The following is a 57,199-nucleotide window of genomic DNA, read 5'->3' as shown; positions in this document are numbered from 1 at the left end:
GCTGAGCGCGTGTTTTCGCGCCGAAGTTAGACCAACCGCTCACGCCCCCGGCGCCGACCATGGAATACAGTCCGCCGCCTCTGTTCAAGCAAGGCCCCTCCGCACTCGCACGGCTGATTTTCTTCGTGCTGCTGGCGCTCGCCCTGCTGATCTCGGATGCGCGCTTCAGGACGCTGGAGATCGTTCGCGGCGTGCTGGGAGCCGGCATTTATCCGTTGCAGCGCGCGGCGCTCGTGCCGCGCGACATCTTCATGGGCGCCGCCGATCTGGCAGTGACAAGCGCCACGCTGCGCGGCCAGAACGAGACCCTGCGCAAGAAGAACCTGCAGCTCTCGCTGCAAGCCAACACGGCAGCCGAACTGGGCGCCGAGAACGAGCATCTGCGCTCGTTGCTGCAACTCTCGCAGCGCATGACCACCCAGTCGATCCCCGCGGAAATCCAGTACGACACGCGCGATCCCTTCACGCAAAAAGTCATCATTGGCCGTGGCGCGCAGCAGGGCATTCAGGACGGCTCACCGGTCGTCAATGAAGACGGCGTGGTTGGCCAGGTGACCCGCGTGTTCCCGCTGCAGGCCGAAGTGACGCTCCTCACCGACAAGGATCAGGCCGTGCCGGTGCAGGTGGTGCGTACCGGTCTGCGCAGCGTGATCTACGGCACGCCGAAGGGCGATTCGCTCGACCTGCGCTTCGTGCCGATCAGCGCGGACGTGCAAGCCGGCGACGAACTCGTGACGAGCGGCCTCGACGGCACCTATCCGCCGGGCCTGCCGGTCGCGAAGGTGGTGCGGGTCGACAAGCAGGCCGATACCGCGTTCGCACGCGTGATCTGCCTGCCGGTTGCGCCGGTGCGCGGCGCGCGTCAGTTGCTGGTGCTGCATTATCAGAACACCGTGCCGCCTCGTCCCGCAGACGAACCCGATGCGGCCAGCTCGGCGAAAGAAGCGAAGGCGAAGAAGGGTGCCAAGCCTGCGGAAAAGACTGCGGACAAGAACGCCAAGGCAGCCGTGCCGGCATCGGCCACAACTGCGGCCCCGGCAGCATCCAAGCCGGCTTCGGGCCCGGCAGCAACAGCGACAGCGACGGAAAAGAAGGCCGCGGGGGAGAAAAAGCCCGCCGCCGAGAAAAAGTCCGCTAGCGAGAAGAAGGCCGCCGAAGCACGGCCGCCCGTAGAAAAGACCCCGAAACCCGCCACGGGGGGGATCGACGAGTGAACCGTCCTCAATACATCCTGCAGCCGGTCAATCCGTACTTCATCTCGTTCAGCCTGGCCGCCGCCTTCCTGCTGAACCTGATGCCGTGGGGACGCCTGATCGGCATTCCTGATTTCGTGGCGCTCGTGCTGCTGTTCTGGAACGTGCACCAGCCGCGCAAGGTGGGCATGGGCATCGCCTTCCTGCTCGGCATCCTGATGGACGTGCACAACGCCAGCCTGCTCGGCGAGCATGCACTCGCGTATACGCTGCTGTCGTACGGCGCCATCACCATCCACCGACGTGTATTGTGGATGCCTATGGGCGTGCAGACTTTCGCGGTAATGCCGTTGTTCGTCATCGCGCAACTTGTGCCGTTCGTGATCCGTCTACTGATGGGCGCCGCATTTCCGGGCTGGGGCTACCTGATCGACGGATTCGTCGAGGCCGCCCTGTGGCCCATTGCAAGCGTGCTGCTGCTGATGCCGCAGCGCCGTCCGGCCGATCCGGACGACACCCGCCCCATTTAGCGCCGTGCGCGTCGAGCCTTTCGTTGTTTTGATCTAAAGCATGGCCGCCGAATTCAAGGACACTCAGCAACAGCTCTCAAAGTTCCGCCTGCGGGTCGCGGCGGCGGGCCTGTTCGTGTTCGTGTGTTTCGGGCTGATCGTTTTCCGCTTCCTGTTCCTGCAGGTCTGGCACTACAGCAAATACTCGCTGCAAGCCGACGAGAACCGCATTTCGGTGGCGCCGATCGTCCCCAACCGCGGCATCATCACGGACCGTAACGGCGTCGTGCTGGCAAAAAACTACTCCGCCTACACGCTGGAAATTACGCCCTCGAAGCTCAATGACACGCTCGACAACGTGATCAACAACCTGTCGACCGTCATTTCCATCGACGCCCGCGACCGGCGCCGCTTCAAGAAGCTGCAGGAAGATTCGAAGAACTTCGAAAGCCTGCCGATCCGCACGCGCCTCACCGACGACGAAGTCGCGCGCTTCACGGCGCAGCGCTTCCGCTTCCCGGGCGTCGAAGTGCGTGCCCGCCTGTTCCGCCAGTACCCGCTTGGACCGACGGCGGCGCACGTGATCGGCTATATCGGGCGGATCTCGCAGCGCGATCAGGACAAGATCGACGACGCCAGCGACCAGAACGACAAGGACCCGGATCACTACGATCCGCGCCTCGACGCCAACAACTACAAGGGCACGGACTACATCGGCAAGATCGGCGTCGAACAGAGCTACGAAACCGAACTGCACGGCCAGACCGGCTTCGAAGAAGTCGAGGTCACAGCAGGCGGGCGGCCGGTACGCACCTTGTCGCGCACCCAGGCGACGCCGGGCAACAACCTCGTGCTGTCGCTCGATATCGGTCTTCAGCAGGTTGCCGAACAGGCGTTCTCGGGCAAGCGCGGCGCGCTGGTGGCGATCGAACCGTCAACCGGCGACGTGCTCGCGTTCGTCTCGGCGCCAAGCTTCGACCCGAATTCGTTCGTGGACGGTATCGACCAGCAGACCTGGGACGACCTGAACAACTCGCCGGACCATCCGCTGCTGAACCGCCCGCTGCACGGCACCTACCCGCCAGGCTCGACCTACAAGCCGTTCATGGCGCTCGCCGCACTGACGCTGCACAAGCGCACGCCGAGCTGGGGCTTCCAGGACCCGGGCTTCTACACGTTCGGCGGCCACACGTTCCGCAACGACGTGCGTTCGGGCCAGGGCTGGATCGACCTGAACCGCGCCATCGTGGTGTCGAACGACACGTATTTCTACATGCTGGCGCACGATCTCGGCGTCAACGCGATCGCCAACTTCATGAAGCCGTGGGGCTTCGGCCAGATCACCGGCATCGACATTGCCGGTGAAGCCAAGGGCATTCTTCCTTCCACCGAATGGAAGCGCAAAGCCTACCGCAAGCCCGAGCAGCAGCGCTGGTATGAAGGCGAGACGATCAGTCTGGGCATCGGCCAGGGCTACAACTCGTTCACGATCCTGCAGCTCGCCCACGCGGTCGCCACGCTCGCCAATAACGGCGTGGTGATGAAGCCTCACCTGGTCAAGGAAATCGAAAATCCGATCACCAAGGACACGCGTCTGACCGTGCCGAAGGACGATGGCCGCATCAACGTGTCGCAGTCGGATATCGATATCGTCAAGCGGGCGATGGTCGGTGTGGTCACCAACGGTACGGCGTCCAAGCTGTTCATCGGCGCGCCCTATCAGGCCGCCGGCAAAACGGGGACGGCCCAGGTGTATTCGCTGCAGGGCGCCAACTACAAGGGCCACGCGGTCGCAGAAAACCTGCGCGACCACGCGCTCTTTATCGCCTTCGCGCCCGCCGACAATCCCAAGATCGCGCTTGCACTGATCGTGGAAAACGGCGGCTGGGGTGCGGAATCGGCAGGTCCGATTGCGCGCCGCGTGCTCGACTACTACCTTGTCGACCGGCAGAAGCCCGGTGCAGAAGCGGCGGCGGTCGCCGCTGCGGCTTCGGCAACGGCAGATGCGTCGGCGCCGGTGATTGGCGCGGCGCCTACCGCCGTCGAGATTACGCAGCCAGCGTCCGTCGCCGCGGGCTTCACCGCCCTGCCGATGCCAGGCGCAGCGTCGAATGCGGCCGGCGCTTCGGCGCCGTCCGCGGCGTCCGCTGCGTCGGAGGTTGCACCGGCCGTGCCAGCGGGCCCTGTGGTCGCTGTGCCCGGCGTCAGGAACGCAACCAGCGTGGCTGCCAGGTCGGCGGATAAGGTGGCCGATAACGCGGCCGACGCGGCCACAGCGGGCGCCTCCGCGCCGTTCGTCGCCACCACCGTCATGACCGACCCGGCCTCGGCGCCCACCCGGACGCTCGTGCCGCGCAAATCCGGCCCGCATCACCCGCGCCCCGGCAGCGAGCCGGCACCCAGCGCCGCTGCCCCGTCACGCGAAGACAGCATTCAGCCCACGTCACCCAGCCAGCCGGTTTCCGGCGGCATCGACGAGTAAGGAGAAAGGCATGCAATTCGACAAGCGCGCCTGGCTCGACCGCATCAAGAAGATGTTCATCGGCTTCGACCGACCGCTCGCACTCGCGGTGTTTCTGCTGATGTGCGTCGGCATCGTCACGCTGTACAGCGCCACGCTCGACATGCCGGGCAAGGTGGAAGACCAGTTGCGCAACATCATGCTCACCTTTGTGCTGATGTGGGCGCTGGCCAATGTGCCGCCCACCACGCTGATGCGCTTCGCGGTGCCGCTCTATACCTTCGGCATCGCGTTGCTGGTGGCGGTGGCGCTATTCGGCCTCACGCGCAAGGGGGCCAAGCGCTGGATCAACGTCGGCGTGGTGATCCAGCCGTCCGAGATCATGAAGATCGCCACCCCGTTGATGCTGGCGTGGTACTACCAGCGCCGCGAGGGCGTGATGCGCTGGTACGACTATCTGGTGGGCCTGCTGATCCTCGCCGTGCCGGTCGGCCTGATCGCCAAGCAGCCCGACCTCGGCACCGCTGTGCTGGTGTTCGCGGCGGGCCTGTTTGTCATCTATTTCGCGGGACTGAGCTTCAAGCTGATCGTGCCGGTGCTGATTGCAGCGGCAATCGCGGTCACCTCAATCGCGGTGTTCCAGGACAAGATCTGTCAGCCTGAGGTGCAGTGGCCGCTGATGCACGACTATCAGAAGCACCGCATCTGCACGCTGCTCGATCCCACCTCCGATCCGCTTGGCAAGGGCTTCCACACCATCCAGGCGGTGATTGCGATCGGCTCGGGCGGCCCACTCGGCAAGGGCTGGCTGAAAGGCACGCAGGCGCACCTGGAATTCATTCCTGAAAAACATACCGACTTTATTTTTGCGGTGTTCTCCGAAGAGTTCGGGCTGGCAGGCGGGGTTGTGCTGCTGGTGCTGTATATGGCGCTGATCGCGCGAGGGCTTTATATAGCGGCCAATGGGGCCACGCTATTCGGCCGATTATTGGCGGGGTCGCTGACGATGGCCTTTTTCACCTATGCGTTCGTCAATATCGGCATGGTGAGCGGGATCCTGCCGGTGGTGGGCGTGCCGCTGCCGTTCATGAGCTATGGGGGCACGGCGCTGATTACGCTCGGGGTCGCGACTGGCCTCATCATGAGCGTCGGGCGACAGAAGCGCTTGATGCAGAGCTAGAAGAAAAGAGGGGCGCGGATGCGCCCCTTGTTCATTGGCAAGCCGCGCTACTGCGGCTTCGCTTCGTGCTCGTCGCGCAATTGCGCGCTCAATTGCTGAAACTTGAGCTTGGCCGCCGGATCGCCCTGCGCCGCGGCCGCCGCATAGTAAGCGCGCGCCACGTTCAGATTCTTGTCCACGCCATCGCCACCGCGCTCGTAGAACGAGCCTGCCACGTACTGCGCCGTCATATCGCCGCCTTCCGCGGCCTTCTTGTACCAGAAGAACGCCTGACGATTGTCACGCGCCGTGCCGCGGCCATCGAGGAACTGGTTGGCGAGCGCAAGCTCGGCCTGCACGTGGCCTTGCTGCGCGGCCTTCAGGAACCAGCGATGCGCTTCGACCGGATCGCGGCCCACGAACTCGCCATCGTCGTACATCTTGCCGTACACATACTGGGCGTGCGACATGTTCGCGTCGGCGGCCTTGCGCAGCCACTTCTTGCCTTCCTCGACGTTGGCAGCCGCGCCTTCGCCATTGAGCAGCATCATCGCGTAGTTGAATTCAGCAAGCCGGCTGCCGTGCTCGGCCGCCTTACGGAATTCGCTGAGCGCCGAGCTCAGGTTGCCCGCGTTGTAGTCGGCGACCGCCGTCTGTGTCTCGGGGTCCGCCTGGGACGGCTTGTCCTGTGCGTACACCGTGGCAGATGCCGCCAACGCTGCACAAGTGGCGAGACCTACCGCAACGCGCACGGCGCACTGCGAAATACCCTTCATGACCGCACCTCCTGCAGCGCTTGACGCGTCGCGCGCAACAGCCACATGACATCGGCTGCGAGCGCGATAAAACGAAAACCGGCGTCGCGATACTGACGCGCACCGGCCGAATCCATGGCAAAAATGCCGGTCGCAATACCGGCCTTGTCGGCTGCCGCCACCACGTGGGCCATTGCGGCCTGCACGTCCGGGTGCTTCGAGTCGCCAAGATGACCCAGGCTCGCCGCGAGATCGGCGGGCCCGATGAACAGGCAGTCCACGCCCGGCACCGCCGCGATCTTCTCGACTTCCTGCACGGCCTGCGCGGATTCGATCTGCACGATAGTGGCGATCTGCGCATTGGCGCCCTGCACATAGTCACGCCGCATGCCATACGAAGCGGCACGAACCGCCCCTGCCACGCCACGCCGGCCGTCGAGCGCCTCGGCGGTCGGATACTGGGTCAGGCGCACGGCCTCAAGCGCTTCCGCGGCGGACTCGATATTCGGAAACATCAGCGTGCGAGCACCCGCGTCGAGTACGCGCTTGACGAGCCAGCCTTCGCTCGCCGGCACACGCACCACCGGTTCACTCGGCAGGTGCGCCGCAGCAATCGCGCGCAACTGGCCGGTGACGTCGCCGCTGTCGTTCGGCGCGTGCTCCATGTCGATCAGCAACCAGTCGAAACCGGCGTGCGCCAGCGCCTCGGCGGCGCTTTCGCTGCCGAGCGACAGCCACAACCCGAAGAGCGGCTCAGCTTCAGCAAGACGTTGTTTGAGAGGATTCGTAAAGGTGCTCATCGCCATGCTCCGCGGCGGCGCACAAGGCCGCCTGAAACACGGGAGAGAAGGCTCGCGCGGCGCACCTCGCGCCCGCTTCGCTGTGTGATGACCGGCATGTCTCGCTCCGAGTGGTTATCGAAACGATCATACCGTGACAATAACGGCGACGCTTAGTCCCGAACCACGTCAGCCCAGCAGTTAGGCGTCTCGTAGAGACGCACCTTGTGCAGACGCAGATTCACACCGTAGTGAGCGTCGTAGACGTTCGCCAGCAGGTCGAACGCGACAGCCGCGAGATTTTCCACGGTAGGAATGCGATCGAGCACCACCGTCTTGTGACCGGGCATCGAGTCCAGAAAGCCGCGCACCTGCGTGTCGCCTTCATAGACGAGAAACGCGTGATCCCATTTGTCGATGAGGTGTTCGACGGCGAGTGACTTCACGTCCGCAAAGTCCATCACCATGCCGCGATCCGGCGCGCCTTCCGTTTCGACCAGATCGCCTTGCAGCGTGATTTCGAGCACATAGCGATGCCCGTGCAGATTCCTGCACTGGCTACGGTGATCGGGAATGCGGTGGCCCGCGTCGAATTCGAGTTTTCGGGTAATCGTCAGCACGGCAAATCAGGGAATGTTCAGATACTTGTGGGTCTGCATCGACAGGCGCCATTGCGGGTGGCGTTTGCACCAGTCGATCGCGAGTTTCGTATTGATGTCGCGCGACGGGCCGTCCATTGGCTGGACAAGAAAATACTGAAAGTCGAGCGCTGCGTATTCGGCGAGCCGCTGGTTGTCCTGCGGAATCACGACTTTCAGTTCGTTGCCCTTGGTGACGACCAAGGGCGCGTCGGCCTTCGGGCTCACGCAGATCCAGTCGATCGTCTCGAGCACCGGCAGCGAGCCGTTGGTCTCGATGGCGATCTCAAAGCCGGCCGCATGCAGCGCATCGACGAACGGCTGATCCATCTGCAGCATCGGCTCGCCGCCGGTACAGACGACAAAGCGCTCGCCCTCACCTTCGGGCCACTGCGAAGCGATCATCGCGACCAGCTCTTCGGCCGTGCGGTACTTGCCGCCGTTCTCGCCGTCCGTGCCGACAAAGTCCGTATCGCAGAAGCGGCACACGGCCTCCGCGCGGTCTTCCTCGCGGCCCGACCACAGATTGCAGCCGGCGAACCGGCAAAACACCGCCGGGCGTCCGGCATTCGCGCCCTCGCCCTGCAATGTGTAGAAGATTTCCTTGACCGCGTACGTCATGCTGCTTTCTGCCTGGCGCCAGAGGGCGCCTGATTAAGGTTGCCGCCGCCCCTTGCTCCGCGATCGGCCACAACGGGCCGCAGCGGGATAAAAGGGCGCACGGATCAAACGGGTGCTTCTGTTACTTTCTCGCCGGCCAGATAGGCTTCATAGCCGCGCTTGCGCAGACGGCACGCCGGGCATTCGCCGCAGCCGAAGCCCCACGCATGCAGCTCGGCGCGCTCGCCGACGTAGCACGTATGCGTTTCGACGCGAACCAGCTCGACCAGTTCGTCGCCGCCCAACTCGTGCGCCAGGCGCCACGTATCCGCCTTGTCGAGCCACATCAGCGGCGTTTCCAGCAGGAAGCGCTGATCCATGCCGAGATTGAGCGCCACCTGCAACGCCTTCATCGTGTCGTCGCGGCAATCGGGGTAGCCCGAAAAGTCCGTCTCGCACATGCCGCCCACCAGCACCTGCAAGCCCCGCCGGTAAGCAATCGCCGCAGCGATCGTCATGAACATCAGGTTGCGGCCCGGCACAAACGTATTCGGCAGACCGTTGGCCGCAGCCTCGATCTGGATTTCGCGCGTCATCGCGGTATCGCTGATCGAACCGAGCACCGACAGGTCGATCATATGGTCGTCGCCGAGGCGTCCGGCCCATGCCGGAAAGGCCCGGGCAATCGCATCGCGGAAGCCTTCGCGGCACTCCAGCTCGACCCGGTGCCGCTGACCATAGTCGAAACCGAGTGTCTCGACCGTTTCATATCGTTCGAGCGCCCAGGCGAGGCACGTAGCCGAGTCCTGACCGCCGGAAAACAGCACCAGAGCGCTACTTTTAGCGTCTTTGCGGATCACCGTGAAACTCCGTGAATGATGAGTGCCACGTCGCGCTGCGCGGTGTGCGCCATGCAGCAACGCGGCGCGACGCGTGCCGGCGTGTTACCGGCTCATGCAGTATAGGCCGCGCCATCCTTCTCCAGAGTCGCTGGCGCTTATACCGCTGATCGTCGGGCGCAGGGGTCCGTGCGCGGTGCAGCGTGGCTGAAAAGCCGGGCCGCAAGCCCCCCCTGAAAAACAAAAAGGACTTGTCAGGCGAACGCAGCAAGTCCTTGAACTGGCGCGATTTTATCACGCGCCGCACGAGGCCGCCGAGCACACGCCATGACCGGAGCACCGCACAATGAGGCGCGCTGGGTGCCAGTCAGATACCAATCAGAAAAGGAAAAGCCCTAGGAATCTTGCGATTTCCTAGGGCTAAATTCTGGTGGCCTGGGACGGAATCGAACCATCGACACGCGGATTTTCAATCCGCTGCTCTACCAACTGAGCTACCGGGCCAACGAAGAAGCGAGAGTATAACAAAGGGTTTCCGACTGCTCAAGTCCCTTCTTGAAAATTTTGCCAGGCGGCTAAGCGGCCCTTGGTGTGCCGCCTTACTCCCCTTTGTTCTTGCCGAGGTCGACGCCGAGCTGCTTGAGCTTGCGATACAGGTGAGTGCGTTCGAGCCCCGTCTTTTCGGCGACCCGCGTCATGCTGCCGTTTTCGCGTGCGAGGTGATACTCGAAGTACGCGCGCTCGAAAGCATCGCGCGCATCGCGCAACGGGATGTCGAATGAAATCGAGGCGGTCTGCGCGGCCAGCGTGCCACTGCCGATGCCGTCGCTAGAAAGCATCGGCAACGAAGCCGCCGAAGCCACCGCTGACGAGCTCGCCGGCAGCGCCGGCTTCGCCGCCGCGCCGGGCGCCGCAGGTGCCGGATTGCCGCGTGCGAGTCCCTGCTCGACCGCCTTCAGCAGCTTCTGCAACGCAATCGGCTTCTCGAGAAAGTTGAGCGCACCGATCTTGGTGGCCTCGACTGCCGTGTCGATGGTCGCGTGACCCGACATCATGATCACCGGCATCGTCAATTGCCCCTGCGCGGCCCACTCCTTGAGCAACGTGACGCCATCGGTGTCGGGCATCCAGATGTCGAGCAGCACCAGGTCGGGCGCCTGACGCAGCCGGAACTCGCGCGCTTCCTGCGCGTTTTCCGCCGCCTCCACGACATGCCCTTCGTCGCTCAGGATCTCCGAGAGCAATTCCCGGATGCCCATTTCATCGTCTACCACCAGGATGGTTGCCATTTACGCTGCCCTTGTCTGCACTGTTGCTTTTGTCGTTCCCTGCGACGCCTTGCCATGCGCCGCCTGCGGCCCTGCTCCGGGTGCCGCAACATCATCGTCTGCTAATTGAAGAAAGAGGATCGAAATCTGCGCACCCTCGATCACATCGCCCGCCTTCAGACGGTTGCGAATGTCGATACGCGCGCCGTGTTCGTCGACGATCTTCTTGACCATCGCGAGGCCGAGCCCTGTCCCTTTGGCCTTGGTCGTCACGTAAGGTTCGAATGCACGCGTCAGAATGCGTGCGGGGAAGCCCGGTCCGTTGTCCGATACGGTCAGACGCACCGCGACGCGCGCTTTGCCTTCCGCGTCGGGATCGCCATATTCTACTGTCCTCGTTTCGAGCAGCACACGTGGATGCCCGGCCTCGGCCACCGCATCCTGCGCATTCTGCAACAGGTTGTGGATCACCTGGCGCAATTGGGTCGCGTCGCCGCGAATCACCGGCAACGCAGCGAGCTCGACGTGGATCGCGCTCTTGCCTTCTTCGATACCGTACAGCGTGAGCACTTCGCTCACCAGCTCATTCAACTGCAGGTTGGCGAGCACCGCCGGCGGCGTGCGCGCGTAGTCGCGGAAGCTGTCTACCATCTGCTTCATCGCCGCCACCTGATTGACGATGGTGGTCGCGCCGCGCTTGAGCACGTCGGCGTCGGACGGCGCGAGCTTGTCAGCCAGTTTCATCTGCAAACGCTCGGCCGACAACTGGATCGGCGTGAGCGGATTCTTGATCTCGTGCGCAAGACGCCGCGCCACTTCGCCCCAGGCAATCGAGCGCTGCGCCGAGATCACGTCCGAGATGTCGTCGAACACCACCACGTAGCCGGAAGTCTGCATGTCTTCTGCATCGCGGTCCGTGGCGGAGACGAGCCGTGCACCGCGCACCAGCAGCGTCAGCGGTTCGGTTTCACCCGGCACCTGAACCGAGAACTGCTGCTGCCAGTGACCGCCGTCGTCATGGCCGTCGCCGCTCGCCGCCTCGCGATCGGCGAAGGCCTTGCGGACCATCGCGCCAAAATCGCTCAGCACGCTAATGCGGTCGAGCGCGGAACCGAGCGCCGACTGGAACTGCTGGCGGAAAATGCGTTCCGCTCCGCGGTTCGCGGTGGTCAGCCGGAACTGCCGGTCAAATACAAACACGCCCGCGGTCAGGTTGGCGAGGATGCTCTCCAGATAGGCCTTCGAATGCTCCAGCGCGATGCGGTTGTTTTCGACTGCTGCGCGCGCCTCGGAGAGCTGGCGTGTCATCGCATTGAACGACTGTGTCAGGAAGCCGAGTTCGTCGCGCGACTTGATTTCGCGCTTCGGCGTGTAGTCGCCCTCGGTCACTTCCTTCGTGCCCTGGGCAAGCAGGAACAGCGGCCGGGCAAGCTGATTGCCGAGCGCGAGCGCGAGCATCATCGCAATGAAGGTGGCGAGAAACAGCGCCAGCGTCAGCGTGCCGATATACATCTTGCGCAGACCGGTACGGCCGAGCGCCTTCTCCTGGTACTCGCGATACGCGCGCTGCACGGCGTCGGCATTGCGCGCGAGTGTGGGCGAGACCGGCTGCGTCAGTTGCAGGAAGCGCTCGGTCGGCTGCAACAACGCCGCGTTCGAATCCGGAATGCGCTGCACGACACGCAGCCGCAGCACGCCCTTGCCGCCGTTGGCGTGCGGATCGCCATCCACTTCACCTTCGATGGCGGCGAAGCCGTGGCCACGCGCCTGATCGATCATCATCGCGGTCGGCAAGTCGTTCGGCACGAGCGTCACGTAGTTGCCCGAGGCCTGCGCCACCACGTGCATCTCCGGCGCTGCGCCCGACATGCTGCGCACCGGCTCGACGATCGTCGCATCCTGCACGCCGAACTGATCGCGCAGCCGCAGCAGCGTGAGCGTCGTGCCCGCAGCGTCGGCGCTGGCGAGCTGCTCGGCCATCAGCCGGCCCTTGGTCTGCAGGTCCGACAACGATGCGTCGAGCATGCCGCGCCCGAGGTTCAGCCCCGAGGTCAGCGCGGTTTCGACATTCACGTCGAACCACGATTCGATACTGCGCGAGACGAACTGATACGACACGATGTAGATGATGCCGCCCGGCACCACGCCGACCAGCGCCATGAAGAACGCGAGCTTGGCGAGCAGGCGCGTGCCGAATTTGCCCTTGCGCAAGCGGTAGATGATGATCAGGACGAGCGCCGTCACGACCATCAGGAAGATCAGCGCGACTGCAACGTTGGCTGCGTACAGCCATTGATAGTAACGGTCGAAGAACTCGGTGTTCGCACTCGCCGCGGCGAGCAACACCAGTAGCAGGACGGCCGTGACCGCCACCGTCGACACCAGCACGCGCACGACGATGCTGCTGACGCTGGTGGTGCCGCGTACTTTATTTAGCACGTTCGGTCACCGTGAAAGTAAAACGCTTCCAGTCGGAAGAGAGATTCCAGTCGCGGTTGTTCACAGCGTCGATCTGGAATGGCTTGGGCATCAGTGCGATGTCGAGCTGCATGCGCACGGAGGCGGTATAGGTCTCGCCGTTCTGCACCTGGCTGCGATCGATCACATGCCATGAGGTGACATGCTGGATCACCGCGAGCGCGTCTTTCAGCGTGCTGAAGCCGAGCTGCAAGCCGCCCGTCGACACCCGGTACTCGCGCGTGAGCGGCTGAAACGACAGGCGAATGCTCTGCGACACACTCACCGGCTGCTCGTCGAACCAGTACCAGCGTGGGCGACTGAGTTCGAAATCGGTGGTGAAGTAGAGCGGGATGCCTTTGTTGACAGCGTCCTCAAGGTTGCTGTTCAGCTCGAAGTCAAAGCGCGCGTCGAGACTCCAGCCGCCGCCATCCGACTGCAGCGACGCGCGCTGCACCGCAATCGAGTCGGCATGGGCGAGGTCCGGTGTGCTGAGCCAAATGGCCAGCACAATCCAGAGCACGGCCGCGAGCCGAAGCGGGAAGAAGCGTTTGGTGGTCACCGTTTCTGAAAGCGCGCGTAGAAAAATCCGTCGTGGTCTGGGTTCGAGCCGGTGCCGGGTCCGGCACGGGAACCCTCCGGGGCGTCGGCAGGCGCGCGGGCCGCTGCGGGCAACAGTTGCCCCGGCGCGTCCAATCGTACCGCATCCTGGTACTTGTCTCCAAACCACTGCGCCTGCAATTCACCCTCATCGGGAAAGATCGAGCACGTAACGTAGAGCAACTCGCCGCCTGGCTTCACGAGCGGCCAGAGCGCCGTCAGAATGCGCCGCTGTTCAGCGACGAGCGCCGGAATATCTGAGGCGCGGCGCAGCCAGCGGATGTCAGGATGACGTCGGACGATGCCTGAGGCTGAACAGGGCACGTCGGCCAGGATGCGGTCGAAGGGGCGGTCGAGCGGGTCGTGCCACTTCGTAGGATTGCCCGCGTCGCCGATGCGCACTTCGGCGCTGAGGCCAAGGCGCTGCAGGTTTTCGTCGATGCGGCGGGCACGGGTCGCATCGCTTTCGAGCGCGATCAATTCGAGGTTGGCCAGCTCGAGCAGATGGCCCGTCTTGCCGCCGGGCGCGGCGCAGGCATCCAGCACGCGCATGCCGTCGCGCGCGCCGAGCAACTGGGCGGCGAGCTGCGCGCCGGCGTCCTGCACCGAGACCACGCCCTCGTTAAAGCCCGGGATGCGGTCGACCGGCATCGGCGTGGCAAGACGCACCGCGTCTTCACCGGCGCGGGTGGCGTCGATATGGTGATCTTGCAAGAGCTGCAAATAGGCGTCGACGGTCGTGTGGCGAGCGTTCACGCGCAGTGTCAGCGGTCCTTGCGTATTGCCGGTTGCGAGCACGTCCTGCCAGTGGTCGGGCCATGCGTTTCGGACTGCATCGATCCACCAGGCGGGATAGTTCCAGCGTGCAACCTCGTCGGCCTGCGCGTCGTTCAACAGCGTGTCGCGCTCGCGCAGGAAGGTGCGCAGCACGGCGTTGACAAGGCCCTTCGCAAACGAGAACTCGCGGCGCGCGGCGATTGCGTTGACGGCCTGGTCGACCACGGTGAACGGCGCGTAAGCCGCTTCCTCTTCAGCGTCTGCCAGCAGGGCCAGGGCGCAGGCGAGCAGGTTGGCGACGTGCGGCGGCGGTGCCTTTTTGACCAGCTTCGCGATCAGCCAGTCGGCTATCGCCAGACGGCGCATGGTCCGGTACGAAATGTCCTGCACCGCGCCGCGCGCCGCGGCAGCGCTGCCTTCAGGAGCGGATACGAAGACCGACTGCAGCGCCGCGGGGAGCGCCGAGCCGAGGCGTACCGCACCCACCGCCTGAGCCGCGCAGTCGAGCGCAAAACCCAGCGATTCGGGCGAGAGATGCAGCGTCGACAGGCGTGATTCGCGCGGACGCGGCGAAGGCGGAGCAGAACGTGTAGAAGGCTTTGAAGTCATGAACAAGGCAAAAGCAGGCCGCGCGGTGCGCGCGGCGCGAACAGCACATTGTAGCTTGGGCGGCTCGGTGGGCTACGGCGCGGCGGATCGGGCGCGCGTGGCGACAAGACTTGCGCCACGCGGGAAGCTCAACTCGCCAGCAAAAAGGGCGAGCCCTGTTGGGGCCCGCCCTTCTCGATCGTTAGCCGGTTCATTACCCGATATACGCGGGAATCTAGCTCGAATTTGGCCAGGATTTGGTCTGAACGCAGCCGGCAAAGGCGCTAAACGGCTTACTCGAAGCGCCCCGTGCGCGCCATTTCCATGAGTCGCGCGACCCGCTCCTCGGTGGCCGGGTGCGTCGAAAACAGATTCGCAATGCCGCCGCTCGCAAGCGGATTCATGATCATCATCTGCGCCGTGGACGGATGCGCCTCAGCTGCCGGGAACGGAATGCCGCTGGCGTAGCGATGGATCTTGTCGAGCGCCGACGCGAGCGCTTGCGGGTCGCCGGAAATCTGCGCGCCGCCGCGGTCGGCTTCGAACTCGCGCGCACGCGAGATCGCCATCTGGATCAGCGCACCGGCGATCGGCGCGAGCAACGCGACCGCGATGCCCGCGATCGGATTCGCCGGGCGGCCGTTTTCGTCGCGGCCACCAAAGAACATCGCGAAGTTTGCCAGCGCGGAGATCGCACCCGCCATGGTGGCGGAGACGGTGGAGATCAGAATGTCGCGGTGCTTCACGTGAGCAAGCTCGTGCGCCATCACGCCGCGCATCTCGCGCTCGGACAGCACACGCAAGATGCCCGTGGTCGCCGCGACAGCGGCGTTCTCCGGATTGCGGCCGGTAGCGAATGCGTTAGGTGCATCTTCGTTGATCAGGTAGACGCGCGGCATAGGCAGGTTGGCGCGCGTGGCCAGCTCGCGCACCATCCGGTAGAACTGCGGCGCACTGCTCTCGTCGACTTCCTGCGCGTTGTACATGCGCAGGACCATCTTGTCCGAGAACCAGTACGAGAAGAAGTTCATGCCGAGCGCGATCAGCAGCGCGAACATCATGCCGCGCGAGCCGCCGATCATGCCGCCGATGACGATGAAGAGGGCCGTGATCGCGGCCATCAACATCGCGGTTTTGACCCAGTTAAACATGTTCACCACTCCTTGCCCCAAATGCGGGTTCATATCCTGTACCGCCTGATGGCGGCAATTGATTGTAAGCTTATTGTTAGATATGGGCGGGCAAGAAAAATTCAATCACCGCGATGCCGTGGCGAGCTTGACGCCGAGTCCAACGAATGCACTGCCGACGCCGCGATCCAGCCACCGTTTCACACCGGGTTTGCCGGAAAAACGCTTTGTGACGCTGCCCGCGATATACGCGACGAAGCTGTTCCACACCATGCTCATGAGCACGAACACGGCGCCGAGCGTCAGGAAGGCGAGGGCCTTGTGATCGCTGCCCGTGCTGACGAACTGCGGGAAGAAGGACACGAAGAACAGTACCACCTTCGGGTTCAGGACGTTGGTCCAGAAACCCTGCAGAAACAGTTGGCGCAAAGACTTCGGTGCGCCTGCCGCGAGTGGTTTTCCCGCGGCCGCGGCTGCGGCGTCGGCTTCAGCCGCCGGCTTGGCGAAAATCAGCCGCACACCCAGATAGACCAGGTAGAGCGCGCCGACAAACTTGATTACGGTAAACGCGGTTGCTGACGCGGCGAGCAGCGCGGTCAAACCGAACGCGCAGGCAAGCGAATGCACGCAGCAGCCAGCCGAAATACCCAGCGCTGACATCAGGCCCGCGCCGCGCCCTTGCGCGACGCTGCGGCCGACGATATACGCCGTATCCGGCCCAGGCGTCACGTTGAGCAGGAAAACAGCGACAACGAAAAATCCGAAATGGGTGATGCCGAACATCGAATCCTCTAAAAAAACACCGGAGCGCCGCGAGCTTTCTTACCGCATCAGGGTTTGGTGCAGCGCTAATGGTTTGGGAGCGCCCTGAAGCACAACACACAGCATGAGCGATTCTAGCGCGCCCTGGCATACGGCGTGAGTCGTCCAAACGGCCTATGGCGAGCAGGCCGTAACGCCGGTTATTGTGCTTCCGTCAAGGCGAAACGTTGGCCAGCGGCAAGCGTCGCGCCGGCCAGGAATTCGCGTACCGGCAAGCGTTTGCCGCCGGGTTTTTGCAGTTGCGTGAGACACAGCGCGCCTTCACCGCACGCCACAATCACGCCTTCTGGAGAAACGTCGACGATGGTGCCAGGTTCCCCTACCTTGCCCTGCGCTTCAACGGGCAGAGCAGACCAGATTTTCAACTGCGTGCCGTCGAGCGTCGCCACGCCGCCCGGAAACGGATCGAACGCACGCACCTGACGCGCCAGCACTGCCGCGGAACGCCGCCAGTCGAGCGCCGCTTCGTGCTTGCCGATTTTCTCGGCGTAGGTGAAGCCTTCCTCCGGCTGCGGAGTCGCGTCGAGCTTGCCGTTACGTTCAAGCTCCACCAGCGCCTCCACGATCAGGCGTGCGCCGGACTCTGCCAGACGGTCGTGCAGCGTCGCCGTAGTGTCGTTGGCGTGAATTGGCGTGCGGGCTTCGGAGATCATTGCGCCCGTGTCGAGCCCCACGTCCATCTGCATCAGCGTGATGCCGGTTTCCGTGTCGCCCGCTTCGATGGCGCGGTGAATTGGCGCGGCGCCACGCCAGCGCGGCAGCAACGAGGCGTGAATGTTGATGCAGCCATGCGGCGCGATATCGAGCACTTCCTGCGGCAGCAGCAGGCCATAGGCGGCAACCACCATGACGTCGTGCGGGGTGGCGCGCAGCAGGTCGATCGCGGCCGTCGCCTCGGCTGGGTATTTGCCGTTACGGCGCAGCGAAGGCGGCTGGGCGACGGTGAGGCCGTGCTCTTCGGCGTAACGCTTCACCGGACTGGCCTGCAGCTTCATGCCGCGCCCCGCCGGGCGATCGGGCTGCGTCAGCACGAGCGGCACCGGGAAGCCGGCCTGGTGAATAGCTGCGAGCGCTGCCGCGGCGAACTCCGGCGTACCGGCAAAGATGACGCGCAACGAATGACTCATGTACGGGGGCGGTAGTCGGAATGGACGCGCATCACATTGCGTGTGCGAGCTTCTTCATCTTGCTCTTGATGCGGGTCTGCTTGAGCGAAGACAGGTACTCGACGAACACGCGGCCCATCAGGTGATCCATCTCGTGCTGGATACACACCGCGAGCAGGCCTTCGCAGTCCAGTTCGAAGGTTTCGCCCTTTTCGTTGAGGGCGCGCACGCGCACCTTTTCGGCACGCTCGACGTTGTCGTAGATGCCGGGCACCGAGAGACATCCCTCTTCGTTGATCTTCCTTTCGTCGCTCGACCAGATGATCTCGGGGTTGATGAAGGCATGCAGTTCGTCGTGCGCGTCCGACACGTCGATCACTACAACGCGCTCATGCACGTCGACCTGGGTGGCCGCGAGGCCTACGCCGGGTGCCGCGTACATCGTCTCGGCCATGTCCGCGACCAGTTTGCGGATGCGGTCGTTGACCACTTCGACCGGTTTGGCGATCTTGTGCAGCCGTTTGTCCGGGTAGTTGAGGATATTCAGTAAAGCCATGATCTTGAAGTTGATTTTGGCGCCGCTCACGGGCGGAAGGTCGCGTATTGGCCATCCGGCCAGCTTGTCGGGCAGTCGCGTTGCGCAGAGGATAGGTGGTGTCGAACAGGTTCGATTCAACGCGCCGATTTTGCGCAAACAACGAGCCCGCGCGGGTGGGCGCGGCGCTGCAGTTATTTCGGATGATGAAAATTTTAGCATGGCGACCGCCTGCCCGCTGGCCGTGCTCAAGGATGGATACGCAATGCAGACCCTACCGACAACCGATAACGAACTTGCCGCCTGGCTGCGCCTTTCGATGGCGCCGGGGCTGAGGCCGGGCGCACTGCGTGCCATGCTCGGCGCATTCGGCCTGCCGGCCGCAATCCTCGAGCAGCCTTTTTCGCTCCTCGCAGCCGCTACTGATGAAGCCTCGGCCCGCGCGGCGCTCGCTCCGCCCGCTGGCGAGTTCGAGCGCTATCTGGACGCCGTGCTCGCGTGGCGCGAGCTGCCCGGCAACGCCATCGTGACGCTCGACGACCCGGTCTATCCGCCCGCCCTGCTGACCATTCCCGATCCACCCGCGCTCCTATATGTAAAGGGCAAGCTGGATCTGCTGCATGTCAAGGGGGTCGCCGTGGTCGGCAGCCGCAGCGCCACGCCACAGGGCATCGAGGATGCGGAACGATTCGCCCGGGCGCTCTCGGCGGCAGGGCTGGCGGTCGTCTCCGGGCTCGCCCTCGGCATCGACGGCGCGGCGCACCGCGGCGCGCTGAGCGGCCGCGGCGGCACCATCGCGGTGATCGGCACCGGTGCTGACCTCGTCTACCCAGCCGCCCATCAGCCGCTCGCACGGCAGATCGCGGCGGAAGGTGCGATCGTCTCGGAATGGCCGCTCGGCACCCCAGCGCGCGCAGCCAACTTTCCGCAGCGCAACCGGCTGATCGCGGGCCTGGTCGGCGGGGTGCTGATCGTCGAGGCGGCCATGCGCTCGGGTTCGCTTATCACTGCGCGCCTTGCCAACGAAATGGGGCGGGATGTATTCGCGCTGCCCGGCTCGATCCATGCGCCGCTGTCACGCGGCTGCCACAGGATGCTCAAGCAAGGGGCCAAGCTGGTCGAAACGCCGGAGGAGATACTGGAAGAGCTAGGCTTCGCGGCACCGCCGGCGACTAAAGGCGCTGAAGCTGCGTTGTGGAGTGGCGTGCCGCCACGCCCTAAGGCGGCGCCGGGACCTGTCGCCCGTGAGCGTAAGCACGAGCGTGAACACGAACACGAGCCGGGGCCGGAGTCGGAGCCAGAGCCGGCTCTTATAGCCGGTGAGCCCGAACCAGAGCTGGCCCCGGATGCGCAAAAACTGCTCGCCGCGCTCGGCCACGCTCCGGCGACGCTTGAAATTCTTGCCGCCCGGACCGACATGCCAGACACGGCGCTGCAAAGCACGCTGCTCCAGCTCGAACTGGCCGGTCATCTGACGGTTCTGCCCGGAGGCCGCTTTGCCCGCGTGAGCCATGGCTGAGCATGGTCAATCACCACACTCTGCGCGCCATGCTACATTCGCGCCAAAGCACCCGACACAGTACCTAAGGAACCCACATGCCCGCGCTGAACCTCGACACCGACCAGGACCGGATCGCCGAGCGCGTCAACGACCGCGACACCCTGTTCGTGGCCTGCCTGTGCGCGGAGTGGTGCGGAACCTGCCGGGAATATCGGGATGCGTTCAATCGCCTGGCGGACAAGCATCCGGAAATCTGTTTCGCCTGGATCGATATCGAGACCCATGCGGATCGCTTTGACGACCTCGACGTAGAAAATTTTCCTACGATCCTGATCGAAGACGGTGTAACCACCCGTTTTTTCGGCACCGTACTGCCGCAAGCGGCCATCGTCGACCGGATGCTGGCCGACCTGACCGCGCTGCCCGGCGTCACCGGTGCGCCCAAGCTAAGGCCGGCTCTGGCCGTCGCCTGAATCGCGTATTTTGGCCGGCAGGCAGGCGGCATGGGCGTTGCGCGTAGACCGCAGCGCGCCCGCCGCCGCTTGCTGCATATATAGACACGCAATTATGATGAGCCGCTTTTTATGGCACTTGACACGCCCCCACGGCGCCGTGTGCTATAAAGCGGTCGTTAATGGGTCGCAAACCTTGGGGTCGCAAGCCCAAGGCCTGAACCCGGATCTACCAACTCATATCCAGTCATGTCCAAAGCACTGATCATCGCCGAAAAGCCTTCCGTCGCGAACGACATCGCGCGGGCTTTGGGCGGTTTTACCAAGCATGACGAATACTACGAAAGTGACGATTACGTCCTTTCCTCGGCAGTCGGCCACTTGCTGGAAATCGCCGCGCCTGAAGAATACGAAGTCAAACGCGGCAAGTGGAGTTTCGCCAATCTGCCCGTCATTCCCCCGCATTTCGACCTGAATCCGATCGCAAAAAGCGAATCGCGTCTCAAGGTGCTGACCAAGCTGCTCAAGCGTAAAGACGTCGAGCGCCTGATCAACGCATGTGACGCGGGGCGCGAAGGCGAGCTGATTTTCCGCCTGATCGCGCAGCACGCAAAAGCCAAACAGCCGGTCCAGCGCCTGTGGCTGCAGTCGATGACGCCCGCCGCCATCCGCGACGGCTTTGCCCATCTACGCACCGACGAAGACATGCAGCCGCTCGCCGACGCCGCCCGCTGCCGCTCGGAGGCCGACTGGCTGGTCGGCATCAACGGCACGCGCGCCATGACGGCGTTCAACAGCAAGGGCGGCGGCTTCTTCCTGACCACGGTTGGCCGGGTGCAGACGCCGACGCTGTCGATCGTGGTGGAGCGCGAAGAAAAGATTCGCCGCTTCGTGCCGCGCGACTATTGGGAAGTGAAAGCGGAATTCGTCTGCGCAGCGGGCTTCTACGAAGGCCGCTGGTTCGACCCGAAATTCAAGCGCGACGAGTTCGACCCGGAAAAACGCGACTCGCGCCTGTGGGCCCTGCCGGCCGCCGAGACGATCGTCGCGGCGTGCCGCGGGCAGATCGGCACGGTCACGGAAGAATCCAAGCCCACAACGCAACTCTCGCCGGCGCTGTTCGACCTGACGAGCTTGCAGCGCGAGGCGAACGGCCGCTTCGGCTTCTCCGCGAAGAACACGCTGGGCCTCGCCCAGGCGCTGTACGAAAAGCACAAGGTGCTGACGTACCCGCGTACCGATGCGCGCGCGCTGCCGGAAGACTATATGGAGACGGTCAAGCAGACGCTTGGCATGCTCAAGGAAAGCAATAACTATCTGCCGTTCGCCAAGCAGGTGCTCGACAAGGGCTGGGTGAAACCGAACAAGCGCATCTTCGACAACTCGAAGATCAGCGACCACTTCGCAATCATCCCGACGCTGCAGGCGCCGAAGAACCTGTCCGAGCCGGAACAGAAGCTGTACGACCTGGTTGTCAAGCGCTTCCTGTCGGTGTTCTTCCCGGCCGCCGAATACCGGGTAACGACGCGGATCACCGAAGTGGTCGGCCATCACTTCAAGACCGAGGGCAAGGTGCTGGTTGAACCCGGCTGGCTGCAGGTCTATGGCCGCGAAATCAGCGGTGAAGACGCCAACCTGGTGCCGGTGCAGAAGGACGAGAAGGTCAAGACCGACAAGATCGCGGCCCAGCAACTGGTCACCAAGCCGCCGGCACGCTACAACGAAGCGACCTTGCTGTCGGCCATGGAAGGCGCGGGCAAGCTGGTCGAAGACGACGAACTGCGCGAGGCGATGGCCGCGAAGGGCCTCGGCACGCCGGCTACGCGCGCGGCGATCATCGAAGGGCTGCTTGGCGAAAAATACCTGATTCGCGAAGGCCGCGATCTGATTCCGACCGCCAAGGCGTTCCAGTTGATGACGCTCTTGCGTGGCCTCGACGTGAAGGAGCTGACCGCGCCTGAGCTGACCGGCGAGTGGGAATACAAGCTGTCGCAGATGGAGCGCGGCAACCTGCACCGAGACGCGTTCATGCAGGAAATCGCCCGCATGACGCAGACCATCGTCAAGCGCGCCAAGGAATACGACTCGGACACGATCCCCGGCGATTACGCGACGCTGCAAACGCCGTGTCCGAATTGCGGCGGTCAGGTGAAGGAAAACTATCGCCGCTTCGCATGCTCGAAGTGCGAGTTCTCGATCTCGAAGATTCCGGGCGGCCGGCAATTCGAAATCGAGGAAGTGGAAGAGTTGCTGAAGAACAAGACGATCGGGCCGCTGTCGGGCTTTCGCAGCAAGATGGGCCGGCCGTTCTCGGCGATCCTTAAGCTCTCGCTCGACGACGAGATCAAGAACTACAAGCTCGAATTCGACTTCGGTCAGGACTCGGGCGGCGAAGACGGCGAGGCGCCTGATTTCTCCGAGCAGCATCCGGTAGGCGCCTGTCCGAAGTGCAAGGCACGCGTGTACGAGCACGGCATGAGCTATGTCTGCGAGAACTCAGTTGCCAATCCGAAGACCTGCGACTTCCGCTCGGGCAAGGTGATTCTCCAGCAGGAAATCACGCGTGAGCAGATGGGCAAGCTGCTCGAAGAAGGACGCACGGATCTGCTGACCAACTTCAAGTCGTCGCGCACGGGTCGCAACTTCAAGGCCTTCCTCGTCAAGCAGAGCGACGGCAAGATCGGCTTCGAGTTCGAGAAGAAGGAACCGTCGGCGAAAACTGCGGCCAAGACGGCGGCGGCCAAAACTGCAACCAAAGCCGCGCCGGATACGGACGACGAAGACGGTGCTTCGGAAGAGGCTGTGCCGGCGAAGAAAGTCGCGGCGAAAAAGGTCGCAGCCAAGAAGGCTCCGGCTACGAAGACAGCGGCGGCCAAGAAGGCGCCAGCCAAGAAAGCCGCGGTACGCAAAACGGGTTCGTAGGCGATCGGGCTCCCAAGCGATCTCGCAAACAAGAAAGGGCGCAGCCATTTAATCTGGCTGCGCCCTTTTTGTATGGATCGCGTTTCGGTTAGGCGGGTCGAGCCGCCAACCAGTCACCTTCTCGCCTCACCCCATCACAGCGGCGACAGCGCCGCCGTCCGGCCCCGCGAAGACGGTGTCTTGGCCGGCAGCTTCGGCGAAAGCTCGCTGTCGAGCAGACGCGACAAGGGCTCGGCACCGTCGAATGCTTCCGGCGGCATGATCTCCGACGAATCCACATTCGACATCAAAGTGGGACGCCCTTGGCCGTCCTTGATCCACTGCTCGCCGAGCAGGCTATTCGGCGTCTGGTTGAAGTGCTCGACCAGATGGTCGATAAACGTACGCACCTTGGCCGGCAGGTGACGGCGGCTCGGATACGCAATGTTGATCTCGACTTGCGGCAAACGGTACTCGCCGAGGAGACGCACCAGACGGCCGCGCGTCATATCACGACCGATCAGGTAGCTCGGCAGGATCGCGATACCCATGCCGAGCAGCGCGAACTGACGCAGCATTTCCGTGTTATTGGCCACGATCACATTGGTCGGACGCACCCGCACTTCGCCTTCCGGACCCGTGAAGACCCGTTCGTCGCCCCAGTACTCGGAAGGCAACGAGAGGCACGGATGCTCAAGCAGATGCTCCGGACGCGTCGGCATGCCGTGCTTTTCCAGATAGGCCGGCGTCGCGCACACGGTCATGCAACCCGTGGTCAGACGCCGCGTCACGATGCTCGCGCTACGCATCTGCCGGGCAATCACCACGCCCACGTCGAAACCTTCTTCGACCAGATCGACCTGACGGTCAACCAGCGTGACATCGGGAATGACTTTCGGATAGCGCTCGGCGTAGGTCTGCAGCACCGGCGCAAGGTTGTGCAGCCCAAACACCACCGGCGCGACGATTCGCAAAGTGCCGACGGGTTCGTGATTGCGCGCCACCACCATCTGCTCGACGTCTTCCAGTTCGTCGAGAATCTGGCGTGCGCGTTCCAGATAAACCTGACCTGACTCCGTCAGCGAAAGGCTCCGGGTTGTACGATTGAGCAGACGGGTGCCCAGACGGCCTTCGAGATCGGCTACGTGGCGGGTGGCCACTGCGTTTGAAATATCCATTGCGCTGGCCGCGCGGGCAAAACTGCCGAGATCCGCCACTCTGACGAATACTCGCATCGACTGCAAATGATCCATAAGACAACTCCTGCCGTGTTACAGCTTCCTGACAAACCGGTTCGGCCAGTGAAGCGAACTGGGAATTCTCCTACGACTCGTTAATTCGTGCAGAAGTTGCTCAAGAATCCGGTTTTTTATTAAGTTTCGTATCACCGTACTCGCCAGTGCGGTATCCGGGAGTCAATTGTTCCTTTTCAGGAAACAATATGCTGCGCTGCAGCTTGCACTGTGTTTATTGTTCGAACAGCGGACACCCTGCGATAACGCACCCACGATAGACTGAAAGTCAGCCGCAAGCGGCGAAAATACAAAAAACCACAAAAAAACCGCCCGAAGGCGGTCTTTTATGCGGAGTGAGTACTCACATGATCAAGTTGTGAGCCGTTCCTCAAGCGCCGTTTTTGCATCGCGCAGGGCCGGAGGCAGGTTGTGCTGCAGCGTGTCGAACAACTCCGCATGCAGAGCAAGCTCCGCGCGCCAGGCTGCGTCGTCGACGGAGATCACCTGATCGAACTGGGCCTTGGTGAAGTCGAGACCGCTCCAGTCGATGTCCTCGTAATGCGGCGAGACGCCGAAAGCATGCTCTTCGCCCTGCGCCACACCTTCGATGCGGCCAACCATCCAGCTCAGCACGCGCATGTTTTCGCCGAAGCCCGGCCAGACGAACTTGCCGTCCGCGCCCTTGCGGAACCAGTTCACGCAGAAGATCTTCGGCAGCTTTGCGTTCAGTTGCGCGAGCCGTTCGCCCGTTTTCAGCCAGTGAGCAAAGTAGTCGCTCATGTTGTAGCCGCAGAAGGGCAGCATCGCGAACGGGTCGCGCCGCACCACGCCTTGCTGGCCAGCGGCCGCAGCAGTGGTTTCCGAGCCCATGGTCGCCGCCATGTAGACCCCTTCGACCCAGTTGCGCGCCTCGGTGACGAGGGGCACCGTGGTCGAGCGACGGCCGCCGAAGATGAATGCATCGAGCGGCACACCAGTTGGATTCTCCCAATCGGCATCAATCGAGGGACATTGCGACGCCGGCGCCGTAAAACGCGCGTTCGGATGGGCGGCCTTGCGCCCGGTCTCCTTGGCGATGGCCGGCGTCCAGTCCTTGCCTTGCCAGTCGGTCAGATGAGCGGGGACCTCATCAGTCATGCCTTCCCACCAGACGTCGCCGTCATCGGTCAGCGCCACGTTGGTGAAAATGACGTTTTCCTTGAGCGTGGCCATCGCATTGAAGTTCGTCTTCTCGCTGGTGCCCGGCGCAACGCCGAAGTAGCCAGCCTCCGGATTGATCGCGTAGAGGCGGCCGTCCTTGCCGGGCTTGATCCAGGCGATGTCATCGCCGATTGTCGAAATTTTCCAGCCGTTCAGGCCCTCCGGCGGAATCAGCATCGCAAAGTTGGTCTTGCCGCAAGCCGACGGAAACGCCGCCGCCACGTGATGCTTGCGCCCCTTCGGCGAGGTCACGCCAAGAATCAGCATGTGCTCGGCGAGCCAGCCTTCGGCGCGGCCCATGGTGGAAGCGATGCGCAGCGCGAAGCACTTCTTGCCGAGCAGCGCGTTGCCGCCGTAGCCTGAACCGTAGCTCCAGATTTCCCGCTGCTCGGGGAAATGGACGATGTATTTGGTGTCGTTGCATGGCCACGGGACGTCTTGCGCCCCCTCCGCAAGCGGCGCACCCACCGAATGCACGCACGGCACGAAGTCGCCGTCGGCGCCGAGCACGTCGTACACCTGGCGGCCCATGCGCGTCATGATGCGCATGTTGGTGACCACGTACGGGCTGTCGCTCAATTCGACGCCGATATGCGCGATCGGCGAACCGAGCGGCCCCATCGAGAACGGCACCACGTACATGGTGCGGCCGCGCATGGCACCCTCGAACAGGCCGTCAAGCGTGACACGCATCTCTGCGGGCGCGATCCAGTTGTTAGTGGGGCCAGCATCCTCGCGGCGCTGCGAACAGATGAAAGTCCGGTCTTCGACGCGGGCCACGTCCGACGGATCGGACCAGGCCAAGTAGGAATTGGGACGTTTGGCGGGATTGAGCTTTCTGAGCGTGCCTGCCGCGACCATCTGCGCGCACAGGCGGTCATATTCTTCCTGCGAGCCGTCGCACCAGACGATCCGATCAGGCTTGGTCAACGCAGCGACGCGTTCCACCCAGTCGATCAGTTTGCGGTTTTTGACCCAGTCAGGCGCCTCAATGACCGGGTTTCCTGCAAAGGCGGGATGATTCATCGAGCTGTCTCCGTTTCGTTTATGTAAGCAAAAAGAAAAACGGTACGAGCCCAACGACGCTGCTTGCGAGAGGCGTCAATCCAGTCGCGCCGGCCAGCCGGCGCACGATTGTGCAGGTCGTGATGGGCCATGCAGCCTGTTGCGCGGCGCCTTCCGCCAGCGGCCCTCTGCAACCGTCTGTAAAGCGGCTTGCATCGACACGCAACAAACTGTTAAAAACGTTCTCAACTCTTGCCTTTTCGTTGTCATGCCATCTATGCGGCACTTTCTACGATAAGGCATCCATCCAAACCAGCGTGTGATCTACCTCACATGATGGGACAGCCAGCTTAACACTCCGTTCCGCACCGTCATGGTGCGTCGCAAAACACCAAGACTATGAAGATTGCCATCCTCGACGATTACCAGGACGCCGTCCGCAAGCTCGACTGCTTTCAGTTGCTCGCCGACCATGACGTCAAGGTGTTCAACAACACTGTCCGCGGCCTCGGGCAACTCGCCAGCCGTCTGTCGGAAGTCGACGCGCTGGTGCTGATCCGCGAACGCACCCGCATCAACTCGCAACTGCTCGACAAACTCCCTCATCTGCGCATGATCAGCCAGACCGGCAAGGTGTCGAGCCATATCGATCTGGCCGCCTGTACCGAGCGCGGCATCGCCGTGCTGGAAGGCAGCGGCTCGCCGATCGCGCCGGCCGAACTGACCTGGTCCCTTATCATGGCGGCGCAGCGGCGCATTCCACAATACGTAGCAAACCTTAAGCAAGGGGCCTGGCAGCAGTCGGGATTGAAGACGTCTGCGCTGCCGCCGAACTTCGGCCTGGGTCAGGTCTTGCGTGGTCAGACCCTCGGCATCTGGGGCTACGGCAAGATCGGCCGCCTTGTCGCGGGATACGGCAAGGCGTTCGGCATGGATGTGCTGGTCTGGGGACGCGGTAGCACGCTCGAAGCAGCGCGCGCCGACGGTTACGGTGTAGCCGAAAGCCGTGAAGCACTGTTTGAGCAAAGCGACGTGCTGTCCCTGCACTTGAGGTTGCACGACGACACACGCGGCATCGTCAAGCAGGAGGATCTGCTGCGGATGAAGCCGACCGCGCTGCTCGTGAACACGAGCCGGGCCGAACTGCTGGAAGAGAATGCACTGGTGAATGCCTTGGCGCGTAACCGGCCAGGCATGGTCGCCATCGACGTCTACGAAAGCGAACCGATTCTGCAGGGCTACAGCCTGCTGCGGATGGAAAACGTGATTTGCACGCCGCACATCGGATATGTGGAGCGTGAGAGCTACGAGCTGTATTTCTCCGCGGCGTTCAGGAATATCCTGGCATTCGACAGCGGGGATACGACGAGCGTGGCGAATCCCGAGGCGTTGCAGGGCGGGCGGCGGAAGGCCTAGGCCTACTAGGCCTGAGGCTAGGGCGGCCCGCGAGGCCGCCACGCTTCAGGCTTTCCGTTTTGCTTCAGTCGTGCAGTGCGGTCTCGAGCAATTGCGGTATGTGCCGCAGGAACTGCTCACCGTCCGAGCGGCCGAGGTTGTAGGCGTGCTGCATCTGCGACGGGCTCGTGTAATCCCAGCTCGAAATGGGCACCTTGCGCGACGGCTGCACGTACAACCGTTGCTGCGCGCCGTGCGGCACGACGAACATCTGCGGGCGCGGATAAAGGCGCGTGACCATGACGAGGACGTTGCCGGGCGTTTCATCGAGCGCGCCGACCGGCACGTTGTCGACCATCCCGCCGTCGAGAACCGGCCGGCCGTTGCGCCGCAAGACCGGCGTGAAGGGCGGCGTCGAGGACGATTGCAGGATCAGGTCGGCAAGATCTTCGACACTCGCGCAATCCTGCGCGCGCACGAACTCGGGATGAAAGCCGAGCGTCTGGCCGAGCGTGGGATGCAGCGTCTTGCGCACGTACTTCTCGATGTTGTAAGCGATCAACCCCGCCGCGACCGCGCTGCGCGCGCCGAGCCAACGCGGCAAATGCGACACGCCGATGCGGATTTCCGGCGCCTGCGCGAGCGCAGCGAACTTCTCGCCATAGATGTCGAGCAGCGCCTTGCGGTAGATCCGATAGTGAGGAAACACCGATTCACCGCGCAGCAGGTTGCCCCAGTAGGCATTTCTGGTGTTGTGGCGCAGCGCATCTTCGTAATAGCGCATGACCCAGTCGGAATCGCGCGTGTAGAGCATGCACGCAGTGGCCGCACCCGCCGAGATGCCGGTGATGACGCGCGGCCGGATCTTCAGCTCCGGCTGCACGAGGTCCCAGAAGCCCGCCTGCCACCAGCAGCGATTGCCGCCGCCCGCGAATACAACCTGATCGAACATTATTCCTTTCCCTTGGAATGCGGCGCGTAGCGCTTACGACAGCAGTGCATAGGTGGTGGTGGCGTGGACCGCCATCGTGCCGTCCTCGTCGAACAATTCGACTTCGCCGAATACCAGGTTGCGACCCATGCGCAGCACGCGCGCCGTAATCAGTACGTCGCCCTTGCGCACGGCGCGCATGAAGCTGATGTTCAACGACACGGTGGTCATCGGCTTGAAGCCGTCGAGGGCGGCGGAGATGGCGACGATCATCGCGGTGTCGGCCGCCGCCATGAAGACCTGGCCGCAGATCACGCCACCCGAGTGGCGCAGTTCGCCGGAAAACGGCAGCCGCATGGTGGCGCTTTCCTCGTCGACCTTCACCGGGGTCAGCGCGAGCGTGCGCACCCACGGCGCCAGCACGCGGTCGAGCAACTCTGATATCGCTTTGTCATCCATCATTCGCCCCCGTTTGGGCCGCGTGAGGCTTCTCGCGGCATGGTGTGGCGACATGATACCGGGACGGTAGAAATTGCGTGCTTTTGCGGCCTGTTAGGGCGCCCGCGGGGATGCGATGCCGGGGGTTACGAATTTTTTTAAGAAATCTGCGAAAGGGGGCTAGGCAAGCGGAAGAAAGTCCTGCATAATTCGCAGTCTGTTGGGGGCGTTAGCTCAGTTGGTAGAGCAGCGGACTCTTAATCCGTAGGTCGAGTGTTCGAGTCACTCACGCCCCACCAAAGATATCAAGCACTTAGCCCGGTCACTGCGACCGGGCTTTTTGCTTTCTGGGTCCATGTAGGCAAATTCGGGCCACACTGGTGGCACACCGTCATTTGATAGGACGAACAACGTACCAGAGAAAGGCAGGCGCTTCACGCACGACCGAATAGAAATCGCGAAACTCCCAGAAGCGAGGATATGCGCCACTGACTTCGTCGACGCCAAAGCGTTTGAGAGCCAGCATAGCCCTGGGAAGATGAAAATATTGCGTTACGACCACAGCACTTGAGAGTCCACGATTCCGCATGAATTCGCTAGCGTGGCGTGCTGTAGACCATGTGTCATTTCCTGCGTCATCCACAAAGACCCTATCGCCAGGGACTCCTCGGCGAACAAGCCAGGCCCGCATCGCCTCACCCTCGTTTGTGCCAGAGGAGTCAATGCCGCCGCTAACGAAGATGATTCCACATTGATGTCGTTGATAGCATTCCCAAGCGCGAGTCAGCCTTGCCGCCAATCTTGGTGACGGGCTACCATTTCGGTCTACGGTGTTACCGAGCACAACGGCAATGTCTGCCGAGTGCGGGTGGGTTAGCAGGCCCGCTGAAGCCAACACCACGCTGAGAATCAACCATACACTTACAACGATTTTCAAAAGGTTCAAATGAGAATCCTCGCGGGGCTTGGTGCCATTATCGTTATTGGATGGCTCGCCGTTACGACCGACTTGCCACGTGCGCCCTTAGTCGAGCCATGCACACCAGAATGGTTCTCATACCTTTCTAGTCACTACTTCGATATTTCTGATGGAGAAGGGCACGGACCGGACCCCGGTAGCAGCGAATGGCTTGGATCGATCGAGCGACAGATCGGTCTGCCAGTGGGAGAGCACACTTTAAATTCACAGCGCTGCCAGTTAATTCAGGCGCAACTAGAACATCATACATACATCATTAACCAACAGCTTGGTTGGGCAATTTCACTTTGACGGTGCCGCGAGTCCGAATTTCGCACGCATATCCTCAACCACTTGCATACCGTAGCGCCCCGGACATGCTCGCCCTTCATTGCCAGGCGCAAGGCGTTGATACTCGCGATGCCCTCCCAAAGCGGCGACGTTGAAAAACTCTAGCAGTGTCCCAACCAAGATAGATAACGCGTCAATCTGCGCTCGGGTCGGTATCGCATGATCGATAGCCACGGCATCCCGGGCGATATCTAGCGATCCCTTAAGCTTCTGCCAAAGCGATTTCTGGCTGTACTCCTGCTGCCACGCCTCGCCCGCCTCAGCCAAGTTCTCAAGCAGGACAATCCCTATCTTGCCGGTGTTGTCGCCCGCGACGTGTGAGCCCGTGAACCGGATATCGCGCGCTTCAATCAGTTCGCCCGGACACGAGACAGCATAGTGATAACCGATGTCGTAGAACTTGCGCATGTCATATCCCTGCGCCTTCTGGATTTGTTCGATTGCACCTTGCTCATCCACCGCACACGAATAGCTGTGCCCGGCATGGTGAATCACAATGTCCTGATAGTCCCAGTTCGTCGGAGTTAGGGCGTTCCTCGGTGGTTTTGCGTGCCACGAGGATCGCTCGAGAAGCGCATAACCTTTCTGCTTCAACCGTGTAATGATCACTTGCCGTGTTGCGGCTCGATTGTTGACGGATACCGAGACGGCGTCGTCTTTGCTGCTGCCAGGGACGGTCCGCGCAGAAGTCCAGTGTTCGATCTCGTAATCTGCCACAGTCAGGCCTCCGTGCAAGGTTTTAGCGCGCGCTTTGGTGACGCAAAAACCACGTGGACATCAAGCGGCTGCTCGCCGTCAGTTTCGATCTTTACGTAACCGCCCGCATCGGTTTTACCAGCGTGCTTTTTACCCGCAACGTCAGCAAAATAGTTGCGGTTGCGAAGTGGCTCGCCAGTAGCTGCGTCCCATACAAAGAACCAGCGAACATGGCATGGCTTCTCGGGTTTCTGCGGCACGGGTGATGTAGCGCCCATCGCATTTCCCGCGATGCCGCTGGGCGTCACGTCACCGCCGTCCGATATCATGAACTTGCGCCCATAAACCGCAACGATCCGGGGCGGCGTAGCACATTTGCACAGAACGATGTCACCACCAACAGCCTGGAGCCGGCCACCGTTGACAAGATCAACCATGCGCTTGCGTTCACTAACACCCGCGCCATAGGTGATAACGCCGCTGCTATTACACTTCGCGCAATAACCCTCATCCCCGATGAACACCATATTGCGGGACCTGCCGTTTTCGTCTGCAATGGCCCCAATGGTTTTCTTTGTCGCATAGATGTGGCCGCCTTCGGCGCTGTCAAGCGAATCGCCTTCGACCGCTGCATAGTAGGTAGTCACTCACACCTCTACTGTTTCTCTGTTAGTCAATTTCCTGCAGGCGAAACTTCGCATGAGCGCGTCTCCTGCACCCCAAGGCTTCCGTGTTCATGATGAATACACAGTCCGAAACACATTCTCGAGAAAACCGATCTCCAATAAAATCAGATAAGTCTCGAAAATTTGGGAAATTAGCGACAATGCGCGACGCTTTTGGCGCATTGAAATCGGATGTGGCTCGTCAAGACCAGTTGGCTGTTGGCGGGCTTGCCTCAACCAAATCTGGTGATTGGCATCACTGCCGCTGGTAGGAGCGAAAGGAAAACTGCAGTTCACGGGTTGTTACTGTGGCGTGGGGGCATCGCTGCTGCTGCCGGTGCGCCGGGATGATGCCGATGACCGCAATGTGTCGCCATAGGTAGGCGTGCCTCCTTGCTGGGTTTTGCGGGAGACACCGTCCTCCGGCCGACGGCGAAGCATTGCTGACCTTTTTCATTTCTTCGCACGCAATCCTCACTCCCGCCGAATGCCTTACCTTGTCAGATTCAGTAAGAGACCCAGCGTCGTCGTGGTCGCTCGATATCCGTAAAATCGCCCCAGAATGATCCTCGGGCGGTTGTCAGGTGAGAGAGATGCGAGCGTACATCCGGCTTTGTTTTCAAATTCTTCGATACCTGCCGGTCGTCGTCGCCATCTGCATCGGCGGCATCCAGTCGGCGCATGCCGATTGCGCCTCCACCAGCGCAAACCTGCCGCTGAATCTCACCCTTCCCCCAACGAATATTGCTGTATCTCCGAACCTGCCGCTGGGCGCCACGCTCGGGTCGGCCCACGTCGCCGCGCTGCAAGATATCCCCTTTGTCTGTAACGGGAAGTCGAACGCGCGCGAGGTGCGGTTGGTAACGCCTCCGGTTCCAGTGGCGGATTTCGCCAACGTCTACCGCACCAATATTCCGGGTATCGGCATGCGGATCACCGCCAGCGGCGGGAGCTTCGCCGGAATCGACGACGGCCCGCGACTCGCCCCCTACAACATCCCCTTGCAGCAGCAGGCGAACCACTTAACCGGCTTCGCGCTGCAGGTCGACTTTATAAAAATCGGCGAAGTACAAAACGGAACCTTGGCCGCAGGCAAGCTCGTAACCGTATTCGTCGGCGGCGCTGAACTCATCGACGTCGCGATTCCGAATAGCGCCGTCCTGTTTGTGGCGAATCAGTGCGACGCTGTGCACGTTGGAGGGGCGGTCGCAACAGGCATCGGCACGGCAGGCGCATTCAGCTACGAAAGCATCGCGGTGGGTACCGGTTGCAATCCCGGAGTCGGCGTCGTGCTGCAACTGGATCAGGGCTATGTGTATGGTCGAGGAGCACCGCTGATTACCCAGGACGTGCACAGAAAGGCCGCTACGGTGCCTGACCTCGCTGTTGCCAATCATGCGCAGCTGAGCTACCGAAACCCCAATGCAATCGACGCCTCGGACGGCGGCACCAGCTTCGGCTCCGCGGCGTTCGGCGCGCCTAGCTACGGAGCGGGCGCGTTCGGTGGCAACGCATTCGGCGGAAATTTCCACCGGTAAGCGGCGCCGCTGTAAAGCACTGCCGGGGAGTTTCCTCGTCCAATCCGGCTCCACGGCATCCTCTGATTCCGCGCAGAAAAAGCCGTTCGCCCTGCCAACTACCACCCCGCATCGATCCCTCGCCTAGGCGTGTGGTATCCGCTCCCTCCTCCCTCTTCATCGTCAACCTCACTCTCCGCTTGCATCTACCCAAAATACTGTATAAATTCACAGTATGTATGTTCATACAGGTAGGGGTCAGGCCATGAACCAGCTTATCCGCATCTTGAATGACGACGACCGCGAGACGCTCGCCTGGTTGTGCAAGCACGCTGGCGACGCGCGCGTAGCTGCCGCTGCGCGGCATCTGGGAGGCAACGGCAAGCCGTATGTCTCCGCGGTATGCCGCTATCTGGGCGTACGCCCGCCCATGCCACGCCAGCACATCCGGCCCGTTGAGGACTGCACGGTCGGCGATAGCCATCTCGCCAAGATCCGTCAGTTGCTTGCGCAGCGAGGCCAAGCCCCTTCGAAACACCATCTTTAAAGCAACGCGTCGCCCCGATCTACAAGGAAGATAAGACCATGATCAACGCCACGGCCTTCGATGCGGATGTCCGCGACATCGATCCGATCGCCCTTGAGCGCGCGCTCCGTGCCGCCTCGCTCGACCTTCAGCAGGTTATCGTCACCGTCGCCAAGCGCCACCTTGATAGCGGCCGTCGCGCCTACCCGATCGGCGGCCGAGCACCGACCTGGCGCACGCTACAAACAATCGACGAACAGGTGTTCGAGAACCCCGGCTTTCGCGCAAGACACAAAGAGCACGTGCGGGAGATGTTTGTCCGGTTTGGCGACAGCCGTCTATCCGGAGGGGATCTTGACGAACCGGTTGACTGGCGGCGCGACGACGACGACCTGCCAGTGGTGTATCTAACCGTACGTGCGCTACTGCAGGCCGGCTCGGGCGACGCCGGCGGATCCGACTAACGAATCGAACCGAACAGAACCGGAAGTACCCGCTTGCTAAGCGTGACCCAATAGTTATATTATGACTAGATATTCCAGCACTAGTCATATCCTATGGTCCGCCACTCGCCCCTAGCTCTTGCCGTCCTCGCCATGCTCACCGAAGCGCCAATGCATCCTTACCGGATGCAGCAGCTCATCAAAGCACGCGGCAAGGACGAGGTGATCAACGTCGGCCAGCGCAACAGCCTGTACCAGACCATCGACCGTCTGCTGCGTGCCGACCTGATCGCAATTCGCGAAACCGAGCGCGACGGCGCGTTTCCCGAGCGCACGGTCTACGAAATTACCGAAGCCGGCCGCGACATCGCGCGGCTTTGGCTGCGCGAGCAGCTTGCGCAACCGGCGCGCGAATTCCCGGCGTTCCCGGCCGCGCTCTCGTTCCTGCCGCTGCTGTCGCCCGACGACGTGCGCCGCCAGCTCGAAACCCGCATCGGCGCGCTCGATCGCGAACTGGCCCGCATGGACGCTGCAACCAAGGAGGCCACCGCGATCCAGATTCCGCGCCTGTTCCTGCTGGAAGGCGAACTGGTGCGCGCGCAACTGGTCGTGGAACGGGACTGGGTAAGCAGCGTCGTTGCCGATCTGAAGGCCGGCACGCTGACATGGAGCCCGGAGTGGCTCGACGAGATTGCCAAGCGCTTCACCCTGCCCTCCGATGCATCCACCTACAAGCCAGTCAAGCCCGCTGCCAGGAAGGAGACTCAAGCATGAGCCGCGAACCTTTGAACGTCATCATCATCGGCGCCGGCACCGGTGGCCTGTGTCTTGCGCACGGTCTTAAGCAGGCTGGCATCAATGTGACCGTCTACGAACGCGATCGCACCCGCGTCGACGGTCTGCAGGGCTACCGCGTCGGCATCAACGATCAGGGTGTCGCTGCGCTGAAGGCCTGTTTGCCGCCTGATCTGTTCGACACCTTTCTCGCCACCTGCGCGCGCACGCCGGGTTACTTCAATATCGTGACGGAGCGCATGACTGAACTGTTGTGCGTGCCGATCGACGACGAAGCGTTAAGCGGCGGCAAGTCGGTCAGCCGGATGACCCTGCGGCAAGTCCTGCTCACAGGTCTGGAGGACCACGTTCACTTCGACAAGACCTTCACCTCATACGAGCAGCACGCTGACGGCAGCGTGACCGCGCATTTCGCCGACGGCACGCACGCCACCGCCGATCTGCTGGTCGGCGCAGATGGCGCGCGTTCGAAGGTGCGTCGGCAGTTGCTGCCGGAGGCCCGGCTCGAAAACACCGGCATCGTCAGCATCGCGGCCAAGGTGCCGATGACCGAGGCGTCGCGTGCCCTGCTGCCGCCCAAAGTGCTGGACGGCATCACGCTCATCAACGCGCCGAAGGGATTCGGCGGGATCATTCATGTCATGGAGTTCCCGTGGAGTGCGGAGGGTCCGAAAGAAGGCATCGGCAGCAACGATGCCGAGCTACTCGCGCGTTGGCCTGGCCTGCTCTTCGACAACAGCCGCGACTATCTGATGTGGGGCGTCTGGGGCGCCTTGCGCAATCTGCCGGCGGATCCGAAGTCGCTCGGACAACCGGCGCTACTCGCCCTCGCCACGGAAATCACAGATGGCTGGCATCCCAATCTGCGTGCACTGATTCGCGCGTCCGATCCGGGTACGACCTTTAGCGTGGATGTCCGCACCTCGCTGCCGGTCGAGGAGTGGCCGACCACCAACGTAACCGTCCTCGGCGATGCGGTGCACCTGATGACGCCGGGTCGCGGCGTCGGCGCCAATACGGCCTTGCGCGATGCGGCACTGCTGGCCGCGCGCCTGGGCGATGCTCAGAGAGGCAGGCTGTCCGGGCATGATGCCGTCGCAGGATACGAGGCCGATATGCGCCGCTACGGTTTCCTCGCGGTCGCGGAATCGCGCAAGCAGTTCGACGACCGCGGTGCGCTGCACCGTCCGGTGGTCGGGCGCGTGGCGCTCGGCGCGATGCGCACTGGCCTGCGCGTGGTGAACAATGTGCCCTTGCTCAAGCGCCGGCTGATCAACGCCGAGAACGCGTTTCGCAGCGCCGATCAAGTCGCGCAAAACAACTGATACGGGCTACTTCGGCGTGACGTCGATATTGCCGAGGTACTTCTGCGCCAGCGTCTTTACCGTGCCGTCGGCCTGCACTTTGGCAATCGCCGCGTTGAGCTGGTCACGCAGCGCGGTGTCGCCCTTGCGCAGTCCGAAAGCAATTCCACCGCCGAGGATCTTGTCGTCGCGCACCGGTTGACCGACAAACGAGAAGTCTTTGCCATCCGGCCGCGACAGGAAGCCTGATTGCCCGGAAGGCGCCAGCACGAGCGTCGCGTCAAGCCGGCCCGCACCGAGGTCCGCGTAGATCTGGTTCTGGTCCTGATACGACACGACGTTGACGCCTGCCGCTTCCCAGTGCACCTTCGCGTACGTTTCCTGAATCGACGCCTGCAGCACGCCGACACGCTTGCCCTTCAGCGATTCAGGCGTCGGTTCGAGGCCGCTGCCGTTCTTCGCAATCAACTGCGTGGGCACGCGGTAAATCACATTGGTGAAATCAATCGCCTGGCGGCGCTTCTCGGTGGCGTTCATCGCCGAATTGATCGCATCGAACTTGCGGCCCTGGAGCGCGGGAATCAAACCGTCGAACGAGGTTTCAACCCACTTGCAGCTCAGATGCGCGGCCGTGCAGACCGCCCTGCCGATGTCGATATCGAGGCCTTGCAGGTCACCGTTCGGCCCTTTCGATTCGAACGGCGGATATTGCGCTTCGAGACCGAAGCGCAGCGCGCCAGTGTCGGCAGCGAACGCAGAGACCGACGCCAGCGCGCATGCCAATGCCAACAGGGGTTTGAACAGTTTCATCATGGATTCTTCACCTGGAATTTGACGTCATATCGAGTCTGCCGGTCGCGATGCCAACGACCGGCGGCGGCACTCGTCAGATCGCACAGAGGCGTCGCGCCCCTTCGATCAGCGTGGCATCGTCTTTCGAAAAACTGAGCCGGATCAGGCCGGAATCCGTTCCGTCCGTGTAGAAGGCCGAGAGAGGAATCGTCGCCACCCGGGCATCGCGAATCAGGCGCAGGACGAAATCGCTATCGCGTTCGTCGGAGAAGCCACGAAAGCGCGCCAACATGAAAAAGCTGCCTTCGCTCGGCAGCAATTCGAAACGCGAGTCGCGCAACGCGTGCGTGAGCAGATCGCGCTTGCGTTGATAGAACGCGGACAGCCCGAGATAGGTTTGCGGATTCGCCAGCGCGTCGACGAACGCGTATTGCATTGGCGTGTCGGCGGAGAACACCATGAACTGGTGGACCTTGCGAATCTCGTCCATCAGTTCGGCGGGGGCAAGGCAATAGCCCACGCGCCACCCGGTCACGTGATACGACTTGCCGAACGACGACACAATCACGCTGCGTTCCGCCAGTTCAGCGTGACACGCCATGCTCTGATGCCGCGCGCCGTCGAACACGACGTGCTCATAGACCTCGTCGGCCAGCACCACAATATTGGTGTTACGCGTGACCGCCTTCAGGCGTTCGATATCGGCGTCGTTGAACACGGTCGCCGTCGGGTTGTGCGGCGTGTTGATGATGATCATGCGGGTTTTTGGCGTGATCGCCGCGGCAACCTCGTCCCAGTTCACCCGGAAATCTGTGAGCGACAGTTTGATCGCAACCGGCGTTGCGCCTTGCAGGCGCACGATCGGCGCGTAGCTGTCGAAGGACGGTTCGAAGTAGATCACCTCGTCGCCCGGGTGCACGAGGGCGCTGATCGTCGAATACAGCCCCTCGCTTGCGCTGGCGATCACCGTCACTTCGGCGGCGGGGTCATAACGCACGCCATACAAAGTCTCCACCTTGTCGGCGAGTGCCTCGCGCAGTGCGGCGATGCCGGCCATTGGCGCGTACTGGTTATGTCCGGCGCGCATGGCCGCGGCCACACCTTCCACCAGTTGCGGATCGGGCGCAAAGTTCGGCGCGCCCTGCGAGAGGTTCAACGCTTCGTGTTGGGCGGCCAGTTGGCCGATCACGGTAAAGATTGTCGTGCCTACATCAGGCAATTTTGAGCGGGCGTGCAAGGCGCTCTGCATGGATGCTTTCTCCGTCTGACTGCGAAGCAGCGGAGCGCGTGTTCCATGCGCCCCGGCCGGTTTGACGATTAGGCATCAGCCGGGGCGGGGTCACAATCGATAGTTTGTCATGCACGGCATGAGTTTATGTCATGCCGTGCGCAACGCCGGTACCGCTTACTCGTCCATCAAACGGACTTTGACCTTCTTGCCCTTCACCTTGCCGGCGCTGAGCTTGCGCAAGGCGTCGCGGGCGACACTGCGTTCGACGGCGACATACGTCGAGAACTCGGTCACGTTGATCTTGCCGATCTGCGAACCAGCGAAACCCGCTTCACCGGTGAGCGCGCCGAGCACGTCGCCGGGGCGGATCTTTTCCTTGCGGCCACCGAGAATCTGCAGCGTTTCCATGGGCGGCAGCAGGCGCTCATTGCTGGTCGAAGTCAGTTCGGAAAGCGGATGCCATTCGACCTCGCGCCCCTGCACCTGTTCGAGACCGCCGACTCGGCCCATCTCGTTCATGCTCGCGAGACTCAGCGCCCAGCCTTCCTGATCGGCGCGGCCCGTGCGCCCGATGCGGTGCACGTGCACCTCGGGATCCGGCGTCACGTCGACGTTGATCACCGCTTCGAGTTGCGCGATGTCCAGACCGCGCGCCGCGACATCCGTTGCCACCAGCACCGAACAACTGCGGTTGGCGAACTGGATCAGCACCTGATCGCGCTCGCGCTGATCGAGTTCGCCGTGCAGCGCGAGCGCATGAAAACCTTGCGCGCGCAGCACGTCGAGCAGATCGCGGCATTGCTGTTTGGTATTGCAGAACGCCAGCGTGCTGACCGGGCGGTAGTGATTCAACAACAGGCCAACTGCATGCAGCCGGCCGTCTTCCGTCACTTCATAGAAGCGTTGCCGGATCTTGCTGTTGTCGTGCTGCTCTTCGAGCTTCACTTCCTTCGGACTGCGCAAGAATTGCTGGCTCAGCTTGGCAATGCCATCGGGATAGGTTGCGGAAAACAACAGCGTCTGCCGTTCCTTCGGGCATTGACGCGCCACCGTGGCGATGTCGTCGAAGAAGCCCATATCGAGCATCCGGTCGGCTTCGTCGAGCACCAGCGTGTTCAGCGCGCCCAGCGCGAGACTGCCGCGCTCGAGGTGATCCATGACGCGACCCGGCGTGCCGACCACGATATGTGCGCCTTGCTCAAGGCTCGCGGTCTGAGGACGCATCGGCGTGCCGCCACAGAGCGTCAGCACCTTGATGTTTTGCTCGGCTCGGGCGAGGCGGCGGATTTCCTGGGTGACCTGGTCGGCCAGTTCACGCGTCGGGCACAGCACCATCGCCTGTACGTCGAAGTTGCGCGCGTCGAGGCGCGCCAGCAACGCGAGCGAAAACGCCGCGGTCTTGCCGCTGCCGGTTTTCGCCTGGGCGATCAGATCGTGGCCGGCCAGCGCGATCGGCAGGCTCGCGGCCTGGATCGGCGTCATGTCGACGTAGCCAAGCTGCGCGAGGTTGGCGAGCATCGCCGGCGCCAGCGGCAGCAGGCTGAACGGGGCGCCTGCGGGCGCGGCGGTGGTCGTGGGACTGTTCATGTGTCGATGGCTCGGATGGGCTTACAGGAAAGGACGGCCGTCGATCTGCTCGTAGACCACCGAGCCATCGTCCGCGTCGAAACGCTCGACGTAATTGCGCGCGCCGCACATCGGGCAGCGGAACAGGAGCCCTTGGCCCTCGTTCTTGATCACGACGTCCGCTTGCTCCCACTGTGCTTCGCAGGACTGGTTTCTACACTTGAACACGTTGATTCTCCAACTTCGATTCGTTGATTGGTTCGGCCCTGCCGCAGGCATCGCGCATGCGGCAGAGTGACAGGTTCGGGCGGGCCAGCGCCCGCTCAACCCAGATGGGTATGACGGGAGCGGGGTGCGCTCACTTCCATGTCGGTGAGCCCGTGGACGATGCCGCAATCCTCTACGGCCTGTTCGATCTGGCATTGCTCGCGCAATGACGTCAATTGCGCCTTGAGCTGCTTGAGCTCGTCGATCCGCGTATCCACGTGCGCGATGTGCTCGTCGATCAGCGCGTTGATCGCGCCGCAGCCGTCGGCCGGGACATCGGTCAAGCGCAGCAGGGCGCGGATCTCGTCGTGAGTCATGTCGAGCGCCCGGCAGTTGCGGATGAAGCGCAGGCGTTCGACGTGCCGCGCCGCATAGCTGCGGTAATTCGCTTCGGTGCGGTCCGCTTCGGGCAACAGACCCTCTTTTTCGTAAAAGCGGATGGTTTCGGTGGTGCAGTGGGCAATCTTCGCGAGTTCGCCGATTTTCATGGAGCCTCCGGATTGCGGCCTTGACCTTGTAGTGGCTTCAAGGTGTTTACTAGACCACAAATCTAGCCAGGAAGCCACCATGCCTAACGCCAGCCACGCCGAAACGCACCGTCACGAGCACGGTAAATCGTGCGCTCACGCCCACCCAGAGCGGGTTCTGAAGGAAACCGATGACCATGAAGATGGTCATGCCGGTCATCAGCCGCATGCTCACGCGCCTGGGGAACACCATGACCATGCGCACGGCGGCGGGAATTGCGGGCACGATCATGAGGCGGATGTCGCCGTTGTGGAGGGGGATGAGCACGCGCATTCCCATGATCACGACGGGGCAGACGGTAAAGGGGCCGGATGCGGGCATGCGCACGGCGAAGCTGAAGGGCATACGCACGATCACGCCCACGGCCATGCGGACGCTCACGAGCATCACCACGCCGGTGGCTGCGGCCATGCGCACGGCCACTCTGACGGCCATAAGCACGCTCACGCACACGCCGAGGGCCACGCTCACGAACACGAACACGATCACGATCACGAGCATAAGCACGCCAGCAGCTGCGACCACGACCACCGGCATGCTGACGGTCACAAGCACGATCACGCACACGCCGGCCATGACGGCCACAGCCACGATCACGCCCACAACCACGCCGACTCCTGCTGCTCCGCCGCCCCCGCCGTCCTGGCCAAGCTCTCCGGTCCCGAAGTGATCGGCGACAACGTGCGCACCTCCATCCGCATCATGCAGATGGATTGCCCGACCGAAGAGGCGCTGATCCGCAAGAAGCTCGGCCGCATGCCATACGTGCGCAGCCTCGACTTCAACCTGATGCAGCGCGTGCTCACCGTCGTGCACACCCCGGAGGCGCTGGGTTCGATCCTGGCAAGCCTGCGCTCGCTCGATTTCGATCCGCAACTGGCGGACGCCGCCGCCCCGCTGGAAAGCGCCCCCGCTGCGCCGCCCAAGCCTTGGTGGCCGCTGGCGCTCGCCGGCGCGGCAGCCGTAGGCTCGGAAGCGGCTAGCTGGCTCGGCGCACCCACGTGGCTCGCGGCGGCGCTGGCAATCGTCGCGGTGCTCTCCTGCGGCCTGACCACCTACAAGAAAGGCTGGCTCGCCATCCGCAACGGCAATCTCAACATCAACGCATTGATGAGCATCGCCGTCACTGGTGCACTGGTCCTGCGTCAATGGCCGGAAGCGGCAATGGTGATGGTCCTGTTCACGATCGCCGAACTGATCGAAGCCAAGTCGCTCGACCGCGCCCGCAATGCGATCAAAGGCCTGATGCAACTGACGCCTGAACAGGCCACGGTCAAGCAACCCGACGGCAACTGGCGCGCCGTCGATATCAAATCGGTCACGCCGGGCAATATCGTGCGCGTGAAACCGGGTGAGCGTATCGGGCTGGACGGAGAGATCGTCAGCGGCCGTTCGAGCGTGAACCAGGCGCCGATCACCGGCGAAAGCCTGCCGGTCGACAAGACCGAGGGCGACGCCGTGTTCGCCGGCACCATCAACCAGGCCGGTTCGTTCGACTATCGCGTGACAGCCGCCGCCAGCAACACCACGCTCGCGCGCATCATCCACGCCGTCGAGGAAGCCCAAGGTTCGAAGGCGCCGACGCAGCGCTTCGTCGACCAGTTCGCCCGCGTCTACACGCCGATCGTATTCGCCGTGGCGTTGGCCGTGGCAGTAGTCCCGCCGCTGCTGTTCGGTGGCGTGTGGCATGACTGGGTCTACAAGGCGCTGGTGATGCTGGTGATCGCCTGCCCGTGTGCGCTGGTAATCTCGACGCCGGTGACGATCGTCAGCGGCCTCGCCGCTGCCGCCCGCCAAGGCATTCTGATCAAGGGTGGCGCGTACCTCGAACAAGGGCGCAAGCTGAAGTGGCTCGCGCTCGACAAGACCGGCACGATCACGCATGGCAAACCGGTGCAGACGGACTTCGAACTGCGCGCGGATCTCGACCTCGCTCGCTGCCGCAGCCTTGCCGCAAGCCTCGCGGGCCGCTCGGACCATCCGGTGTCGCAGGCCGTTGCGAACGCGGCCAAAGCCGACGGCATCGCGACATCGAAGGTCGAGAGCTTCGAAGCGATTCTCGGACGCGGTGTAAGCGGCACCATCGACGGCGTGTCGTATCTGCTCGGCAACCACCGCCTCGTGCACGAACTCGGCCGCTGCTCAGCGGCGCTCGAAGCCAGGCTCGACGCGCTCGAACGCCAGGGCAAGACAGTCGTCATGCTGATGGACGCCGAGCGCGTGCTGGCCCTCTTCGCCGTCGCCGACACGGTGAAAGACAGCAGCCGTGCAGCGATTGCCGATCTGCACAAGCTGGGCGTGCAGACCGCCATGCTGACCGGCGACAACCCGCACACGGCCGAAGCGATCGCGCAGCAAGTCGGTATCGATCAGGCGCGCGGCGACCAGTTGCCGGAGGACAAGCTCAAGGCGGTCGAAGGACTCGCGGCAAATGGCGCGACGGTCGGGATGGTCGGCGATGGCATCAACGATGCCCCAGCACTCGCGCGTGCCGACATCGGTTTCGCGATGGGTGCGATGGGCACCGACACCGCCATCGAAACGGCGGACGTCGCCCTGATGGACGACGATCTGCGCAAGATTCCGCTCTTCATCCGGCTCTCGCAGGCGACGCACTCGGTCCTCGTGCAGAACATTGCGCTGGCGCTGGGCGTGAAGGCGGTGTTTCTGGCGCTCACATTGATGGGCTACGGCACGATGTGGATGGCCGTCTTCGCCGACGCAGGCGCCAGCCTGCTGGTGGTAGGCAATGGCCTGAGACTCCTGCGCAAGTAAGCGTAGCGTAGCGAATCGAGTGGCGCATCGGGTCGATTACAGGTCTGTAGCGAATGGCTCAGCGAGACTGGGCGAAGGAGATTGCCATGGGATTCTGGGGAAAAATGCTGGGCGGCCATCAAGGTGGCGGTCATCACAGAAGCGGACGAAGCAACCACGGCGGCAGTGCTCACCATGCTTCAAGCAATAGTTTGCCGCCGTACCGAAGTAGCCAGCCGCTGCCGGCGAGCGCCATCACCGCAGCCTGTCCGAAGTGCCGCGCGTTCGGTGCGCCCGGCGACCACTTCTGTCAGCAGTGCGGTACCGCGCTGGTTCCGCTCGCGTGCGGCACCTGCCGCTCCGAGGTGCCTATTGGCGCGCGGTTCTGCCAGCAGTGCGGAACGCCTGTGACGGCACTGGGTTAGCAAGCCACACGACAACTCTACACAGCCATAAGACGGGCAGCCTCGTGCTGCCCGTTTCCGTTTACTCGCGCGTTTGTTGGGTAGCTCGCCGCGGGCCGAGCAACGATTGTTCAGTTATTGAGCAGCCTGTGCACGCGCTGTTCAGAATCGGCGCGTGCAACGCTGAACACCTTGAACAGATCCGGCGTGCGGACGGCCCCTCTAGCGCCCACCAGGCCAGCACGGCTCATTCATGGCACGCATTGGCACGCTTCTGGCGTATGCGACGGGCGGCAAGCGGAACAGCGCGCCGGATACCCACCATTCAAACATGTGAGGAGCACACAGATGAATCATGCAGAGATGCAGTTTCTGACCACCGAATTCCCGTACAAAAAGCAGTATGCGAACTTTATCGGCGGTGAATGGGTGAAGCCGGTTGGCGGCGAGTATTTCGACAACGTCTCGCCCATCACAGGTGAGCCGTTCACGTCGATCCCGCGTTCGCGCGAGGCCGATATCGAACTCGCGCTCGATGCCGCGCATCGCGCCAAGGCCGCATGGGGCAAGACCTCCACGACAGAGCGCGCCAATATCCTGAACCGCATTGCGGACCGCATGGAAGCGAATCTGCAACGTATCGCCGTCGCGGAGACGATCGATAACGGCAAGCCGCTACGCGAAACGATGGCGGCGGATATCCCGCTGGCAATCGATCATTTCCGCTATTTCGCGGGTTGCGTGCGCGCCCAGGAAGGTTCGATCTCCGAGATCGACGACGACACCATCGCCTATCACTTCCACGAACCGCTCGGCGTGGTGGGACAGATCATTCCGTGGAACTTCCCGATTCTGATGGCGGTATGGAAGCTCGCGCCGGCTCTCGCTGCCGGCAACTGCGTCGTGCTGAAGCCGGCCGAGCAAACGCCCGCCTCGATCCTCGTGCTGCTCGAACTGATTCAGGATCTGCTTCCCCCCGGCGTGGTCAACGTCGTGAACGGCTTCGGTCTCGAAGCGGGCAAGCCGCTCGCCTCGAACAAGCGCATTGCGAAGATCGCCTTTACCGGTGAAACGACCACCGGCCGCCTGATCATGCAGTACGCGAGCCAGAACATCATTCCGGTGACGCTGGAACTGGGCGGCAAGAGCCCGAACATCTTCTTTGCTGACGTGATGGATCACGACGACAGCTATTTCGACAAGGCGCTCGAAGGCTTTACGATGTTCGCGCTGAATCAGGGTGAAGTCTGCACCTGCCCATCGCGCGTGCTGGTCGACGAGAAGATCTACGACCGCTTCATGGAACGCGCGCTGAAACGCGTCGAAGCCATTACGCAAGGCCATCCGCTCGACAGCAAGACGATGATCGGCGCGCAGGCCTCGCAGGAACAGCTCGAAAAGATTCTCTCGTATATCGATCTCGGCAAGCAGGAAGGCGCGCAATGCCTGATCGGCGGCGAGCGCAACACGCTCGAGGGCGAGCTGAGCAAAGGCTACTACATCAAGCCGACCGTGTTCCGCGGCCACAACAAGATGCGCATTTTCCAGGAAGAAATCTTCGGACCGGTCGTGTCGGTGACAACCTTCAAGAACGAAGACGAAGCGCTGGAAATCGCCAACGACACGCTGTACGGTCTCGGCGCCGGCGTATGGACGCGCGACGGCACGCGCGCCTATCGCATGGGACGCGGCATTCAGGCGGGTCGCGTGTGGACCAACTGCTATCATGCGTATCCGGCGCACGCGGCGTTCGGCGGCTACAAGCAATCGGGCATTGGCCGTGAGAATCACAGGATGATGCTCGATCACTATCAGCAGACCAAGAACCTGCTCGTCAGCTACAGCCAGAAGCCGCTCGGCTTCTTCTGATCCATCCAGACGTTCCTTGCGAGCGGGTCGTGTGGCACGGCTCGCTCTCTTTTTCAGCGCGGAGTGTTTATGGCAGGCAAGGAAGTGGAACGCGTGATCGTGACGCCTGCAGCGGCGGCGTTGATCGGGAAGCTGCAGACCGAGCATGGGCCGGTGCTGTTTCATCAATCGGGAGGATGCTGCGACGGCAGCGCGCCCATGTGTTTTCCGGTGAGCGATTTCATGGTCGGCTCGGCCGATGTGAAACTGGGCACGATTGCGGGTGTGCCGTTTTATATGAGCGAGTCGCAATTCGAGTACTGGCAGCACACGCAATTGATCATTGATGTGGTGCCGGGCAATGGCGGGATGTTTTCGCTGGAACGGCCTACGGGGTTGCGGTTTCTGACACGCTCGCGGCTCTTTGAGGACGATGAGAATGCCTGGCTGGAAACGCATCCGGTTGAGCGGGCCGATGCGTGAATGGGGCTATTTCGGCGGCGCGGTGATGGCGGGTGTTTCCGGCGCCGCTTCAAGCAGCGCGTCGCTATCGTCTTTCAGTCCCACCCCGGTCAGACCGAGACGGCGTGCATGCGTGAGCAGATAGTGCAGCTTGTGCGCCGCTGCCGCGTAACTCAGGCCCTCGGGTCTCACGTTCGAAATGCAGTTGCGCTGCGCATCGCTACAGCCTACTTTAGGCTCATACGTCAGGTAGATGCCGAGACTATCCGGCGAGCTCAACCCTGGACGCTCGCCGATCAGCATGACCACGAGCTTCGCGCGCAGCAGTTCGCCGATCTCATCGCCCAGCGCTACCCGTCCCTGCCGCGCCACCACGACCGGTCCGATTTTCCAATCCGTGAGTTTTGCGCACACCGCCTGCAAAAGCGGAATTGATTGCTTCGAGGCGGCAAACGCCGATAATCCGTCTGCGATCACGAACACCACTTCAGGCGGCTCGATGGCCGCCTGCTCCAGCTCGAGCGCTTCACGGCTGTCGTCGGCCAAACGCCGGCCCAGATCCGGGCGCCGCAAATAATGCTCACGATCCGGCGCCGCGCTATGCACATCGAGCGTCGTGAAGCCGTTGGCGCGTAGCTGCTCGTGCAGCGCCACCACATCCAGCGGGTGATGCACTGCGTCCCGGGCTTGCGCATGCGACAGTTTGAAGGCGAGCAGCGGAGCGGTCGGCAGACTGTTGCCGGCGCGACCCAAGGCAATGCGTGCATTGGTGAACTGCCGCAGCGCGCTCCATGGATTCTTCTCGAGGAAGTCCTTGCTCATGCGATGCCCATCCACTCTCGCGCGCCTTCCAGCAGAGGCTGCTGTGTCACGCCGTTGAGCAGAATGCCGCGCGTGTCGGTGATCTGCATCGACTCCAGCCATTCCTCGAATTCGGGCGCGCGTCTTAGGCCCAGCACGTCGCGCACATACAGGGCGTCGTGGAACGAGGTGCTCTGGTAGTTCAGCATCACGTCGTCCGCACCCGGCACGCCCATGATGAAGTTGATGCCCGCGACGCCTAGCAGCGTCAACAGGTTGTCCATATCGTCCTGATCGGCTTCCGCGTGATTCGTATAGCAGATGTCGCAACCCATTGGCACGCCGAGCAGCTTGCCGCAGAAGTGATCTTCGAGACCGGCGCGCGTGATCTGCTTGCCGTCGTAGAGATACTCCGGGCCGATAAAGCCGACTACCGTATTGACAAGGAACGGATTGAATTTGCGCGCCACCGCATAGGCGCGCACTTCGCAGGTCTGCTGGTCGACGCCATGATACGCATTCGCCGAGAGCGCACTGCCCTGCCCGGTTTCGAAATACATCACGTTGTTGCCGACCGTGCCGCGATTCAGCGACAACGCGGCTTCATACGCTTCCTGCAGCAGCGCGAGCGAAATGCCGAAGCCCGCATTCGCTTTCTCCGTGCCGGCAATCGACTGGAACACCAGGTCCACCGGCGCGCCCTTGCCGATCGCGGCGATCGTGTTGGTCACGTGAGTCAGCACGCACGATTGTGTGGGCACCTGATAGCGCTGCCGGAAGTCGTCGATCATCAGCAGCAGCGTGGTGATCGCAGCGAGGCTGTCCGTGGCGGGGTTGATGCCGATCATCGCGTCGCCGCAGCCGTACATCAGGCCGTCTAACATTGAGGCGGCAATGCCCTTGACGTCATCCGTCGGATGATTCGGTTGCAGGCGCACCGACATATGTCCAGGCAAGCCCACCGTGTTGCGAAAACGTGTGATCACCGGACGCTTGCGCGCCGCGGCGATCAGGTCCTGGTTGCGCATCAGCTTCGAAACCGCGGCGACCATCTCCGGCGTCAGTCCTGCGGTAATACGGGTGAGCGCGGCGGCATCGGTCTCGCTGCTGAGCAACCAGTTACGAAAATCGCCCACCGTCAGATGACTGATTTCGGCGAAAGCGGCAGGGGAATGATCGTCGATCACGAGGCGCGTGACCTCGTCGCTCTCGTACGGAATCAACGCCTCGTTGAGAAAGGTGCGCAGCGGCACTTGCGCGAGCGCCATCTTGGCCGCCACGCGCTCTTCCTCGCTCGCCGCTGCAACACCCGCGAGCTGGTCGCCCGAGCGTAACGGACTCGCCTTCGCCATCAGCGTTTTCAGATCGGCAAACCGGTAGGTCCGGCTGCCGATGATCTCCGTATAGCTCATCTCTACTACTCCGTCGCCGTTGCTCGCGCAGCGGCTTGATGCGTCATTCTTCGAGCAGCGCGTCCGCTGGCGCGACTTCGCGCTGGTGACGCGTCAGCAGGAAGTAAACGTATCCTAGCACCAGAAAAATCGCGAAAATAAAGGCAACCAGAAGGTTGAAGTAGACCATTGTCGCCAGCGAAATCACCGCGGCCACCAGTGCGAACGCCGGAAAGAACGGGAACAGCGGCGCGCGGAACGGCCGCTCCATGTTCGGCTCCGCGCGGCGCAGCTTGAACAGCGCCAGCATGCTGATGATGTACATCACGATAGCCCCAAACACCGACATCGTCACGATGTTCGCGGTCAGCGTCTGGCCGGCGAACTGGATCAGCTCGTCGCTGTAGATCGCCGCAATGCCGATCACGCCGCCGGCAAGAATCGCGCGGTGTGGGGTCTTGAAGCGCGGATGCACCTTGGAGAGCCACTCCGGCAGATAACCGGCACGGGCCAGCGCAAAGATCTGGCGCGAATAACCGAGGATGATGCCGTGAAACGACGCGATCAGTCCGAACAGACCGAGCCACACGAGCATATGCATCCAGCCGCTATGCTCGCCAACAATGTATTTCATGGCTTGCGGCAGCGGGTCGTTGATATTCGAGAGCTTGGTCCAGTCGCCTGCGGCGCCCGCGAACACCATCACACCGACCGCCAGCGCGACGAGCGTCAGGATGCCGGTCACGTAGGCAATCGGAATGGAACGCTTGGGGTTTTTCGCTTCTTCGGCGGCCATCGCCACGCCTTCAATAGCGAGGAAGAACCAGATGGCGAACGGAATCGCGGCGAACATGCCGTGGAACGAGCCCATGCTGAAGGTGTCCGCGCCCGCCCAGCCGCCCTTCGTGAAGTTGGCCCACTGGAAGCCGGGCGACACGACACCCATGAATACCAGCAATTCGAAGATCGCAAGGACCGTGACAAACAGCTCGAACGCCGCTGCAATCTGCACGCCGACAATATTCAGTGCCATAAACACCAGATACGCGCCCATGGCAGCATGCTTCGGTTCGAGTCCGGGGAACTGCACATGCAAATAAGCGCCGATAGCCAGCGCAATGGCCGGCGGTGCGAACACGAATTCAACCAGCGTCGCGGCGCCTGCGATATAGCCGCCCGTCGGGCCGAAGGCGCGGCGCGCGTAGGCAAACGGGCCGCCCGCTTGCGGAATCGAGGTGGTGAGTTCCGTGAAACTAAAGATGAAGGTGGTGTACATCGCGGCAATAAACAGCGCCGTGAAGACGAAGCCAAGCGTGCCCGCGCTCGCCCAACCATAGCTCCAGCCGAAATACTCGCCCGAAATAACGAGCCCGACTGCAATCCCCCACAACTGCCATGTACCGAGCGTCTGCTTCAGCTCGTGATGCGTGACCGTCCCGACGTGCTGGCTTTTCGACTCTGATCTCATTGAGAGCTCCCTGGGTTGGCCGCTTGTTGTGCTGCGCGCCGCAAGGTGCGGGCGTGAGCGGTCAGGTTTCAGGCGATGGTAGTGAGCCATTAATCGAGGCGTTATCGAAAATCGGCAAAGATCGCTGGGTGGGGAGATGTTGCGGGTTTGCCCTTCAGTGAGAGGAGGAGCCTATTGCGGCGCAGCACCGTTTGGGTCGATTTTTTGCTTTAGTGATCTAGCAGCCGTAGAAAAGTCCGCAGGATTTGGTAAAGCCGGACGTGCTAACTTGGCTCCTATACAACGCCTGCTCTCCTTGCCACCGATATGAATGACCTTAGCCAGCGAGCACGCTACGAAGCGCGTTTGAACCGCGTGCTCGACCATATTTACGATCATCTCGACGAGCCGCTCGATATCGACCGGCTCGCGGAGATCGCGTGCTTGTCGCCCTATCACTGGCACCGCATTTACCAGGCGATGTACGGCGAAACGGTGGCCGCGACCGTGCGCAGGTTGCGCTTGCATCGCGCGGCGGGATATCTCGCGAACGGCTCAATGCCGATTGCGCAGATTGCCGAACGCTCGGGGTATAGCAGCTTGCAGTCGTTTTCGAGGACGTTTCGGGCGATGTTCGGCATGCCGCCCGCGCAATATCGCAAGCAGGGCACACATAACCGGTTTCGGCCGGCACGATCAGGAGACGATGAAATGGTGATGCGTGAAGTGGTGATTCGGGACGTGCCGGCCACTCAGGTGGTGACCGTCGATCACGTCGGTTCGTATATGCAGATCGGCAAGGCCTTCGATGCGCTGATGGGGTGGCTGGCTGCGCGAGACCTGCTTTGTCCTGAGATGCGGATGGTCGGCATTTACTATGACGATCCGGGTGTCGTGGCCGAAGCGGCGTTGCGGTCGAAGGCTGGCGTGGTGTTGCCGCATGCGGTTGAGGTGGCGGCGCCGGTTTCTCTGACGCCTCTGCGCGGTGGACGCTACGCGGTATTGCAGCACAAGGGACCGTATGCGGATATGGCCGCGGCTTATCAATGGCTGTATGGGGAATGGCTGGTGCAGTCCGGACACGAGGCGGCGGATGCACCTGCGTTTGAAGAGTATCTGAACAACCCTAAAGACACTGCGCCGTCTGATCTGGTGACGGAGATTTGCTTACCGCTGGCCTGATGCTTTAGGTACGGTTGAGTGCGCGCTTGCCACGCATTTGCGCGGAGCGAATGCTGCAAGCGTGTGCCTTGCTTTTGTTTTTCTCTGTATACATATATATACGTAGTAATAGTTAACAAGGGCAGGTGTTCTCTGTGGATAACTCCAATCTTCATTGCTAGATCAACGCTCTAGGGATTCCATAACCCTTAGGGCGGATCGTGAACAGGCATCCTGAGCCAGGGACAACTTTTGCGGCTCTTGCGAGGGCCGCTGCTTTATCAAAGTTCGGCCCACAGGAAGTTAGGGGCCTTATCCCGTGGTTGTCCAGATGCGGATGTGGATAACTCGCTTCCAGCTACCTGCCCTTCGCTGCTTTCGTCTGTTCCAATGCCGGGGAAATTGCGGCCACGAACGCTTCCGAAACCGGCGGCAGCGTTCTGCCCCGCTTCTTGATGAGCGCAATAGGACGGACGAAGCGCGGATCGTCGATCACGCGCGCGACCACGCTCGATTCCGCGAGAATCTCTCGTGATGAACGCGGCAGGATGGTCAGGCCCAAACCGGCGCGGACCATTGCGACGGCAGTCATCATGTACGTCGGTTCACAGGTGAGGACGGGCGCTACGCCCGCCTGTTCGAACGCGGCGTCGACGACAGCGCGCACGCTCGTGCCCGCCGCGGTCAGCACGAGCGGATGATCCACGAGGCTTTCCAGCGTGATGCGGCGCTTGCGAGCGAGCGGGTGACCGGCCGGACAAACGATACACAGCTTGTCCTCACCGGCATACAGCACTTCGAGCGAGGGATCGACCAGCTCGCCGCCGGTTAGCCCCAGATCCGCCTCCTCGCTACGCACCAGGCGATTGACGACGCTTGCGACCACATCGCGGATATCGAACGCCGCGCCCGGCACCTCGCGTCTGAACTCACGCACAAGATCCGGCAGCAGGCTGGCGGCGAAGGACGGCAAGCAGGCAATGCGCACCGTACCGGTCGAGCCATCGCTCAACGCACGTGCGTCGAGCAGCACGTGCTCCATCTCCCGCAGCGACTTTTGCAGTACCGGCAGCAGTTCCCTTCCCACCGGCGTCAGTGCGACGTTGCGGCTGTTGCGGTCAAAAAGGCGCGCACCCAAGGTCTCCTCGAGCCGGCGAATCTGCACCGTCAAGGCAGGCTGGGACAGGTGCAGACGCACGGCGGCGCGCGTAAAGCTGCCCGCTTCGGCAACGGCGATAAAGGCGCGGATTTCGCGAAGATTCAGATCCATTACGAAGTGTGATTACTGCGATCAAATCATTTCAATTGCTCTATTCATGCATGGAACCTACGCTTGTCGGTACTAAAAGACAAGATCGGAGACATCCACGTGCTGCCACTACTGGGTCTGGCCACCATCGTCGTTCTGCTCGCGGCGATCCTTTCCAAACGCATGTCGCCACTGGTCGCGCTGATCATCGTGCCGATTGCGGCCTCGCTGATCGGCGGCTTCGGGCTGCAAACCAGCAAGTTCGTGATCGACGGGCTGAAGAGCCTCGCGCCCGTGGTCGGTATGTTCGTGTTTGCGATTCTCTATTTCGGCACGATTACCGATGCCGGCACGCTCGATCCGATCATCGACCGCATCCTGCGCACCGTCGGCACCCGGCCGACACGCATTGTCGTGGGCACGACGCTGCTTGCGCTGCTGATCCACCTCGATGGTTCAGGCGCGGTGTGCTTTCTCGTCACCATCCCGGCGATGCTGCCGCTCTACGACCGCCTGAACATGGACCGGCGCGTGCTGGCGGCGGCGGCGTCGATGGCGGCAGGCATCAATTTCCTGCCGTGGACTGGGCCGATGATCCGCGCCTCGGCCTCGCTGCATCTGCCGATTTCCGAGCTATTCAATCCGCTGATTCCGGTGCAGATCATTGGTCTCGTGTTTGTGTTCGGGATGGCTTTCTGGCTCGGACGCCGCGAAGAGAGACGCCTTGGACTCACGGCAGCCGCGGGCAGCGTGCCCATGCCGCAACGCGAACTGAGCGAGGAACAGAAGGCGCTGCGCAGGCCGCGCAACTTCTGGTTCAACATTGTGCTGACCGTGATCGTGTTGGGTTCGATGGTTGTGATGGGCGAGAAAGTCCCGCCTGCGCTCGTTTTCATGGTTGGACTGTGCGTGGCGTTGCTCGTGAACTATCCGAATGTCGAGATGCAGCGCCAGCGGATTGATGCGCATGCGCGCGCGGCGTTGATGATGGCGGGGATTCTGCTCGCGGCCGGGGTTTTTACCGGTGTGATGCAAGGCAGTGGAATGCTCAAGGCGATGGCGCAAACGGCTGTGGGTTTCGTGCCGGCCGCGATGGCCTCGCATATTCCGGTTGTGCTCGGTCTGGTTTCGATGCCGCTCAGCCTGTTGTTCGATCCGGACTCTTTCTACTTCGGTGTCTTGCCTGTGATTGCTGAAGTGGCGGGCCAACTGGGCGTGCCCGCAGTGAAGATCGGCCAGGCGGCGTTGCTGGGCCAGATGACCACCGGCTTTCCGATTAGTCCGTTGACACCCGCGACCTTCCTCGTGTGCGGGTTGACCGGCATCGATCTCGCGGACCATCAGAAGTTCACCTTTCCTCTCCTGTTCGGCGCATCGATTGTGATGACGATCGCCTGTGTCGTGCTGGGTATTTTTCCTCTTTGATCGAGTTGAACTGCAATGAATACAGCGAGTCCTTCTCGGGTTGTCAGGATTGGCGCCGGCGCCGGGTATTCGGGCGACCGCATCGAGCCTGCGGTAGAACTGGCGACGCACGGCGCGCTCGATTATCTCGTGTTCGAATGCCTGGCTGAGCGAACGATTGCGCTGGCGCAGCAGGCTCGACGCATTGATCCTGAGAGTGGGTACGACCCGCTGCTTGAAGCGCGCATGCAGGCGGTGTTGCCGGTTGCAAGGCGTAATGGCGTGCGGATCGTCTCCAATATGGGCGCGGCTAATCCGTTGGCTGCGGCGCGTAAGACGGCTTCGATCGCTAAAGCACTTGGGTTGGGTGGTTTGAAGGTCGCTGCGGTGACCGGTGACGATGTGCTCGATGTGGTGCGGCGCGGTGATTGCCACTTTGAAGAGTCGGGCGAAGCCGTGGCTGGGTTCGACGAGCGCATCGTGAGCGCCAACGCTTATCTTGGCGCTGCGCCGATTGTGGCAGCGCTGGAAGCAGGTGCGGACGTTGTGCTGACCGGACGTGCGGCGGATCCGTCGCTGTTCACCGCGCCGTTGATTCATGAGTTCGGCTGGGGATTTGACGATTGGGACCGGCTTGGGCAAGCGACTGTGGTTGGGCATCTGATGGAGTGCGCCGGGCAGATTACCGGTGGGTACTTTGCTGATCCTGGGTTTAAAGACGTTGCGGGTCTCGCGCGACTGGGGTTTCCGATTGGTGAGGTGTCGGCGGATGGCTCTGTGGTTATCACCAAGGTTGAGCATGCGGGGGGCTTCGTGACGCCTGCGACCTGCAAGGAGCAACTGCTCTATGAGATCCACGACCCGCAGCGCTATCTGCAGCCTGATGTGGTGGCCGATTTTACGCAAGTGAGGATTGTGGAGGAGGGCAAGGATCGTGTGAGGGTTGTGGGTGGGCGCGGTACGCAGCGCACTGCAACGCTTAAGGTTTCGGTGGCTTATGTTGATGGGTATATCGGCGAAGGACAGATTTCTTATGGTGGTCCTGGCGCGGTTGCGCGTGGCCGGTTAGCGCTGGATGTCGTGCGCGAGCGGCTGACGATCATTGGGGTGGATGTGAGTGAACTGCGCTTTGATTTGATGGGTGTGGATTCGCTTTATGGGTCGACCCTTGGTGGCTTCCACGCGGAACCTTATGAAGTTAGGGTTCGTGTGACGGGGAGGACATTGTCCAAAGCAGATGCCGTTCGGATAGGCAATGAAGTGGAAACGCTGTATACCAATGGTCCGGCTGGTGGCGGTGGTGTGAGTAAAAGCACTCGCGAGGTTGTCGCTGTGCAATCGGTATTATTGCCGCGCGATCTGGTGAAGCCCACGTTTGAGATCGTGGAGGTTTGAGATGAAGCTAAGGGAACTCGCGCATTCGCGGACTGGAGATAAGGGCGATACGCTGAATGTGTCGGTGATCTGCTATGACGAGCAGGACTATGCGCATCTGCTTTTGCATGTCACGGCGGAGCGGGTTAAGGCCCATCTGAGCGATGTCGTGCGTGGTGAAGTGATTCGCTATGAGCTGCCGCTGATCGGTGCGATGAATTTTGTTTTGAAAAATGCGCTTGGGGGTGGGGTGACGCGTTCGCTGGCGATTGATGCGCACGGGAAATCGGTTAGTTCGGCGTTGCTGGATCTGGAGATACCGGGGCGGGTTTGATCTCCGATGACACGCACGACAACTGATGCCTGGCCGGCGCATCGGTGTCGAGCGCATAACGCGCGAAGTCGAGTCTCATCTATCTTAAAAGTGCGCGAATAGACCCGAGCGTTGACAGCCGTTTGGCGCTCGATTATTGTCACCTCGCGGGACGGCGGGTCAAGCTTGCCAAGGGCCGGGCAGTCAACGTTCCAGGCACTACGGGGCTACCCCGTGGATCGGCATGATCTCCGCAGTTCGTCGCATGAGCCAGCTTTGCGTCCTACGCAAGAGAGCTCACGCAGCACCAGACGCGTTGACTCGCCGGCCCGCCTCATTTCACGCTATGCGCTTATCTTCCCTGCAACAGATCACCTATGCCATTGCCGACGCCATGCTCGCGGGGCCGGCCGAACCGGATTCGATGGTCGAGCGCATGAGCGCTTCGTTAGGTGTCCGGTTGGATTGGATGCTGGGCTTGGTGCGCGAGGTGGTCAAGCGCTTCGGAGCACGTTGGGATAGCGTCGAAAGTAGCGAAGTGTCGATGGTGGTGGCGAATACACCGGGATTCGTTGCTGCCTGGCGTAGTGACACGCGGCCTTTCGTCGTGCGCCTGCTGCGGCGTCCACCGGTGCAGAAGCTGCCTCCGCCGCGCTTGCGTGAGGTTGCGTTGCCGCAGTTGCCTACGCTCGGTGATTTGGCTGCATGGCTGGAAGTCGAGGCTGGCGAGTTGGATTGGCTTGCAGACCGGTGGCGTGTGCCAGCGCGCGGTGCAGATTCGCCGCTGCACCATTACACATACAAGGCGATCGAGAAGCGCGATGGCCGGTGCCGGTTGATCGAGATTCCGAAGTCGCGCTTGCGGAGTCTGCAGCGCAAGATTCTGCACGGTCTGCTTGAGCGGGTTCCGGTGCACGATTGTGTGCATGGGTTCCGCAAGGGGCGTAACACTGTGACTTATGCCGCGCCGCATGCCGGGAAGGCCGTGGTGGTTCGGTTTGATCTGGCGGATTTTTTTGCGTCGGTTCATGCTCCGCGTGTTCATGCGCTTATGCGGACGTTGGGGTATCCGCTGGAAGTTGCGCGGGCTCTTACTGCACTTTGTACGAATCGGGTTCCCAGTGCGCGTTTGCTGGCTGCGGATGTGCGCGACAGGATGGACTGGCTGGAGCGGCAGCGATATCGGACGCGGCATCTGCCGCAGGGTGCGCCTACGTCGCCGGCGCTGGCTAATCTGTGTGCGTATCGGCTTGATCTGCGGCTTGAGGGGCTGGCGCGTGCGGTTGGGGCGAGTTATACGCGGTATGCGGATGATCTGGCGTTTTCTGGTGGTGAGGATCTGGCGCGGATCATTGAGAGATTTGAAGTTCGGGTGGCTGCTATCGCGCTCGAAGAGGGATTCTCGATTCAGTTGCGCAAGACGCGGGTGATGCGGCGCGGTGCCAGGCAACACCTGGCTGGGGTGGTGGTGAACCGGCATCCGAATCTCGCGCGGAGTGAGTTCGATAGGCTTAAGGCGATTTTGACGAATTGTGTTCGGTATGGGGCTGCTTCGCAGAATCGGGAGGGGCGTGCGGATTTTCGGGCGCATTTGCAGGGGAGGGTTGCGCAGGCGGTTATGTTGAATCCGGTGCGGGGGGCGAAGCTTAAGGTGATTTTTGGGCGGATTGGGTGGGAG

The 57,199-nt window shown here is 62.2% G+C and carries 52 protein-coding genes and 2 tRNA genes; 23 read left to right on the top strand and 31 right to left on the bottom strand.

Annotation, left to right across the window (positions count from 1 at the left end):
- Window positions 1–59 precede the first annotated feature (59 nt).
- From mreC to rodA, 4 genes are read left to right on the top strand one after another with little or no spacing between them, the layout of a single operon-like run.
- Window positions 60–1,214, top strand: coding sequence for a rod shape-determining protein MreC (gene mreC / locus FFS45_RS29445; protein ID WP_137958156.1), 1,155 nt, complete (start codon window positions 60–62; stop codon window positions 1,212–1,214).
- A complete protein-coding gene (mreD, locus tag FFS45_RS29440) occupies window positions 1,211–1,723 on the top strand; it encodes a rod shape-determining protein MreD (RefSeq protein WP_137958155.1) in 513 nt (170 codons plus the stop codon). Before mreC ends, mreD begins: the two co-directional genes overlap by 4 nt.
- Window positions 1,724–1,763: 40 nt before the next feature.
- Window positions 1,764–4,184: a penicillin-binding protein 2 gene (gene mrdA, locus FFS45_RS29435; protein WP_137958154.1), complete on the top strand. Its 2,421-nt coding sequence runs from the start codon at window positions 1,764–1,766 to the stop codon at window positions 4,182–4,184.
- 10 nt (window positions 4,185–4,194) lie between these two features.
- Window positions 4,195–5,343, top strand: coding sequence for a rod shape-determining protein RodA (gene rodA, locus FFS45_RS29430; RefSeq protein WP_137958153.1), 1,149 nt, complete (start codon window positions 4,195–4,197; stop codon window positions 5,341–5,343).
- Window positions 5,344–5,390: 47 nt separating this feature from the next.
- On the opposite strand, the gene FFS45_RS29425 is transcribed toward rodA, so the two are convergent.
- The 14 genes from FFS45_RS29425 to def form a co-directional block, all read right to left on the bottom strand.
- Entirely contained in the window at window positions 5,391–6,098 is a 708-nt protein-coding gene (locus FFS45_RS29425; protein ID WP_137958152.1) for a tetratricopeptide repeat protein, read from the bottom strand.
- Window positions 6,095–6,877, bottom strand: a complete 783-nt coding sequence (locus FFS45_RS29420; protein ID WP_137958151.1) for an aldolase/citrate lyase family protein — start codon at window positions 6,875–6,877, stop codon at window positions 6,095–6,097. Before FFS45_RS29420 ends, FFS45_RS29425 begins: the two co-directional genes overlap by 4 nt.
- A gap of 152 nt (window positions 6,878–7,029) precedes the next feature.
- A complete protein-coding gene (gene queD / locus FFS45_RS29415) occupies window positions 7,030–7,473 on the bottom strand; it encodes a 6-carboxytetrahydropterin synthase QueD (protein WP_137958174.1) in 444 nt (147 codons plus the stop codon).
- Window positions 7,474–7,482: 9 nt separating this feature from the next.
- Complete coding sequence (queE, locus tag FFS45_RS29410) at window positions 7,483–8,115, bottom strand: 7-carboxy-7-deazaguanine synthase (RefSeq protein ID WP_137958150.1); 633 nt, start codon at window positions 8,113–8,115, stop codon at window positions 7,483–7,485.
- Between the two features lie 104 nt (window positions 8,116–8,219).
- Window positions 8,220–8,954, bottom strand: a complete 735-nt coding sequence (gene queC, locus FFS45_RS29405; RefSeq protein WP_137958149.1) for a 7-cyano-7-deazaguanine synthase QueC — start codon at window positions 8,952–8,954, stop codon at window positions 8,220–8,222.
- Window positions 8,955–9,361: 407 nt separating this feature from the next.
- Window positions 9,362–9,437 (bottom strand) — tRNA-Phe (locus FFS45_RS29400).
- 95 nt (window positions 9,438–9,532) lie between these two features.
- A complete protein-coding gene (gene esaR / locus FFS45_RS29395; RefSeq protein ID WP_137958148.1) occupies window positions 9,533–10,222 on the bottom strand; it encodes a response regulator transcription factor EsaR in 690 nt (229 codons plus the stop codon).
- Window positions 10,223–12,640, bottom strand: a complete 2,418-nt coding sequence (locus FFS45_RS29390; protein WP_137958147.1) for a PAS domain-containing sensor histidine kinase — start codon at window positions 12,638–12,640, stop codon at window positions 10,223–10,225.
- Window positions 12,630–13,220 (bottom strand): DUF4390 domain-containing protein, encoded by a 591-nt coding sequence (locus FFS45_RS29385; protein ID WP_137958146.1) that lies wholly within the window; start codon window positions 13,218–13,220, stop codon window positions 12,630–12,632. The genes FFS45_RS29390 and FFS45_RS29385 overlap by 11 nt, the downstream gene beginning before the upstream one ends.
- Window positions 13,217–14,644 (bottom strand): 16S rRNA (cytosine(967)-C(5))-methyltransferase RsmB, encoded by a 1,428-nt coding sequence (gene rsmB / locus FFS45_RS29380; protein ID WP_137958145.1) that lies wholly within the window; start codon window positions 14,642–14,644, stop codon window positions 13,217–13,219. The genes FFS45_RS29385 and rsmB overlap by 4 nt, the downstream gene beginning before the upstream one ends.
- A gap of 272 nt (window positions 14,645–14,916) precedes the next feature.
- Complete coding sequence (gene htpX, locus FFS45_RS29375) at window positions 14,917–15,774, bottom strand: zinc metalloprotease HtpX (protein ID WP_137958144.1); 858 nt, start codon at window positions 15,772–15,774, stop codon at window positions 14,917–14,919.
- Between the two features lie 105 nt (window positions 15,775–15,879).
- The gene (locus FFS45_RS29370) at window positions 15,880–16,536 is read right to left on the bottom strand and encodes a LysE family translocator (protein ID WP_137958143.1); all 657 of its coding nucleotides are present in this window, start codon (window positions 16,534–16,536) and stop codon (window positions 15,880–15,882) included.
- Between the two features lie 179 nt (window positions 16,537–16,715).
- Window positions 16,716–17,702 carry a methionyl-tRNA formyltransferase gene (gene fmt, locus FFS45_RS29365; RefSeq protein ID WP_137958142.1) on the bottom strand — a complete coding sequence of 329 codons (987 nt, stop codon included), beginning with the start codon at window positions 17,700–17,702 and terminating at the stop codon, window positions 16,716–16,718.
- Window positions 17,703–17,733: 31 nt separating this feature from the next.
- On the bottom strand, window positions 17,734–18,237 hold the full coding sequence (gene def / locus FFS45_RS29360; protein WP_137958173.1) for a peptide deformylase: 504 nt from the start codon (window positions 18,235–18,237) through the stop codon (window positions 17,734–17,736).
- 244 nt (window positions 18,238–18,481) lie between these two features.
- On the opposite strand from def, the gene dprA reads away from it, so the two are divergent.
- From dprA to FFS45_RS29345, 3 genes are all read left to right on the top strand, one after another.
- Window positions 18,482–19,735 (top strand): DNA-processing protein DprA, encoded by a 1,254-nt coding sequence (gene dprA / locus FFS45_RS29355; RefSeq protein WP_137958141.1) that lies wholly within the window; start codon window positions 18,482–18,484, stop codon window positions 19,733–19,735.
- A 77-nt stretch (window positions 19,736–19,812) separates the two neighbouring features.
- On the top strand, window positions 19,813–20,190 hold the full coding sequence (locus tag FFS45_RS29350) for a thioredoxin family protein (protein WP_137958140.1): 378 nt from the start codon (window positions 19,813–19,815) through the stop codon (window positions 20,188–20,190).
- A gap of 228 nt (window positions 20,191–20,418) precedes the next feature.
- The gene (locus FFS45_RS29345) at window positions 20,419–23,091 is read left to right on the top strand and encodes a DNA topoisomerase III (RefSeq protein ID WP_137958139.1); all 2,673 of its coding nucleotides are present in this window, start codon (window positions 20,419–20,421) and stop codon (window positions 23,089–23,091) included.
- Between the two features lie 134 nt (window positions 23,092–23,225).
- Here the strand turns inward: FFS45_RS29345 and FFS45_RS29340 are convergent, their stop codons facing one another.
- Window positions 23,226–24,323, bottom strand: a complete 1,098-nt coding sequence (locus tag FFS45_RS29340) for a LysR family transcriptional regulator (RefSeq protein WP_137958138.1) — start codon at window positions 24,321–24,323, stop codon at window positions 23,226–23,228.
- A gap of 351 nt (window positions 24,324–24,674) precedes the next feature.
- Complete coding sequence (locus FFS45_RS29335; protein ID WP_137958137.1) at window positions 24,675–26,531, bottom strand: phosphoenolpyruvate carboxykinase (GTP); 1,857 nt, start codon at window positions 26,529–26,531, stop codon at window positions 24,675–24,677.
- A gap of 378 nt (window positions 26,532–26,909) precedes the next feature.
- On the opposite strand from FFS45_RS29335, the gene FFS45_RS29330 reads away from it, so the two are divergent.
- The gene (locus tag FFS45_RS29330) at window positions 26,910–27,926 is read left to right on the top strand and encodes a D-2-hydroxyacid dehydrogenase family protein (protein WP_137958136.1); all 1,017 of its coding nucleotides are present in this window, start codon (window positions 26,910–26,912) and stop codon (window positions 27,924–27,926) included.
- 64 nt (window positions 27,927–27,990) lie between these two features.
- Here FFS45_RS29330 and FFS45_RS29325 read toward each other — a convergent pair whose 3' ends face one another.
- Complete coding sequence (locus FFS45_RS29325) at window positions 27,991–28,857, bottom strand: patatin-like phospholipase family protein (RefSeq protein WP_137958135.1); 867 nt, start codon at window positions 28,855–28,857, stop codon at window positions 27,991–27,993.
- Between the two features lie 33 nt (window positions 28,858–28,890).
- Window positions 28,891–29,295, bottom strand: a complete 405-nt coding sequence (locus FFS45_RS29320; protein ID WP_137958172.1) for a PaaI family thioesterase — start codon at window positions 29,293–29,295, stop codon at window positions 28,891–28,893.
- Between the two features lie 202 nt (window positions 29,296–29,497).
- Between FFS45_RS29320 and FFS45_RS29315 the strand changes: the two genes are divergently transcribed.
- Window positions 29,498–29,573, top strand: a tRNA-Lys gene (locus FFS45_RS29315).
- Between the two features lie 92 nt (window positions 29,574–29,665).
- Here FFS45_RS29315 and FFS45_RS29310 read toward each other — a convergent pair.
- The 3 genes from FFS45_RS29310 to FFS45_RS29295 all read right to left on the bottom strand — a co-directional run bounded on the left by FFS45_RS29310 (window position 29,666) and on the right by FFS45_RS29295 (window position 31,926).
- Window positions 29,666–30,118 carry a YdcF family protein gene (locus FFS45_RS29310; RefSeq protein WP_249362980.1) on the bottom strand — a complete coding sequence of 151 codons (453 nt, stop codon included), beginning with the start codon at window positions 30,116–30,118 and terminating at the stop codon, window positions 29,666–29,668.
- A 417-nt stretch (window positions 30,119–30,535) separates the two neighbouring features.
- A complete protein-coding gene (locus FFS45_RS29300; RefSeq protein WP_137958132.1) occupies window positions 30,536–31,300 on the bottom strand; it encodes a peptidoglycan recognition family protein in 765 nt (254 codons plus the stop codon).
- A 2-nt stretch (window positions 31,301–31,302) separates the two neighbouring features.
- Complete coding sequence (locus FFS45_RS29295; protein ID WP_137958131.1) at window positions 31,303–31,926, bottom strand: hypothetical protein; 624 nt, start codon at window positions 31,924–31,926, stop codon at window positions 31,303–31,305.
- Window positions 31,927–32,537: 611 nt separating this feature from the next.
- Here FFS45_RS29295 and FFS45_RS29290 point away from each other — a divergent pair.
- The 5 genes from FFS45_RS29290 to FFS45_RS29270 all read left to right on the top strand — a co-directional run bounded on the left by FFS45_RS29290 (window position 32,538) and on the right by FFS45_RS29270 (window position 36,550).
- Window positions 32,538–33,482, top strand: a complete 945-nt coding sequence (locus FFS45_RS29290) for a hypothetical protein (RefSeq protein ID WP_137958130.1) — start codon at window positions 32,538–32,540, stop codon at window positions 33,480–33,482.
- A 244-nt stretch (window positions 33,483–33,726) separates the two neighbouring features.
- Entirely contained in the window at window positions 33,727–34,008 is a 282-nt protein-coding gene (locus FFS45_RS29285) for a hypothetical protein (protein WP_137958129.1), read from the top strand.
- 38 nt (window positions 34,009–34,046) lie between these two features.
- Window positions 34,047–34,451, top strand: coding sequence for a DUF2471 domain-containing protein (locus tag FFS45_RS29280; protein ID WP_137958128.1), 405 nt, complete (start codon window positions 34,047–34,049; stop codon window positions 34,449–34,451).
- Window positions 34,452–34,544: 93 nt separating this feature from the next.
- Window positions 34,545–35,204, top strand: a complete 660-nt coding sequence (locus tag FFS45_RS29275; protein ID WP_137958127.1) for a PadR family transcriptional regulator — start codon at window positions 34,545–34,547, stop codon at window positions 35,202–35,204.
- On the top strand, window positions 35,201–36,550 hold the full coding sequence (locus tag FFS45_RS29270) for an FAD-dependent monooxygenase (RefSeq protein WP_137958126.1): 1,350 nt from the start codon (window positions 35,201–35,203) through the stop codon (window positions 36,548–36,550). Before FFS45_RS29275 ends, FFS45_RS29270 begins: the two co-directional genes overlap by 4 nt.
- A gap of 6 nt (window positions 36,551–36,556) precedes the next feature.
- On the opposite strand, the gene FFS45_RS29265 is transcribed toward FFS45_RS29270, so the two are convergent.
- From FFS45_RS29265 to FFS45_RS42505, 6 genes are all read right to left on the bottom strand, one after another.
- The gene (locus FFS45_RS29265) at window positions 36,557–37,339 is read right to left on the bottom strand and encodes an ABC transporter substrate-binding protein (RefSeq protein ID WP_137958171.1); all 783 of its coding nucleotides are present in this window, start codon (window positions 37,337–37,339) and stop codon (window positions 36,557–36,559) included.
- Window positions 37,340–37,415: 76 nt separating this feature from the next.
- Window positions 37,416–38,570: a pyridoxal phosphate-dependent aminotransferase gene (locus tag FFS45_RS29260; protein WP_137958125.1), complete on the bottom strand. Its 1,155-nt coding sequence runs from the start codon at window positions 38,568–38,570 to the stop codon at window positions 37,416–37,418.
- A gap of 156 nt (window positions 38,571–38,726) precedes the next feature.
- The gene (gene dbpA, locus FFS45_RS29255; protein ID WP_137958124.1) at window positions 38,727–40,139 is read right to left on the bottom strand and encodes an ATP-dependent RNA helicase DbpA; all 1,413 of its coding nucleotides are present in this window, start codon (window positions 40,137–40,139) and stop codon (window positions 38,727–38,729) included.
- A gap of 21 nt (window positions 40,140–40,160) precedes the next feature.
- Window positions 40,161–40,346 carry a hypothetical protein gene (locus FFS45_RS29250; RefSeq protein ID WP_137958123.1) on the bottom strand — a complete coding sequence of 62 codons (186 nt, stop codon included), beginning with the start codon at window positions 40,344–40,346 and terminating at the stop codon, window positions 40,161–40,163.
- A 95-nt stretch (window positions 40,347–40,441) separates the two neighbouring features.
- Window positions 40,442–40,873, bottom strand: a complete 432-nt coding sequence (gene cadR, locus FFS45_RS29245; protein WP_137958122.1) for a Cd(II)/Pb(II)-responsive transcriptional regulator — start codon at window positions 40,871–40,873, stop codon at window positions 40,442–40,444.
- Window positions 40,874–40,922: 49 nt separating this feature from the next.
- Window positions 40,923–41,522 (bottom strand): hypothetical protein, encoded by a 600-nt coding sequence (locus tag FFS45_RS42505; RefSeq protein WP_249362977.1) that lies wholly within the window; start codon window positions 41,520–41,522, stop codon window positions 40,923–40,925.
- 72 nt (window positions 41,523–41,594) lie between these two features.
- Here FFS45_RS42505 and FFS45_RS29235 point away from each other — a divergent pair, with 72 nt between their 5' ends.
- The 4 genes from FFS45_RS29235 to FFS45_RS29220 all read left to right on the top strand — a co-directional run bounded on the left by FFS45_RS29235 (window position 41,595) and on the right by FFS45_RS29220 (window position 46,402).
- A complete protein-coding gene (locus tag FFS45_RS29235; protein WP_249362976.1) occupies window positions 41,595–43,688 on the top strand; it encodes a heavy metal translocating P-type ATPase in 2,094 nt (697 codons plus the stop codon).
- Window positions 43,689–43,741: 53 nt separating this feature from the next.
- Window positions 43,742–44,092, top strand: a complete 351-nt coding sequence (locus FFS45_RS29230; RefSeq protein WP_349292331.1) for a zinc ribbon domain-containing protein — start codon at window positions 43,742–43,744, stop codon at window positions 44,090–44,092.
- A 327-nt stretch (window positions 44,093–44,419) separates the two neighbouring features.
- Window positions 44,420–45,940, top strand: coding sequence for an aldehyde dehydrogenase (gene adh / locus FFS45_RS29225; protein WP_137958119.1), 1,521 nt, complete (start codon window positions 44,420–44,422; stop codon window positions 45,938–45,940).
- Between the two features lie 69 nt (window positions 45,941–46,009).
- Entirely contained in the window at window positions 46,010–46,402 is a 393-nt protein-coding gene (locus FFS45_RS29220; protein WP_137958118.1) for a DUF779 domain-containing protein, read from the top strand.
- A gap of 6 nt (window positions 46,403–46,408) precedes the next feature.
- On the opposite strand, the gene eutC is transcribed toward FFS45_RS29220, so the two are convergent.
- From eutC to eat, 3 genes are read right to left on the bottom strand one after another with little or no spacing between them, the layout of a single operon-like run.
- Window positions 46,409–47,203 (bottom strand): ethanolamine ammonia-lyase subunit EutC, encoded by a 795-nt coding sequence (eutC, locus tag FFS45_RS29215; protein ID WP_137958117.1) that lies wholly within the window; start codon window positions 47,201–47,203, stop codon window positions 46,409–46,411.
- Window positions 47,200–48,594, bottom strand: a complete 1,395-nt coding sequence (locus tag FFS45_RS29210) for an ethanolamine ammonia-lyase subunit EutB (RefSeq protein WP_137958116.1) — start codon at window positions 48,592–48,594, stop codon at window positions 47,200–47,202. Before FFS45_RS29210 ends, eutC begins: the two co-directional genes overlap by 4 nt.
- Before the next feature lie 43 nt (window positions 48,595–48,637).
- Window positions 48,638–50,041 carry an ethanolamine permease gene (gene eat, locus FFS45_RS29205; RefSeq protein ID WP_137958115.1) on the bottom strand — a complete coding sequence of 468 codons (1,404 nt, stop codon included), beginning with the start codon at window positions 50,039–50,041 and terminating at the stop codon, window positions 48,638–48,640.
- Window positions 50,042–50,347: 306 nt separating this feature from the next.
- On the opposite strand from eat, the gene FFS45_RS29200 reads away from it, so the two are divergent.
- Window positions 50,348–51,202, top strand: a complete 855-nt coding sequence (locus FFS45_RS29200; protein ID WP_137958114.1) for an AraC family transcriptional regulator — start codon at window positions 50,348–50,350, stop codon at window positions 51,200–51,202.
- Window positions 51,203–51,539: 337 nt separating this feature from the next.
- Here the strand turns inward: FFS45_RS29200 and FFS45_RS29195 are convergent, their stop codons facing one another.
- Entirely contained in the window at window positions 51,540–52,451 is a 912-nt protein-coding gene (locus tag FFS45_RS29195; protein WP_137958113.1) for a LysR family transcriptional regulator, read from the bottom strand.
- Window positions 52,452–52,550: 99 nt separating this feature from the next.
- On the opposite strand from FFS45_RS29195, the gene FFS45_RS29190 reads away from it, so the two are divergent.
- The 4 genes from FFS45_RS29190 to FFS45_RS29175 all read left to right on the top strand — a co-directional run.
- Complete coding sequence (locus FFS45_RS29190) at window positions 52,551–53,855, top strand: citrate:proton symporter (protein ID WP_137958169.1); 1,305 nt, start codon at window positions 52,551–52,553, stop codon at window positions 53,853–53,855.
- A gap of 15 nt (window positions 53,856–53,870) precedes the next feature.
- Window positions 53,871–55,229 carry an acyclic terpene utilization AtuA family protein gene (locus FFS45_RS29185; RefSeq protein WP_137958112.1) on the top strand — a complete coding sequence of 453 codons (1,359 nt, stop codon included), beginning with the start codon at window positions 53,871–53,873 and terminating at the stop codon, window positions 55,227–55,229.
- Between the two features lies 1 nt (window position 55,230).
- On the top strand, window positions 55,231–55,542 hold the full coding sequence (locus tag FFS45_RS29180; protein WP_137958111.1) for a hypothetical protein: 312 nt from the start codon (window positions 55,231–55,233) through the stop codon (window positions 55,540–55,542).
- Window positions 55,543–55,867: 325 nt separating this feature from the next.
- On the top strand, window positions 55,868–57,199 hold a 1,332-nt coding region (locus FFS45_RS29175), incomplete at its 3' end, for a reverse transcriptase family protein (RefSeq protein WP_137958168.1).

This window comes from Burkholderia sp. 4M9327F10 (genome assembly GCF_005503145.1).
Classification (GTDB): Bacteria; Pseudomonadota; Gammaproteobacteria; order Burkholderiales; family Burkholderiaceae; genus Paraburkholderia.
This window is presented reverse-complemented; position numbering and strand designations above follow the sequence as displayed.

Excerpts from the sequence above, each read along its gene's own strand:
- mreC (WP_137958156.1), top strand. The coding sequence starts at position 60 with ATGGAATACAGTCCGCCGCCTCTGTTCAAGCAAGGCCCCTCCGCACTC.
- mrdA (WP_137958154.1), top strand. The coding sequence starts at position 1,764 with ATGGCCGCCGAATTCAAGGACACTCAGCAACAGCTCTCAAAGTTCCGC.
- rodA (WP_137958153.1), top strand. The coding sequence starts at position 4,195 with ATGCAATTCGACAAGCGCGCCTGGCTCGACCGCATCAAGAAGATGTTC.
- FFS45_RS29425 (WP_137958152.1), bottom strand. The coding sequence starts at position 6,098 with ATGAAGGGTATTTCGCAGTGCGCCGTGCGCGTTGCGGTAGGTCTCGCC.
- FFS45_RS29420 (WP_137958151.1), bottom strand. The coding sequence starts at position 6,877 with ATGAGCACCTTTACGAATCCTCTCAAACAACGTCTTGCTGAAGCTGAG.
- queE (WP_137958150.1), bottom strand. The coding sequence starts at position 8,115 with ATGACGTACGCGGTCAAGGAAATCTTCTACACATTGCAGGGCGAGGGC.
- esaR (WP_137958148.1), bottom strand. The coding sequence starts at position 10,222 with ATGGCAACCATCCTGGTGGTAGACGATGAAATGGGCATCCGGGAATTG.
- rsmB (WP_137958145.1), bottom strand. The coding sequence starts at position 14,644 with ATGACTTCAAAGCCTTCTACACGTTCTGCTCCGCCTTCGCCGCGTCCG.
- htpX (WP_137958144.1), bottom strand. The coding sequence starts at position 15,774 with ATGTTTAACTGGGTCAAAACCGCGATGTTGATGGCCGCGATCACGGCC.
- FFS45_RS29370 (WP_137958143.1), bottom strand. The coding sequence starts at position 16,536 with ATGTTCGGCATCACCCATTTCGGATTTTTCGTTGTCGCTGTTTTCCTG.
- fmt (WP_137958142.1), bottom strand. The coding sequence starts at position 17,702 with ATGAGTCATTCGTTGCGCGTCATCTTTGCCGGTACGCCGGAGTTCGCC.
- def (WP_137958173.1), bottom strand. The coding sequence starts at position 18,237 with ATGGCTTTACTGAATATCCTCAACTACCCGGACAAACGGCTGCACAAG.
- dprA (WP_137958141.1), top strand. The coding sequence starts at position 18,482 with ATGCAGACCCTACCGACAACCGATAACGAACTTGCCGCCTGGCTGCGC.
- FFS45_RS29350 (WP_137958140.1), top strand. The coding sequence starts at position 19,813 with ATGCCCGCGCTGAACCTCGACACCGACCAGGACCGGATCGCCGAGCGC.
- FFS45_RS29345 (WP_137958139.1), top strand. The coding sequence starts at position 20,419 with ATGTCCAAAGCACTGATCATCGCCGAAAAGCCTTCCGTCGCGAACGAC.
- FFS45_RS29340 (WP_137958138.1), bottom strand. The coding sequence starts at position 24,323 with ATGGATCATTTGCAGTCGATGCGAGTATTCGTCAGAGTGGCGGATCTC.
- FFS45_RS29335 (WP_137958137.1), bottom strand. The coding sequence starts at position 26,531 with ATGAATCATCCCGCCTTTGCAGGAAACCCGGTCATTGAGGCGCCTGAC.
- FFS45_RS29330 (WP_137958136.1), top strand. The coding sequence starts at position 26,910 with ATGAAGATTGCCATCCTCGACGATTACCAGGACGCCGTCCGCAAGCTC.
- FFS45_RS29325 (WP_137958135.1), bottom strand. The coding sequence starts at position 28,857 with ATGTTCGATCAGGTTGTATTCGCGGGCGGCGGCAATCGCTGCTGGTGG.
- FFS45_RS29320 (WP_137958172.1), bottom strand. The coding sequence starts at position 29,295 with ATGGATGACAAAGCGATATCAGAGTTGCTCGACCGCGTGCTGGCGCCG.
- FFS45_RS29290 (WP_137958130.1), top strand. The coding sequence starts at position 32,538 with ATGCGAGCGTACATCCGGCTTTGTTTTCAAATTCTTCGATACCTGCCG.
- FFS45_RS29285 (WP_137958129.1), top strand. The coding sequence starts at position 33,727 with ATGAACCAGCTTATCCGCATCTTGAATGACGACGACCGCGAGACGCTC.
- FFS45_RS29280 (WP_137958128.1), top strand. The coding sequence starts at position 34,047 with ATGATCAACGCCACGGCCTTCGATGCGGATGTCCGCGACATCGATCCG.
- FFS45_RS29275 (WP_137958127.1), top strand. The coding sequence starts at position 34,545 with ATGGTCCGCCACTCGCCCCTAGCTCTTGCCGTCCTCGCCATGCTCACC.
- FFS45_RS29270 (WP_137958126.1), top strand. The coding sequence starts at position 35,201 with ATGAGCCGCGAACCTTTGAACGTCATCATCATCGGCGCCGGCACCGGT.
- FFS45_RS29265 (WP_137958171.1), bottom strand. The coding sequence starts at position 37,339 with ATGAAACTGTTCAAACCCCTGTTGGCATTGGCATGCGCGCTGGCGTCG.
- FFS45_RS29260 (WP_137958125.1), bottom strand. The coding sequence starts at position 38,570 with ATGCAGAGCGCCTTGCACGCCCGCTCAAAATTGCCTGATGTAGGCACG.
- dbpA (WP_137958124.1), bottom strand. The coding sequence starts at position 40,139 with ATGAACAGTCCCACGACCACCGCCGCGCCCGCAGGCGCCCCGTTCAGC.
- cadR (WP_137958122.1), bottom strand. The coding sequence starts at position 40,873 with ATGAAAATCGGCGAACTCGCGAAGATTGCCCACTGCACCACCGAAACC.
- FFS45_RS29230 (WP_349292331.1), top strand. The coding sequence starts at position 43,742 with ATGGCTCAGCGAGACTGGGCGAAGGAGATTGCCATGGGATTCTGGGGA.
- adh (WP_137958119.1), top strand. The coding sequence starts at position 44,420 with ATGAATCATGCAGAGATGCAGTTTCTGACCACCGAATTCCCGTACAAA.
- FFS45_RS29220 (WP_137958118.1), top strand. The coding sequence starts at position 46,010 with ATGGCAGGCAAGGAAGTGGAACGCGTGATCGTGACGCCTGCAGCGGCG.
- eutC (WP_137958117.1), bottom strand. The coding sequence starts at position 47,203 with ATGAGCAAGGACTTCCTCGAGAAGAATCCATGGAGCGCGCTGCGGCAG.
- FFS45_RS29210 (WP_137958116.1), bottom strand. The coding sequence starts at position 48,594 with ATGAGCTATACGGAGATCATCGGCAGCCGGACCTACCGGTTTGCCGAT.
- eat (WP_137958115.1), bottom strand. The coding sequence starts at position 50,041 with ATGAGATCAGAGTCGAAAAGCCAGCACGTCGGGACGGTCACGCATCAC.
- FFS45_RS29200 (WP_137958114.1), top strand. The coding sequence starts at position 50,348 with ATGAATGACCTTAGCCAGCGAGCACGCTACGAAGCGCGTTTGAACCGC.
- FFS45_RS29195 (WP_137958113.1), bottom strand. The coding sequence starts at position 52,451 with ATGGATCTGAATCTTCGCGAAATCCGCGCCTTTATCGCCGTTGCCGAA.
- FFS45_RS29185 (WP_137958112.1), top strand. The coding sequence starts at position 53,871 with ATGAATACAGCGAGTCCTTCTCGGGTTGTCAGGATTGGCGCCGGCGCC.
- FFS45_RS29180 (WP_137958111.1), top strand. The coding sequence starts at position 55,231 with ATGAAGCTAAGGGAACTCGCGCATTCGCGGACTGGAGATAAGGGCGAT.